Annotated in this window: 44 protein-coding genes, 1 tRNA gene and 1 pseudogene (2 of these 46 only partly in view); 16 read left to right on the forward strand and 30 right to left on the reverse strand. The window is 57.8% G+C overall.

Going from position 1 to position 57,671, the window contains the following annotated elements; all coding sequences use genetic code 11:
* A protein-coding gene (purU, locus tag RYB66_RS09355) for a formyltetrahydrofolate deformylase (RefSeq protein ID WP_003363851.1) crosses the window boundary here: on the forward strand, positions 1-810 show its 3' portion. The gene continues 42 nt to the left of window position 1, outside the view; only the last 810 of its 852 coding nucleotides appear in the window; its start codon lies off the left edge, out of view; it ends in the stop codon at positions 808-810.
* A gap of 78 nt (positions 811-888) precedes the next feature.
* A complete protein-coding gene (locus RYB66_RS09360; RefSeq protein ID WP_005779067.1) occupies positions 889-1,089 on the forward strand; it encodes a hypothetical protein in 201 nt (66 codons plus the stop codon).
* A gap of 49 nt (positions 1,090-1,138) precedes the next feature.
* Here the strand turns inward: RYB66_RS09360 and RYB66_RS09365 are convergent, their stop codons facing one another.
* Together RYB66_RS09365 and RYB66_RS09370 are read right to left on the reverse strand one after the other, a co-directional pair.
* Entirely contained in the window at positions 1,139-2,611 is a 1,473-nt protein-coding gene (locus tag RYB66_RS09365) for an inorganic phosphate transporter (protein ID WP_002554968.1), read from the reverse strand.
* Between the two features lie 205 nt (positions 2,612-2,816).
* Complete coding sequence (locus tag RYB66_RS09370) at positions 2,817-3,014, reverse strand: hypothetical protein (RefSeq protein ID WP_002554967.1); 198 nt, start codon at positions 3,012-3,014, stop codon at positions 2,817-2,819.
* Between the two features lie 836 nt (positions 3,015-3,850).
* Between RYB66_RS09370 and pcaR the strand changes: the two genes are divergently transcribed.
* From pcaR to RYB66_RS09395, 5 genes are all read left to right on the forward strand, one after another.
* Positions 3,851-4,693, forward strand: a complete 843-nt coding sequence (gene pcaR / locus RYB66_RS09375) for a pca regulon transcriptional regulator PcaR (RefSeq protein ID WP_003363842.1) — start codon at positions 3,851-3,853, stop codon at positions 4,691-4,693.
* A 200-nt stretch (positions 4,694-4,893) separates the two neighbouring features.
* Positions 4,894-5,751 (forward strand): CoA transferase subunit A, encoded by an 858-nt coding sequence (locus tag RYB66_RS09380; RefSeq protein WP_002554965.1) that lies wholly within the window; start codon positions 4,894-4,896, stop codon positions 5,749-5,751.
* Positions 5,748-6,530 (forward strand): CoA-transferase subunit beta, encoded by a 783-nt coding sequence (locus tag RYB66_RS09385; RefSeq protein WP_172681010.1) that lies wholly within the window; start codon positions 5,748-5,750, stop codon positions 6,528-6,530. The genes RYB66_RS09380 and RYB66_RS09385 overlap by 4 nt, the downstream gene beginning before the upstream one ends.
* Entirely contained in the window at positions 6,527-7,729 is a 1,203-nt protein-coding gene (gene pcaF, locus RYB66_RS09390; protein WP_316882911.1) for a 3-oxoadipyl-CoA thiolase, read from the forward strand. Before RYB66_RS09385 ends, pcaF begins: the two co-directional genes overlap by 4 nt.
* Positions 7,730-7,941: 212 nt before the next feature.
* Positions 7,942-9,243, forward strand: a complete 1,302-nt coding sequence (locus tag RYB66_RS09395) for an MFS family transporter (RefSeq protein ID WP_005745556.1) — start codon at positions 7,942-7,944, stop codon at positions 9,241-9,243.
* A gap of 66 nt (positions 9,244-9,309) precedes the next feature.
* Here the strand turns inward: RYB66_RS09395 and RYB66_RS09400 are convergent, their stop codons facing one another.
* From RYB66_RS09400 to RYB66_RS09410, 3 genes are read right to left on the reverse strand one after another with little or no spacing between them, the layout of a single operon-like run.
* Positions 9,310-10,770, reverse strand: a complete 1,461-nt coding sequence (locus tag RYB66_RS09400; RefSeq protein WP_316894288.1) for an AdeC/AdeK/OprM family multidrug efflux complex outer membrane factor — start codon at positions 10,768-10,770, stop codon at positions 9,310-9,312.
* On the reverse strand, positions 10,767-13,901 hold the full coding sequence (locus tag RYB66_RS09405; RefSeq protein ID WP_005745558.1) for an efflux RND transporter permease subunit: 3,135 nt from the start codon (positions 13,899-13,901) through the stop codon (positions 10,767-10,769). Before RYB66_RS09405 ends, RYB66_RS09400 begins: the two co-directional genes overlap by 4 nt.
* Positions 13,902-13,904: 3 nt before the next feature.
* Entirely contained in the window at positions 13,905-15,065 is a 1,161-nt protein-coding gene (locus RYB66_RS09410; protein ID WP_002554959.1) for an efflux RND transporter periplasmic adaptor subunit, read from the reverse strand.
* Between the two features lie 255 nt (positions 15,066-15,320).
* Between RYB66_RS09410 and RYB66_RS09415 the strand changes: the two genes are divergently transcribed.
* Together RYB66_RS09415 and RYB66_RS09420 are read left to right on the forward strand one after the other, a co-directional pair.
* On the forward strand, positions 15,321-15,965 hold the full coding sequence (locus RYB66_RS09415; protein ID WP_002554958.1) for a TetR family transcriptional regulator: 645 nt from the start codon (positions 15,321-15,323) through the stop codon (positions 15,963-15,965).
* 480 nt (positions 15,966-16,445) lie between these two features.
* Positions 16,446-17,579 carry a DUF3396 domain-containing protein gene (locus RYB66_RS09420; protein WP_117140151.1) on the forward strand — a complete coding sequence of 378 codons (1,134 nt, stop codon included), beginning with the start codon at positions 16,446-16,448 and terminating at the stop codon, positions 17,577-17,579.
* Between the two features lie 14 nt (positions 17,580-17,593).
* On the opposite strand, the gene RYB66_RS09425 is transcribed toward RYB66_RS09420, so the two are convergent.
* Together RYB66_RS09425 and RYB66_RS09430 are read right to left on the reverse strand one after the other, a co-directional pair.
* Positions 17,594-19,090: an MDR family MFS transporter gene (locus RYB66_RS09425; protein ID WP_005753843.1), complete on the reverse strand. Its 1,497-nt coding sequence runs from the start codon at positions 19,088-19,090 to the stop codon at positions 17,594-17,596.
* Positions 19,091-19,217: 127 nt separating this feature from the next.
* Positions 19,218-19,388 (reverse strand): hypothetical protein, encoded by a 171-nt coding sequence (locus tag RYB66_RS09430; RefSeq protein WP_162882962.1) that lies wholly within the window; start codon positions 19,386-19,388, stop codon positions 19,218-19,220.
* Positions 19,389-19,553: 165 nt separating this feature from the next.
* On the opposite strand from RYB66_RS09430, the gene RYB66_RS09435 reads away from it, so the two are divergent.
* Positions 19,554-19,793, forward strand: a complete 240-nt coding sequence (locus tag RYB66_RS09435) for a hypothetical protein (RefSeq protein ID WP_005745561.1) — start codon at positions 19,554-19,556, stop codon at positions 19,791-19,793.
* On the opposite strand, the gene RYB66_RS09440 is transcribed toward RYB66_RS09435, so the two are convergent.
* The 9 genes from RYB66_RS09440 to bglX form a co-directional block, all read right to left on the reverse strand.
* Positions 19,794-20,417 carry a flavin reductase family protein gene (locus RYB66_RS09440; protein ID WP_117140152.1) on the reverse strand — a complete coding sequence of 208 codons (624 nt, stop codon included), beginning with the start codon at positions 20,415-20,417 and terminating at the stop codon, positions 19,794-19,796.
* A gap of 139 nt (positions 20,418-20,556) precedes the next feature.
* Complete coding sequence (locus tag RYB66_RS09445; RefSeq protein WP_005733483.1) at positions 20,557-20,913, reverse strand: hypothetical protein; 357 nt, start codon at positions 20,911-20,913, stop codon at positions 20,557-20,559.
* A 425-nt stretch (positions 20,914-21,338) separates the two neighbouring features.
* Entirely contained in the window at positions 21,339-22,664 is a 1,326-nt protein-coding gene (locus RYB66_RS09450; protein WP_002554952.1) for an MFS transporter, read from the reverse strand.
* 183 nt (positions 22,665-22,847) lie between these two features.
* The gene (locus tag RYB66_RS09455; protein ID WP_162882961.1) at positions 22,848-24,482 is read right to left on the reverse strand and encodes a J domain-containing protein; all 1,635 of its coding nucleotides are present in this window, start codon (positions 24,480-24,482) and stop codon (positions 22,848-22,850) included.
* A gap of 5 nt (positions 24,483-24,487) precedes the next feature.
* Complete coding sequence (locus RYB66_RS09460; RefSeq protein ID WP_005779084.1) at positions 24,488-26,182, reverse strand: molecular chaperone HscC; 1,695 nt, start codon at positions 26,180-26,182, stop codon at positions 24,488-24,490.
* Between the two features lie 131 nt (positions 26,183-26,313).
* Positions 26,314-28,689 carry a PAS domain-containing protein gene (locus RYB66_RS09465; protein ID WP_316882933.1) on the reverse strand — a complete coding sequence of 792 codons (2,376 nt, stop codon included), beginning with the start codon at positions 28,687-28,689 and terminating at the stop codon, positions 26,314-26,316.
* Between the two features lie 224 nt (positions 28,690-28,913).
* On the reverse strand, positions 28,914-30,248 hold the full coding sequence (locus RYB66_RS09470; protein WP_057402913.1) for a sigma-54-dependent transcriptional regulator: 1,335 nt from the start codon (positions 30,246-30,248) through the stop codon (positions 28,914-28,916).
* Positions 30,249-30,254: 6 nt separating this feature from the next.
* On the reverse strand, positions 30,255-32,012 hold the full coding sequence (locus RYB66_RS09475; RefSeq protein ID WP_005745572.1) for an ATP-binding protein: 1,758 nt from the start codon (positions 32,010-32,012) through the stop codon (positions 30,255-30,257).
* Between the two features lie 69 nt (positions 32,013-32,081).
* Positions 32,082-34,379 carry a beta-glucosidase BglX gene (bglX, locus tag RYB66_RS09480; protein ID WP_005745573.1) on the reverse strand — a complete coding sequence of 766 codons (2,298 nt, stop codon included), beginning with the start codon at positions 34,377-34,379 and terminating at the stop codon, positions 32,082-32,084.
* Between the two features lie 320 nt (positions 34,380-34,699).
* Here bglX and RYB66_RS09485 point away from each other — a divergent pair, with 320 nt between their 5' ends.
* Positions 34,700-35,392 carry a TPM domain-containing protein gene (locus tag RYB66_RS09485; RefSeq protein WP_039847540.1) on the forward strand — a complete coding sequence of 231 codons (693 nt, stop codon included), beginning with the start codon at positions 34,700-34,702 and terminating at the stop codon, positions 35,390-35,392.
* 26 nt (positions 35,393-35,418) lie between these two features.
* On the forward strand, positions 35,419-36,036 hold the full coding sequence (locus RYB66_RS09490) for a TPM domain-containing protein (RefSeq protein WP_004664032.1): 618 nt from the start codon (positions 35,419-35,421) through the stop codon (positions 36,034-36,036).
* 57 nt (positions 36,037-36,093) lie between these two features.
* Here RYB66_RS09490 and RYB66_RS09495 read toward each other — a convergent pair whose 3' ends face one another.
* Together RYB66_RS09495 and RYB66_RS09500 are read right to left on the reverse strand one after the other, a co-directional pair.
* Positions 36,094-37,110: an alpha-xenorhabdolysin family binary toxin subunit B gene (locus tag RYB66_RS09495; protein ID WP_117140157.1), complete on the reverse strand. Its 1,017-nt coding sequence runs from the start codon at positions 37,108-37,110 to the stop codon at positions 36,094-36,096.
* Positions 37,107-38,327, reverse strand: a complete 1,221-nt coding sequence (locus tag RYB66_RS09500; protein WP_117140158.1) for an alpha-xenorhabdolysin family binary toxin subunit A — start codon at positions 38,325-38,327, stop codon at positions 37,107-37,109. Before RYB66_RS09500 ends, RYB66_RS09495 begins: the two co-directional genes overlap by 4 nt.
* A 295-nt stretch (positions 38,328-38,622) precedes the next feature.
* On the opposite strand from RYB66_RS09500, the gene RYB66_RS09505 reads away from it, so the two are divergent.
* From RYB66_RS09505 to RYB66_RS09520, 4 genes are all read left to right on the forward strand, one after another.
* Positions 38,623-39,843 carry a class I SAM-dependent methyltransferase gene (locus RYB66_RS09505; protein WP_005745577.1) on the forward strand — a complete coding sequence of 407 codons (1,221 nt, stop codon included), beginning with the start codon at positions 38,623-38,625 and terminating at the stop codon, positions 39,841-39,843.
* Between the two features lie 150 nt (positions 39,844-39,993).
* Entirely contained in the window at positions 39,994-41,142 is a 1,149-nt protein-coding gene (gene yiaY / locus RYB66_RS09510) for an L-threonine dehydrogenase (RefSeq protein WP_004658895.1), read from the forward strand.
* A 24-nt stretch (positions 41,143-41,166) separates the two neighbouring features.
* A complete protein-coding gene (locus RYB66_RS09515) occupies positions 41,167-41,613 on the forward strand; it encodes a GNAT family N-acetyltransferase (protein ID WP_316894290.1) in 447 nt (148 codons plus the stop codon).
* Positions 41,614-41,736: 123 nt separating this feature from the next.
* Complete coding sequence (locus RYB66_RS09520; RefSeq protein ID WP_316894292.1) at positions 41,737-42,993, forward strand: polysaccharide lyase family 1 protein; 1,257 nt, start codon at positions 41,737-41,739, stop codon at positions 42,991-42,993.
* A gap of 141 nt (positions 42,994-43,134) precedes the next feature.
* Here RYB66_RS09520 and RYB66_RS09525 read toward each other — a convergent pair whose 3' ends face one another.
* The 12 genes and pseudogenes from RYB66_RS09525 to RYB66_RS09580 all read right to left on the reverse strand — a co-directional run.
* Positions 43,135-43,716: a hypothetical protein gene (locus RYB66_RS09525; protein ID WP_117140160.1), complete on the reverse strand. Its 582-nt coding sequence runs from the start codon at positions 43,714-43,716 to the stop codon at positions 43,135-43,137.
* Between the two features lie 111 nt (positions 43,717-43,827).
* Positions 43,828-44,269 (reverse strand): annotated as a pseudogene (locus RYB66_RS09530) (YqaA family protein).
* Between the two features lie 9 nt (positions 44,270-44,278).
* Positions 44,279-45,157 (reverse strand): nickel/cobalt efflux protein RcnA, encoded by an 879-nt coding sequence (locus RYB66_RS09535; protein ID WP_316894294.1) that lies wholly within the window; start codon positions 45,155-45,157, stop codon positions 44,279-44,281.
* A gap of 8 nt (positions 45,158-45,165) precedes the next feature.
* Positions 45,166-45,459: a metal-sensing transcriptional repressor gene (locus RYB66_RS09540; protein WP_005735142.1), complete on the reverse strand. Its 294-nt coding sequence runs from the start codon at positions 45,457-45,459 to the stop codon at positions 45,166-45,168.
* Between the two features lie 511 nt (positions 45,460-45,970).
* A tRNA-Gly gene (locus RYB66_RS09545) sits at positions 45,971-46,044 on the reverse strand.
* A 147-nt stretch (positions 46,045-46,191) separates the two neighbouring features.
* Complete coding sequence (locus RYB66_RS09550; RefSeq protein WP_316894296.1) at positions 46,192-47,073, reverse strand: alpha/beta hydrolase; 882 nt, start codon at positions 47,071-47,073, stop codon at positions 46,192-46,194.
* Positions 47,074-47,370: 297 nt separating this feature from the next.
* Entirely contained in the window at positions 47,371-48,063 is a 693-nt protein-coding gene (locus RYB66_RS09555) for a pseudouridine synthase (protein ID WP_316894299.1), read from the reverse strand.
* A 35-nt stretch (positions 48,064-48,098) separates the two neighbouring features.
* Entirely contained in the window at positions 48,099-48,323 is a 225-nt protein-coding gene (locus tag RYB66_RS09560; RefSeq protein WP_316894300.1) for a cysteine-rich CWC family protein, read from the reverse strand.
* 56 nt (positions 48,324-48,379) lie between these two features.
* Complete coding sequence (locus RYB66_RS09565) at positions 48,380-51,685, reverse strand: dermonecrotic toxin domain-containing protein (RefSeq protein ID WP_316894302.1); 3,306 nt, start codon at positions 51,683-51,685, stop codon at positions 48,380-48,382.
* Between the two features lie 142 nt (positions 51,686-51,827).
* Positions 51,828-53,642, reverse strand: coding sequence for an allophanate hydrolase (atzF, locus tag RYB66_RS09570; protein WP_117140164.1), 1,815 nt, complete (start codon positions 53,640-53,642; stop codon positions 51,828-51,830).
* Positions 53,643-53,677: 35 nt separating this feature from the next.
* Positions 53,678-57,370, reverse strand: coding sequence for an urea carboxylase (uca, locus tag RYB66_RS09575; RefSeq protein WP_316894304.1), 3,693 nt, complete (start codon positions 57,368-57,370; stop codon positions 53,678-53,680).
* Between the two features lie 109 nt (positions 57,371-57,479).
* Positions 57,480-57,671, reverse strand: partial view of an urea amidolyase associated protein UAAP2 gene (locus RYB66_RS09580; RefSeq protein WP_005735135.1) — the 3' portion only. 426 nt of this gene lie beyond the right edge of the window; 192 of the gene's 618 nt are visible here — the last part of the coding sequence; its start codon lies off the right edge, out of view — the gene reads right to left on this strand; it ends in the stop codon at positions 57,480-57,482.

The following is a 57,671-nucleotide window of genomic DNA, read 5'->3' on the forward strand; positions in this document are numbered from 1 at the left end:
GGCATCGTTGCCAAAGTCAGTAACTTTCTGGCGTCCCATAACGGCTGGATCACCGAAGCGAGTCATCATTCGGACAATCTCAGCGGCTGGTTTTTCATGCGTCACGAGATACGTGCCGACACCCTGCCTTTTGACCTGGACGGGTTCCGTGAAGCGTTCACGCCGATCGCGGAAGAGTTTTCGATGGACTGGCGCATCACCGACTCGGCGCAGAAGAAGCGCGTCGTGCTCATGGCAAGCCGCGAATCGCACTGTCTGGCCGACCTGCTGCACCGTTGGCACAGCGACGAACTCGACTGTGACATAGCCTGTGTGATTTCAAACCATCAGGACCTGCGCAGCATGGTCGAGTGGCATGACATTCCTTATTACCATGTCCCGGTGGACCCGAAAGACAAGGAGCCTGCATTTGCCGAAGTTTCGCGTCTTGTCGGGCATCATCAGGCGGACGTTGTGGTCCTTGCGCGTTACATGCAAATTCTGCCGCCACAGCTGTGCCGTGAATATGCCCATCAGGTGATCAACATTCACCACAGCTTCCTGCCATCCTTCGTCGGCGCCAAGCCTTATCATCAGGCGTCGTTGCGTGGCGTCAAGCTGATTGGCGCGACCTGTCACTATGTGACCGAAGAGCTCGATGCCGGCCCGATCATCGAGCAGGATGTGGTGCGCGTCAGCCATCGCGACAGCATCGAAAACATGGTGCGCTTCGGTCGCGACGTGGAAAAGATGGTATTGGCCCGCGGCCTGCGCGCTCATCTGGAAGACCGTGTTCTGGTACACGACAACAAGACAGTCGTCTTCGACTGATCTATCTTTTCGGGAGTGCGCCTGTCGCGCTCCCGACCTGGCTCGTCGGCAATGGTGCAACGCTCAGGGTGACAGCCAATGACCGATCCTTTCGAAAAAGCCACATCCACCGCTCCCGCCACGCTTGGCGAGGGCTGTCTCAGCCGCTATGACCCCGCTGCCCTGACTCCGGAAAACGGTGCCGATTTCGACGGTGCAGCAGCGCTATGGCGTGAGTTGCAGCAATCGGAAATGCCCGCTGAAAGGCTTGTCGAGAAAGGTGCGGAGGGAGAGGGGTGAATCAAGCCCTTCAGGCAGTGCAAGGCTGCACCACCTGAAGGGCTCTGAGTCAGGACAGTGCCTTGGAGGCCAGCCAGAACAGCGCTGCGGACAAGGCGACCGTTGCAGGCAGGGTCAGCACCCAGGCCAGCAGGATGGTGCGAACCGTTCCGCCTTGCAGGCCGCTCTTGTTGGCGACCATGGTCCCGGCAACGCCTGATGACAGGATGTGGGTGGTGGAAACCGGCAGACTGAACACGTTAGCCAGGCCGATTGCGCAGGCGGTGGTGATTTGCGCCGACATGCCCTGTGCGTAAGTCATGCCTTGCTTGCCGATCTTCTCGCCGATCGTCAGTACTACGCGTTTCCAGCCAACCATGGTACCGATGCCCAGTGCCAGTGCGACCGCCAGAATTACCCAGAACGGTGCGTATTCTGTGGTGGTGGTCAGGTCTTTGCGAAGTTTCTCCAGATCGGACTTTTCACGCGCTGACAGGTCTGGAAGTTTGCCGACCTTGCGGGCCGTGTCGTCCAGGCACAAGAGATAGCGGCGCACTTCGATACGGCTTTCAGGGGCCAGCGAGTGGTAGTCGGAAACGCCTTTGAGGCGGTCGAGCAACGCGTCGATGGTGGGTTCGGTCTGCTTCGGATTACAGGCAGAGCTGGACGGCAAGTCGCCTTTTTCAGCCTTGCCCATGGCCAGATATTCGCCCAGCGTGCTGCTGTTGCGTTGATAAAACTGGCTCAGATGCTGGGTCGCATCGCGGGTACGTTCGATCTGGTAGGTCGTGCTGGTCAGGTCCAGTACAAACTGGCTGGGCACGATGCCGATCAACACCAGCATGATCAGGCCGATGCCTTTCTGGCCGTCGTTCGAACCATGTACGAAGCTGACCGCCATTGCGGAAATGACCAGCACCAGGCGGTTCCAGAATGGCGGGTGCTTTTTGTCGTCCAGCTTGCGACGCTGGTCCGGGGTTTTATGCATCTTCGACTGCGGGCGCCACCATTTCAGCGCAACCAGCACCAGGCCTGCAACGATGAAGCCGGCCAGCGGCGAGAACACCAGCGAAGCGCCAATGTCGATCGCTTTCTGCCAGTTGACGCCGTCGGCCAACGGAATGCCGTTGATCAGTGCATTGGCCAGACCGACACCGAGTATCGAACCGATCAAGGTGTGCGAGCTGGAGGCCGGGATGCCGAAGTACCAGGTACCGAGGTTCCAGGTAATGGCCGCCGCCAGCAGCGAGAACACCATGGCCAGGCCATGTCCGGTGTTGACGTTGATGAGCAGTTCGACCGGCAGCAGATGGACGATTGCGTAGGCAACACCCACACCGCCCAGCAGCACGCCGAGGAAGTTGAATACACCAGAGAAGAACACGGCCAGATGAGGCGGCATGGCTTTGGTGTAAATGACTGTCGCCACCGCGTTGGCGGTGTCATGAAAGCCGTTGATGAACTCGAAGGTGAGGACAAAAGCCAGGGCGAGCAAAAGGCTCACAAGCACCCAGGCATCAAGCCCGCTGAATAAATCGATCATGTAGGTTTTCTGACCGGGTCTGAAGGGGGCGCGATTATGACAGAAAAAATACCGAACGACTTGTCGTCACTGCGAGGTGTCGCCTCAAACCAAAAAAAAGACGCATGAGCGCCGCCCCGTTGAATACTCAATGAGGCTGTGAGGCGTTTAGTTCCGGGGGCTGGAAGGCAGAGATGAGCGGTCGGGGATCATGAGACCCGCGATGTCACGGCTCTTCTTTCAGGCCTTCTTCCATTTTTTGCAATTCTTGCTTGAACGCCTGGTCCAGCAGGCTGGCTCTTTTGCGCCAAGGCTTGCGTTCCGGTTCCGGTTGCGCGGCGTAGGTGGTGATTTCACCGCCGTAGACATCCTTGTAACGTTGTTCCTGGCGCTCAAGTTCCGCGCGCAGTTCATCTTTAGTCACTGTAATACCTGATCGAGTCGATTGAGTTCTGGTGATGACGCAAAACAATGCAAGTATGTTCACGCCATTCGGACTGTATACCAGATACAGCCAGCGACCTGCTCGGGCCATTACCCGAAAAGGTTGCGGAACATCCTGTTATTGCCTGCGGCTACGTACACCAGAGAAACAGCTGTCGTAGCGACATGTGTGTGATTTCAAGCGCAAGGCTTGCGCTGGCAGGCTTCCCTTTGATCGCGCGGCGATGGTGCACCGTGACAGCGCTTCGACGGGATAATCGAGGCAGAAATCGGGTGAACGGATCAATCGTTTGCGAGGGTGTTGCCGACCCACTGATGGATACTATCTCCAAGAAGTTCTGTTACGTCAACAACAGAGGTTGAATAAGTTCACAGGTCTGGTTTTTTTGTACGATTGTTCCGAAGTTTTAGTGAGCCATTTATATGACGGAACTTTTATAAAACAAATTTTACACACCAGGTGACAAAACCCTGACGATGGAATTCAGAGAGTTTTATATGCACGATATCTGGAGTTGTGATGCGGGGGTTCAGCAGGCGGGGCGTGTTCATGCGCAGCAGGCGCTGCCGCAATGAAAACGGCCTTGCTTGGTGAGCAAGGCCGCTGCCTTGGACTTCTCAGTGGGTACCTGACCAGTAATTTCCAAGAAGTCACTTCGTGGCAGAGGTAAAGGTATAAGTATATTTACGGCGGGTCAATTGCGATTATCGGCCACCTGTTCGATAATCGCACAAGCAGAGGCTGTCTTCACTGCTTCCAATAGACCTGAAACCTGCGCTCCACAGGGGCTGAAGGGAGTTACAGAGGGTGTGTCAATGAACGATGAACTGCGTAAATCTTTTGCCTCATTGGCACCGCCCATCGTGGCGTCACCCGCAAAGCGCATTCAGGCGCTGACCGGAGACCCGGATTTCATGACTTCGCTGGCGCGCGGGCTTGCCGTTATTCATGCATTTCAGGAGCGCAAGCGGCACCTGACCATTGCACAGATCAGCCACCGGACGGAAATTCCCCGGGCGGCAGTGCGCCGCTGTCTGCATACGTTGATCAAACTGGGTTACGCGACCACCGATGGTCGTACGTACTCGCTGCTGCCCAAAGTGCTGACCCTGGGCCACGCCTATCTGTCATCGACGCCTCTGGCGACCTCTTCGCAGCCGTATCTGGACCGTATGAGCGATCAGTTGCACGAGGCATGCAACATGGCCACGCTGGAAGGTGACGACATCCTTTATATAGCGCGCTCGGCGACCACGCAGCGATTGATCTCGGTCGACCTCTCGGTGGGCGGCCGCCTTCCGGCATATTGCACGTCCATGGGCCGAATTCTGCTGGCCGCGCTGGATGATGTGTCGTTGCATGAATACCTTGATCATGTCGATCTGCAGCCCAAGACCAGTCGTACCATTCGCACGCCGGAAGCGCTGCTCGAGTGTCTGCAACTGGTTCGTCAACAAGGCTGGTGTATTGTTGATCAGGAACTGGAGCAGGGGCTGCGCTCGATTGCCGTGCCGGTCTATGATGCGTCGGGCCAGGTGCTGGCTGCGCTGAATGTCAGTACCAGCGCCGGGCGTGTGGCACGCAGCGAGCTGGAACAGCGCTTTCTGCCGATCATGCTCGATGCCAGCCGCGACCTGAGTACGCAGCTGTTTACCTGACCTTGTTTGCCTGGGTATGGTTAAACGGGCTTGGTTATCCGAGCTCGTGAGCGATCGTTAGTTAGCTGAATTTGTTCGGTTACCGAACGGTTAGTCGATTATCGGATTGTTTGCCCGTCTGCTCAGGCATAACCTCATTTTCATTCCGGCGCAGGTCTTCGCGCTGTTCATTGAACGTGATGTTGGGTTCGGAGCACCTCATGGCAGACATTCTTTCTCTACGCGATGCGGTGAAGCAACTGGTCAACGATGGCGACATCGTTGCGTTGGAAGGCTTCACGCATTTGATCCCCACGGCCGCTGGTCATGAAATTATCCGTCAGGGTAAAAAAGACCTGACCCTTGTGCGCATGACGCCCGACCTGATCTACGACCAGTTGATCGGTGCCGGTTGTGCGAAGCGTCTGATTTTTTCGTGGGGCGGCAACCCCGGCGTCGGTTCTCTACACCGTCTGCGTGATGCGGTTGAAAAGCAATGGCCGCGCGCGATGGAAATCGAAGAGCACAGCCATGCCGACCTCGCCAACGCCTACGTGGCTGGTGCGTCGGGCCTGCCGTTCGCAGTGCTGCGCGCCTACGCCGGGTCCGACCTGCCCAAGGTCAACCCGCTGATCAAGACGGTAACCTGCCCGTTTACCGGTGAGGTGCTGGCGGCTGTGCCATCGGTACGCCCGGATGTGACTGTTATCCATGCGCAGAAAGCCGACCGCAAAGGCAACGTATTGCTGTGGGGGATTCTCGGCGCGCAGAAAGAGGCCGCGCTGGCTGCGAAGCGATGCATTGTGACGGTGGAAGAAATTGTCGATGACCTGCAAGCGCCGATGAATTCCTGTGTACTGCCGACTTGGGCATTGAGCGCCGTGTGTCTGGTGCCCGGTGGTGCTCACCCCTCCTATGCGCACGGCTATTACGAGCGTGACAACCCGTTCTACCAGGCCTGGGACCCGATTGCCCGGGACCGTGAAACCTTCACCGCGTGGATTGACGAATATATCCACGGCACCGCAGATTTCAGTGAATTCCAGAGCAAGCTGGCTCGCGCTTCGGAGGCCAAATAATGACTTACTCCACCAGTGAAATGATGACCGTTGCAGCAGCCCGTCGTCTGCGTAATGGCTCGGTGTGCTTCGTTGGCATCGGTCTGCCCTCCAAGGCTGCGAACCTGGCGCGTCTGACATCAGCACCCGACGTGGTGCTGATCTACGAGTCCGGCCCGATTGGTGCCAAACCTACCGTGTTGCCGCTGTCGATTGGCGATGGCGAGTTGGCGGAAACCGCCGACACGGTGGTATCCACCAGCGAAATCTTTCGTTACTGGCTGCAGGGCGGGCGCGTCGACGTCGGCTTTCTCGGCGCAGCGCAGGTGGACCGTTTCGGCAACATCAACACCACCGTTGTCGGTGATTATCATCATCCCAAAGTGCGCTTGCCGGGTGCCGGTGGCGCGCCGGAAATCGCCGGTTCGGCCAAGTCAGTGCTGATCATTCTCAAGCAGTCGGCGCGTTCGTTCGTCAACAAGCTGGACTTCATTACCTCGGTCGGCCACGGCGAGGGCGGCGATTCGCGCAAGCGCCTGGGGCTGCCCGGTGCCGGCCCGGTGGGGATCATTACCGACCTGTGCATCATGGAGCCGGAAGCAGGCACCAACGAGTTCGTTGTGACCACGCTGCACCCTGGCGTGACCCGCGAGCAGGTGATTGCTGCCACGGGCTGGGAGATCCGCTTTGCCGACACAGTGGTCGTTTCCGAAGAGCCTACCGAGGTCGAGCTGACGGCGCTGCGTGATCTGGAAGCCCGGACTGCCGCCGCTCATGGTCAGGTTGCAGGAGAAGCGTGATGCGTGAAGTATTTATTTGCGATGCGATTCGCACACCCATCGGTCGCTTTGGCGGGGGGCTGTCTTCGGTGCGTGCCGACGACCTGGCCGCTGTGCCGATCAAGGCACTGATGGAGCGCAACCCATCGGTCAACTGGCAGGAGATCGACGAAGTGTTCTTCGGCTGTGCCAACCAGGCCGGTGAGGACAACCGCAACGTTGCGCGCATGGCTGCGCTGTTGGCGGGGCTGCCGGAGAGCGTGCCGGGGGTGACTCTCAATCGCCTGTGTGCTTCCGGGATGGACGCCATCGGCACCGCGTTCCGTGCCATCGCTTCCGGCGAGATCGAGCTGGCGATTGCCGGTGGCGTCGAATCGATGTCCCGTGCACCGTTCGTGATGGGCAAGGCTGATGCAGCGTTCTCGCGCAACATGAAGCTGGAAGACACCACCATCGGCTGGCGCTTCATCAATCCGGCGATGAAAGCACAGTACGGCGTGGACTCAATGCCCGAGACAGGCGACAACGTTGCAACCGACTTCAGGATTTCTCGAGCCGATCAGGACGCTTTCGCCCTGCGCAGCCAGCAGCGCACTGCCGTTGCCCAGGCTGCGGGCTTTTTCGAGGAAGAGATTGTGCCGGTACGGGTTGCGCACAAAAAAGGCGAAACCATCGTCGACAAGGATGAGCATCCGCGCAGTGATACCAGCCTGGAAACCCTGAGCAAACTCAAGCCGGTCAACGGCGCGGACAAAACTGTCACCGCAGGTAATGCCTCCGGGGTCAACGACGGGGCTGCTGCATTGATTCTGGCTTCGGCCGACGCTGTCAAAAAGCACGGCCTGACGCCACGCGCCCGTGTGTTGGGCATGGCCAGCGCGGCGGTTGCGCCTCGGGTGATGGGCATCGGCCCGGTGCCTGCGGTACGCAAGCTGGTCGAGCGGCTGGGTCTGGCGGTGACTGATTTCGACGTCATCGAGCTCAACGAAGCCTTCGCCAGCCAGGGTCTGGCAGTTCTGCGCGAACTGGGCCTGGCGGACGACGCACCGCAGGTCAACCCCAACGGCGGGGCCATTGCGCTCGGTCATCCGCTGGGTATGAGCGGCGCGCGCCTGGTGCTGACGGCGTTGCACCACCTGGAAAAAACCGGGGGGCGCAAAGGCCTGGCAACCATGTGCGTCGGCGTAGGGCAGGGCCTTGCGCTGGCCATCGAGCGGTAAGCGCTCCCGTTTCAACCTGTTGTCCAGCAACCCGGATCGTTTGTCTGCCTCCACGAAAAGGCGGGCCGATGATCCGGGTTGTTGTTCGTCCGGGCACTGGATATTCAACCCTGCCGATTTTTCCTGGTGGCTGAATTGCTCTGACTTATTGTGCTCGATTAAAGACGGTGTTACAGATTGTTTCTTATGGACAGTTCTGCTTGGGGAAAATAATGACTACAACATCAAAAGCACCGCATTACACCGGCGAGGAGCGAAGCAAAAGAATTTTCGCCATTGTCGGTGCTTCATCCGGCAACCTGGTCGAATGGTTCGACTTTTATATCTACGCCTTCTGCGCGATTTATTTCGCACCGGCTTTCTTTCCTTCCGATGATCCGACCGTTCAGTTGCTCAACACCGCAGGTGTGTTTGCCGCTGGCTTTCTGATGCGTCCGATTGGCGGCTGGCTGTTTGGTCGTGTCGCAGACAAACATGGCCGCAAGAACTCCATGCTGATTTCGGTCACCATGATGTGCGCGGGATCGCTGATCATTGCCTGCCTGCCGACCTACGCGTCGATCGGTGCCTGGGCGCCGGCCTTGCTGCTCATGGCGCGCTTGCTTCAAGGCCTGTCGGTGGGCGGTGAATATGGCACCACGGCCACTTACATGAGTGAAGTGGCCTTACGCGGGCAGCGCGGTTTTTATGCCTCGTTCCAGTACGTCACCCTGATCGGCGGCCAGTTGCTTGCCGTGTTGACAGTGGTCATCCTTCAGCAATTCCTGACCACCGAAGAACTGCGTGACTACGGCTGGCGTATCCCGTTCGTGATCGGTGCGGCCGCCGCTGTCATTGCCTTGCTGCTGCGTCGCACACTCAATGAAACCACCACCGCCGAAAGCCGTCAGGACAAGGACGCCGGCAGTATTGCCGCACTGTTCAAGCATCATGCCGCAGCCTTCATCACAGTGCTGGGTTACACCGCCGGTGGCTCGCTGATTTTCTACACCTTCACGACCTACATGCAGAAATACCTGGTCAACACCGGAGGCATGGAAGCCAAGACCGCCAGCTACATCATGACCGGCGCGCTGTTTCTGTACATGTGCATGCAGCCGTTTTTCGGCATGCTGGCGGACCGCATCGGTCGTCGTAATTCGATGTTGTGGTTCGGCGCGCTGGGTACACTGTGCACGGTGCCGATTCTGATGACCCTGAAAACCACCACCAACCCGTTCATTGCCTTTGTGCTGATTACCCTGGCGTTGGCAATTGTCAGCTTTTACACCTCGATAAGCGGGCTGGTCAAAGCCGAGATGTTTCCGCCTCAGGTCCGCGCACTGGGTGTCGGGCTGGCTTATGCGGTTGCCAACGCAGTGTTCGGCGGTTCTGCCGAATTTGTCGCACTGAAACTCAAAAGTGCCGGGATGGAAAACAGCTTCTACTGGTACGTGACGGTAATGATGGCTGTGGCCTTTCTGTTCAGTCTGCGCCTGCCCAAAGAGCCCAAGTACCTGCATCAGGACCATTGATCGCAGGCTTGTTTCGGCCACAAAAAAACCACCTGATCAGGTGGTTTTTTTGTGTGCCGCTTTAAATCAGAACAGCTGAACCGAAGGCTTCTCTTTGGAGATGGTTTCGGTCTGCCCGGTTCTTTCGTACCAGCCGCCGCCGAGGGCCTTGTACAGGTTGACCTCGCTGGTCAGCTGCGACAGACGATCGGTGATCAGCGTTTGTTGCGCGCTGAACAACGAGCGCTGGGCGTCGAGGAAGGTCAGGTTGCTGTCGATACCGATCCGGTAGCGACGCTCGGCCAGACGGTAGTAGTCCTGGTTGGCCGCGACGAAGTCACGTTGCGCCTGGAGCTGCTCGTCGTAGGTCTTGCGTGAAGCCAGGCCGTCAGACACTTCCTGGAAGGCGGTTTGAATCGCTTTCTCGTAGTTGGCGACGCTGATTTCTTTCTGGATTTTCGAGTAGTCCAGGCTGGCGCGCAGGTTGCCGGCGTTGAAGATCGGGATGTTGATGCTTGGCTGGAACAGCCATGCGCCCGATCCGCCCTTGAACAGGCCGGACAGCTCGCTGCTGCTGGTTCCGGCACTGGCCGTCAGGCTGATGCTGGGGAAGAACGTTGCGCGTGCTGCGCCAATGTTGGCGTTGGCTGCCTTGAGCGTATGCTCGGCCTCCAGAATGTCCGGACGACGCTGCAGCAGGTCGGACGGCAGGCCAGCCGGCATTTCGGTCAGCATGTCGGAATCCAGCAAGTGGCTGGCCGGCAGGTTGTCAGGCAGGCTGGTGCCGAGCAGCAGCACCAGACTGTTCTGATCCTGTGCAACCAGACGCTCGTACTGAGCCAGTTTGGCACGCGCGCTTTCGACGGCGGTGCGTGACTGGCTCAGGTCCAGGGCCGAGGAAACACCGACTTCATTGCTGCGCGAGGTCAGGCGATAGCTTTCTTCGTAGGTCTTGAGGGTGTCCTGCGTCAGCTTGAGCAGTTCCTTGTCGGCCTGCCAGGTCATGTAGGCATTGGCGACGCTGGCCACCAGGCTGATCTGGGTGCTGCGACGCGCTTCTTCGCTGGAGAAGTAGGTCTCCAGCGCCTGCTCGCTGAGGCTGCGGACCCGGCCAAAGAGGTCCAGCTCGTACGAGCTGACACCCAGCGTTGCCGAATAGCTGCTGGTGATGCCTGCCTGACCGGTTTGCGACTGGTCGGCTGGCACGCGTTGACGAGTACCGCTACCTGTCGCCGAAACAGCAGGGAACAGGTCCGAGCGCTGAATACGGTACTGGGCACGGTAAGCGTCAATGTTCAGGGCCGCGACCCGCAGGTCGCGGTTGTTGAGCAGTGCAGTCTGAATCAGCTGTTGCAGCGCCGGATCATTGAAGAAGTGCCGCCAGCCTTGCTCCGCGGCAGCCATTTTGGCGCCTTCGACCGGCGAGTACGCCGGCCCTTGCGGATATTGAGCGGCGACCGGTGCTTCCGGCTGCTTGTACTCGGGGATCAAAGAGCAGCCGCCGAGAATGAACGCGGTAACTGCAAGAGAGATCAATGACTTGCTCATTGGCCAGCCTCATCGTGTGAAATATGTTTCTTCTTGCTCTTGAAGAGCCCTGAAACCGAGACAAAGAACAGGGGCACCCAGAAGATCGCCAGGATAACGGCGGTGATCATACCGCCAATTACACCAGTACCGATCGAATGTTGACTACCTGAACCTGCGCCCGTGGAGATTGCCAGCGGCACAACGCCGAGGATAAACGCCATGGACGTCATGATAATTGGGCGCAGACGCATGCGGCACGCCTCGATTGCCGAGTCGACCAGGCTCTTGCCCTGTTCGTGCAGCTCTTTGGCGAACTCGACGATCAGAATGGCGTTCTTCGCCGCCAGACCCACCGTCACCAGCAAGCCCACCTGGAAGAACACGTCGTTGGACAGGCCACGCAGGCTGGTTGCCATCAGTGCACCGATAACCCCCAGCGGCACCACGAGGATGACCGCGATCGGGATCGACCAGCTTTCATACAGCGCCGCCAGACACAGGAACACCACCAGCAACGACAGCGCGTAGAGGGCAGGGGCCTGCGAGCCGGACAAACGTTCCTCGTAGGACAGACCGGTCCACGAAATGCCGATACCTTGCGGCAGTTTCTTGGCCAGGGCTTCTACCTCGGCCATCGCCTCGCCGCTGCTGTAACCCGGGGCAGGAGTACCGAGCACTTCCTCTGCTGCCACGCCGTTGTAGCGCGACAGTTTCGGTGAGCCGTAGGTCCATTTGCCGCTGGCGAAGGCCGAGAATGGCACCATTTCACCCGAGCTGTTGCGTACGTACCACTTCTTGAGGTCTTCAGGCGTCATACGGGCACCCGCATCGCCCTGGATGTACACCTTCTTCACACGGCCACGGTCGATGAAGTCATTGACGTAGCTGCCGCCCAACGCGATGGACAGTGTGTTGTTGATGTCCGACAGGGTAATGCCCAGCGCACTGGCGCGTTCGTCGTCGATGATCAACTGGTATTGCGGTTCGTCATTCAGCCCGTTCGGACGCACGCCTGCGAGAATCTTGCTCTGCGCTGCCATGCCGAGGAACTGGTTACGCGCTTCCATCAGTTTGTCGTGACCCACGCCGCCCTGATCCTGCAGGTAAACGTCGAAACCTGTGGCGTTACCCAGCTCGAGAACAGACGGTGGAACGACCGCGAACACCATTGCGTCGCGCAGGCTGAAGAAATAGCCCTGAGCGCGCTTGGCCAGTTCGAAGACGCTGTTGTTGGAATCACGTTCTTCCCACGGCTTGAGCATGACGAACGCAATCGCCGAGCTTTGACCGCGGCCCGCAAAGTTGAAGCCGTTTACCGAGAACACCGACTTCACTGCACCGCTTTCCTTGGTCAGCAGGTATTCACGCATGTTGTCGATGACTTCCTGCGTACGCTCGGTAGAGGAGCCTGCCGGGGTCTGGATCTGGGCAAAGATGACGCCCTGATCTTCTTCCGGAAGGAACGCGGCCGGGATACGCATGAACATCCAGACCATGCCTGCGCAGATCAGGATATAGCCCAGATACGCCGGCCATTTGTGCTTGAGCATGTTGCCGACGCCACGTTCGTAGCTCAGAACGCTGCGGTCAAAGGTGCGGTTGAACCAGCCGAAGAAACCACGTTTTGGCTGGCCGTGCTTCTCGTGATCGATAGGCTTGAGCATGGTGGCGCACAGCGCCGGGGTGAAGATCAGGGCGACAACCACCGACAGGGCCATGGCCGAGACGATGGTGATCGAGAACTGTTTGTAGATCACCCCGGTAGAGCCGCCGAAGAACGCCATGGGCAGCAGAACCGCCGACAGCACCAGCGCAATACCGACCAGCGCACCCTGGATCTGGGTCATGGATTTGATCGTGGCGTCGCGCGGGGAGAGCTTTTCCTCCTCCATGACCCGCTCGACGTTTTCCACCACCACGATCGCATCGTCCACCAGCAAGCCGATGGCCAGCACCATACCGAACATGGTCAGGGTGTTGATGGTGAAGCCGAATGCCGCGAGGATGCCGAACGTACCCAGCAATACTACCGGTACGGTCATGGTCGTGATGACCGTGGCACGGAAGTTTTGCAGGAACAGGTACATCACCAGGAACACCAGCACGATCGCTTCGATCAGGGTGTGCACCACACCATTGATCGATTCGCTGACCACTGGCGTGGTGTCATACGGGTACACGACTTTCATGCCTGGCGGGAAGAACGGCTCCAGCGACGAAACGGTCGCGCGAATAGCCTTGGCGGTATCCAGTGCGTTGGCACCGGTCGCGAGTTTGATTGCCAGACCCGATGCCGGTTTACCGTCGAACTGCGAGTCGGTGCTGTAGTTCTCTGCGCCCAGGCCGACAGTCGCGACGTCCTTGAGGCGAACCTGCGAACCGTCGGTGTTGACCTTGAGGAAGATGTTGCCGAACTGCTCGGCGGTCTGCAGACGCGTCTTGCCGATGATCGTGGCGTTCAACTGCTGGCCGCTGATGGACGGCAGGCCACCCAGCTGGCCGGACGATACCTGGACGTTCTGCGCGGTGATCGCGTTTTTCACGTCCACCGGAGTCAGCTGGAAGTTGTTCAGCTTTGCCGGGTCCAGCCAGATACGCATGGCGTACTGCGAACCGAACACCTGGAAGTCACCCACACCGGAGGTCCGGGAAATCGGGTCCTGCATGTTCGACACGATGTAGTTGGCCAGGTCTTCCTTGCCCATGCTGCCGTCTTCGGACACCAGGCCGATAACCATCAGGAAGTTCTTCACTGCCTTGGTCACGCGGATACCCTGTTGCTGCACTTCCTGTGGCAACAGCGGGGTCGCGAGGTTGAGCTTGTTCTGCACCTGAACCTGCGCCGTATCAGGGTTGGTACCCTGATTGAAGGTCGCGGTAATGGTCATGCTGCCGTCGGAGTTACTTTCCGAGCTCACATAACGCAGGTTGTCGATACCGTTGAGCTGTTGCTCGATCACCTGCACCACAGTGTCCTGCACCGTCTGGGCAGAAGCGCCCGGATAGGTGACCTGGATACCGATGGCTGGTGGTGCGATGCTCGGGTACTGGTTGATCGGCAGGCTGGAAATCGACAGCGCACCGACCAGCATGATCACGAGGGCAATAACCCAGGCAAAAATGGGTCGATCAATAAAGAATTTCGACATGGGTTACTCCCCTTTGCTGCCTGCGGCTTTATCAGTGGCCGGGGCAGGTGCCGGGTTTGCTCCTTTGACGTTGGTCGCTTCGGCGACTTTCACTTCGGCGCCTGGTTTGACGTACTGCAAGCCTTCGGTAATGACCCGATCACCTTCTTTCAGGCCGTCTTCGATCAGCCAGTCGCTGCCCACGGTGCGGTTGGCCACCAGCGTACGCATTTCAACCTTGTTGTCCTGGTTGACGATCATGGCGGTCGGCGTGCCTTTCAGGTCGCGGGTCACGCCTTGTTGCGGTGCCAGAATGGCTTTCGCACTGACGCCAGCCTGCAATTGCGCGTGGACGAACATGCCAGGCAACAAGCGATGTTCCGGGTTCGGGAACACGGCGCGCAAGGTGACCGAGCCTGTAGTCTGATCAACCGATACTTCGGAGAATTCCAGCTTGCCTTCCTGGCCATAGACACTGTTGTCTTCCAGCGTCAGCTTGACCTTGGCCGCGTTGTCGCCGGCTTTCTGCAGCTTGCCGCTTTCCAGGTCATTGCGCAGCTTGAGCATGTCGGCAGACGACTGAACCACATCCACGTAGATCGGGTCGAGCTGCTGGATGGTTGCCATTGCTTCGGTCTGGGCGCTGCTGACCAGCGCGCCTTCGGTCACTGCGGAGCGGCCGATACGACCGGAAATAGGTGCCAGCACCTTGGTGTAGCGCAGGTTGATCTGGGCGGTCTGCAAGGCGGCCTGAGCTTCCTGCGTCGATGCCTGGGCGGTGTCGTATTCCTGACGGCTTACCGCTTGCTCGCTGACCAGTTGCTTGTAGCGATCAGACATCGACTTGGCAGACTGCAGAGTCGCCTTGGCGCTGTTGGCATTGGCCTCATAGACAGCCGGGTCGATCTGATAGAGCTGCTGACCGGCTTTGACGTCGCCACCTTCGGTAAACAGACGTTTGAGAATGATGCCGTTGACCTGAGGGCGTACCTCGGCGACGCGGAATGCGGTGGTCCGGCCTGGCAGCTCGGTGGTCAGGGTATAGGGCTGTGCTTTGAGGGTAACGACGCCGACCTGAGGGGTTTGCGCAGGCGGGGCCGCCTGTTCCTTCTTGCTACAGCCACTGAGCAGGGTTGCCAGGGCGACGGCAGTGACCAGAACGGTAACAGCTGGCTTGAATTGCATGAAGATCCTCGGGGCAGGAGCCTGTTGTCTCAACAGTACGTTGAAGTGTTAAAAAATATTTCGGCTAGATAAGTAGCATGCTAAGGAATATACTTACATTCGCGGCTGTTTGTAAACACCCGCTGTGCGCATTCGGCCACTATTCACAGTGCCGACAGCCAATTCGGGACAAGGCGAGACAAATGCCGCCCGGTCATATCTCCAGGTCTGCCGCCAGACGCATGCCTGAGGTAAATTTTTTGAGGTTTTATTGCCATGGTTCGTCGCACCAAAGAGGAAGCTCAGATCACTCGCAGCCAGATTCTGGAGGCTGCCGAGCAGGCTTTTTATGAGCGAGGCGTCGCCCGCACCACGCTGGCTGACATCGCAACCCTTGCTGGTGTGACGCGAGGAGCCATTTACTGGCACTTCAACAACAAGGCCGATCTGGTCCAGGCAATGCTCGACAGCCTTCAGGAACCACTCGATGAAATGGCGCAGGCCAGTCAGAGCGAAGAGGAAGAAGACCCACTGGGCTGTATGAGAAATCTTTTGATTCATTTGTTTCATGAGCTCGCACTGGACCCGAAAACCCGTCGCATCAATGAAATCCTGTTTCACAAGTGCGAGTTTACTGACGAGATGTGTGATTTTCGTCGTCAGCGCCAGGACAACGCCATACAGTGCCACGACCGGATCACCCTGGGGCTGAACAATGCCGTGCGCCAGGGGCAACTTCCCAAAGATCTCGATACGGCCCGGGCCGCAGTCGCCCTGTTTTCTTACGTAAACGGCATCATTTATCAATGGCTGCTGGTTCCAGACAGCTTTTCATTGCCGGCAGAGGCCGAGCAACTGGTTGATGTGTGTCTGGACATGCTGCGTTTCAGCCCTACGCTAAGAATCAGCAAGGCTTCCTGACGGAGATGACAGGTCGTAGCGCCTGCCGGTTCGGTCGGGCCGTTGTCTTTCCCACAAAGCCTAACTCCAATTCGTGCTTTTCATACAGTGTGTTTACTGACTGTGTACCCGTCCTCATCAATTGCCCCCGCCGGTTGCCGCCGATCAGACCTTGATCCGACAAAATATTGTAGGAGGCAGGTAGGACATTTCCTGATACATGTAGCTGATTTCCCAAAGTAATTTCCGAGTATTGCCCCGCGGGAAAACTCCCTTCACTCTTCGCTTCCGGAAAGATCAGAAGAGAGGAAGGTTGCATGTTTTTGCCGAATCTTGCGCCTATGTGCCTTGAAGTCATCGCCAGATCCGCTGAAGTGTACGAGCGTGGACAGGGCCGTGGCTTGCATGAGCGCAGGTCTGTGTCGGGCGTGATCGAAACATGCAAAGGGCATGCAGGCGTTAGCGTAAATCCGCGTCTCTCGATCAAAGGGAGGGCGGAGCATGTCGGACACTACAACTGATGCTGTGAGGCTACTGGCCGGAGTCGCGCAGCAATCCGAACGGGTTGCCATGGATTCTGAATTGGGGACGCCCGTCATTCGACTTGGGTTGATCACCACGCTGTATTTCCGCAATGGCCACACGCTGGAGATGAAGCGTCGGGTCGAAGCCTGCTTTTCGCGCTTCTATGGCGCGTTCAAGCCGAAACTCAAGTGGCAGCTGTTCAAGCGTATGCGTCGCTTGAGCGCATCGGGTTTTGCATCGACCCGGCGTCAGGTTGTCGAAAGCCTCCCGGACGAGCAGTTCATCTGGTCTATCGCCAGTGCGACCCAGGCCGAGGTCGCCATGTACAGCCTGTTTGTCATGAACACCCCGCAGGGGCAGGCCGATAATGATCGCTCTTGTCTGAAAATGGTATTGCCCTGGTCCTGCCTGACCGAGCCCGACGGTTTGAAGAACTACGAGGCCTGGATCCGCTATCTAAGCAGCGAAGTGCAGGCCGAGCATGGCTTTGGCGGGCTCGCCTGTGTACTGCCTTGCGATGGTCATCAGTATTTACCCTGGGAGTATCGACTGGCTCAGGACTACATAGGGTTGATGGTCGATCCCGGTCCGCACATTGAAAGCCTGCGTTTGCTGGACCGTATAAAGGGCGTCAGTTGGTACACGGTGCTGGGCGAAGGGTTTGTCAGACAGCTGGGAGGGAGCGACAGATTGCGGGGCGAGATGAGCGCGCACAGCGACATCGTGTTTCATAGCTATCGCAACGGGTTGATCATTCGGGCGGGTGCGGTGCCTGAATTGGGTGGTCGAGGCCTGCCACCGCCGCAACCCTATGTGACGGTCAACCGGATGATCAAACCGGTTCGCCTGCAGGACACCGGCAACCTTCATCCCTACCTTGCTCCCGGTATCGGCTTTACCGAGGAAACCACTGCGCAGTGGTACGCGCGATTTGATGAAAAACCGCTGCCGCCAGTTGATGCGGGGCAGGCATGCCCTCGATCAGGCTGCTGGTTCAGCAGCGCACAGTTTGGCTCGCGTCGACATTTCGACGAAGGTGAACTCATGCCGGCGTTCAACCATATAAAAAGCAAGAAAACCCAGTGGTTTTGGGCCGGCATGCCTTCCTGATTCAGCGCGTCGAGCTAATCCCGGCCTCGCAATAGCGTATTGGGCATTGCTACGGCTGCGGCAAGGCCGAGCAGCGAAATGGCCGCACTGGTGATCAGCAGGTTTCTGAAGGTCAGCGCCAGTTCGGCTCGCAGTGTTTCCAGTGCCGGTCCGGTTGCTGCATTAAGGCTGTCGAGCAGGACATTACCGGAGCTGCCTTCGCCACCCAGCGCTCCCGAGCCGGGCAGGCCGACACCGGTATGCTGCAACATAGCCAGTAGCAGCGCCGACATCAATGCCACGCCTACTGCACCCCCCAGCGAGCGGAACAGATTGGTTGTGCTGGTGGCCACGCCCATATCCCTTGGTTGAACCGAGTTCTGGGTGCCGACCAATGAGGTGGGGAACTGCATGCCGGTGGCGATGCCGGTAAGGACCATGAACAGGCTCATCGCTATCAGCGATTGGGGAGGCGTAAAGGCCATGCCCAGAATCGCGATGGGCATCAGCAACGCCCCGGTCAGAATAAGCGGTTTGTAGCGCCCGGTTTGCGCGGTGCGTCGCCCGGCGAAATAGGCACCCATCGGCATGCCGATCGCCAGCGGAAGCAGGTGCAGGGCGGCACTGTCTGCACCGCCACCGGTGACGGTCTGGTAACGCAACGGCATCAGGACAATCAGGGAAATAGCCTGAAAACTGGTAAAGAACACCGTGCACCAGCAAAGCACGGCACTTTTATTGGTGAACAGGTGCATGGGCAACAGGGGTTCGGCGGTGCGGCGTTCGTACCAGACGAAAATGCCCAGCGTCAGCAGGGCGGTGCCCAGTAACAACTGAACCTCGAAATCGCCCAGACCATGCCCCTGACCAATTTCGGTAATTCCCAACAGCAGCGCGGTCAGGCCGATGATCATCAGCACCGTACCCAGGTAGTCGATAATCGGTTTGCGCTGCGGCACTGGCAGGCCGACCAGGGTTCGATATGCGACGATCAGCGCGGCTGCCCCCAAGGGCAGATTAATCAGGAACACCCAGCGCCAGGACAGGTATTCGGTCATCAAGCCGCCCAAGACCGGGCCCGCGACGCTGGCCACGGCGTACATGCTGCTGAAGTAGCCTTGGTAGCGGCCCCGCTCACGAGGCGGAACAATGTCGGCGATGATTGCCTGGCTTACCGAAACCATACCGCCTGCACCGATGCCTTGAAGGACGCGCGCCAGCACCAGTTGTTCCATGCTCTGCGCCATGCCACAGAACAGCGAGGCGAGGGTGAAAAGCCCCAAGCCGAACAGCATCAGTTTACGCCGTCCGTAAAGATCGCCCAGCTTGCCGTAGATCGGCACTGCAACGGTCAGTGAAACCATATACGCGGAAATGACCCACGCCAGCAGATCGATGTCCCTGAACTGGGCGGAAATGGCAGGCATCGAAACAGCAACGATGGTCTGATCCAGAGCGCTGAGCAATACCGCCATCATCAACGCGAACAGAATGCTGCGAATGGCCGGAGGCGTTTGAGTAAGACTGGTCAAGGCAAAACCTGATGGCAGTGTTGACCCGCCGCAAGTGAGGCGGGAGAGTCTGACCAGTCTAATCCGATAGCTTGCTAATCGATAGCTGCCTTTGCTGAACGATGACGCAATTCACGCTACACAAGCGTCATCGCAAGGCGCTGAAGGTTGCGTCGGTCGGCACGCAATGGCCAAACGTGCAACTGGCGACCTGTGGGGCCTGACGAGCCAGCTCGTTACGATAGGCCCCTGCGGTGTATACCGCCAGGACCGCTATAGCACCGACGACAACCATGCATTTTCTTGTTCTGACTTTCATGACGCACTCCTTACCTCGGCTACAGAGCAGTTTGAAAGAACTGATTAAAGTGTAGGACAAGGTTGGAGTTTGCGTCGGTAGTCATCATCTGCGGTTGCTGCGTGACGAATGCCCTGGAAGACGCGTTAGAATTCGCGCTTTGATTTATGAGCAGGGTCCATACGCATGGCACGCAAGGAATACAACGGGTTTGAAGTGGTGTCGGCAGTCATGCCTGCCGAGCAGGGGTACAACGCGGCAATTGCCATCAAGGCGCTGGGTGCAGGCGGAGCGCCGCGCTTTCATGCGCTGCTGCCGGACCAGAAATTCAAGACCGCCGATGATGCCGACCTGGCCGCTGTGCAGGAGCTGCAGCGGCTGATCGACATTGATGCCGAGGGCGAGCCTGTATGGGGCGATTCCTGATCAGGCGCCTGGGCGAAACATCTTGAACAGCGCTTCCGGCCCAAGCTGGAAGTAATCTGCAGGACCGCCGCCACGCAGGATCGGCTCGGCGGCCGCGGTGTCATAAACACCGTCCTTGAGCAGGGATTTCTCGATGTGTACGGCTACCACTTCGCCCAGAATCAGCCAGCTGGGCACCAGTTCCTGGTCGGCGCGTTGCAATTGAATGATCTGCGTGACTTTGCATTCAAACGACACCGGCGTCTCAAGCACGCGTGGGACCGAGACGATATGAGAGGCCAGCGGCGTGAGGTTGGCCAGTTCGAACTCGCTGACATCCTGCGCTACCGGGGCACAGCTCTGGTTCATGGCTTCGGCCAGCGAGCGGGTCGCAAGATTCCAGACAAACTCACCGGTCTGCTCGATGTTATTCAGACTGTCCTTGCGACCAACGCTGCAGAACCCAATGATGGGGGGCACGTAGTTGAAGGCATTGAAGAAACTGTAGGGTGCCAGATTCAATTTGCCGTTGGCATCCTGCGATGAAATCCAGCCGATCGGGCGTGGGCCTACAATCGCGTTGAACGGGTCATGCGGCAGGCCGTGGCCCTTGGACGGCTCGTAGGAGTGAATAGCGTCTGACATGCTTGATTCCTGATGGGCTCTATAGGGTGCGGACATAGTGCTGCGCATTTGCAGAGGATGCCAGAGTAGCGTGTATTTCAGCCTGGGCCAGACATGAAGAAGCCCGACATCGGCCGGGCTTGGGGTGTTGCGTGGGCTATCAGCCCAGACGATTGGCACCGACGTGGTCTGCGCCATCAGCGGCCAGGCGGTTGGCACCGACGTGGTCTGCACCATCGGCGGCCTGACGGTTTGCACCGACACGGTCCGCGCCATCAGAGGCCAGACGGTTGGCACCGACGTGGTCTGCACCATCGGCAGCCTGACGATTTGGACCGACACGGTCTGCGCCATCAGCAGCTACGCGAATTGAACCGACGTTAGTGTGTTTGGTGCCGCCTTCAGCAACGATGGTCGAGCGGGACATATCGCTTTGAACAGTTGTGACTGGAAGTGCAAAGGCGCTTGAAGCCAGAACAGAGAAAGCCAGGCCGAAGATCAATTTAGTGGTTTTCATGATGATGTCTCCAATGAGTGTCGGGTGAGTTGTCATCCCGGTATGGAGGCAATGCTACGCGCCAGCGGATTATTAAGAAGTTAATCGGATTGCTAGCGACCATCGCTGAAAATGATAGTTGGCTGTGATGCTCTGATTTCGGGCCTTGTGGGCGATATTGCGTTATTGAAGTGCATATTTTGAAAAATCTTGTAATAAAGCCTCTTGACAATCTGGAAGTATAATTTTTTCAATGTCTTATCGCTGGTTGATCTCGAAAGTGTGCACTGTATTGAAACACTTTGTAGCAAGTGCTCATGTCGCTCCAGGGGGCATTCATGGCGGTTGTATCGATGTAACCGATATTGATGCTCCTCACACGGGTGTGGAAACGGCACGCCAACTCAGGCGTTGGCATGCCATTCAAGCGGGTTAATGAAGGGTGATCAATCTGTCTCGATCCGCGAATGTTTGCGCGTGTCTTTCATGAAGACATACACCAGCAGCGAACAGGCGATGCAAGCGGTTACGTACCAGTAGTAGCCGGTTTCCATACCGATGCTCTTGAACCACAGTGCGATGTATTCCGCAGTACCACCGAAAATCGACACCGTCAGTGCGTATGGCAGGCCGACACCCAGCGCACGGATCTCGGTCGGAAACAGCTCGGCCTTGACCACTGCGTTGATCGAGGTGTAACCGCTGACGATGATCAGCGCCGCCATGATCAGGAAGAAAGCGCCCCACCAGGTTTGAATGGTATGCAGCGTGGTCAGGATCGGTACGGTACACAGCGTTCCCAGTACGCCAAACGCAATCAGGATCGGACGCCGCCCGACCTTGTCGGACAGGGCGCCAATCACCGGCTGCAACAGCATGAACAGAAACAGCGTCGCGGCTGATATCGAGGTCGAGTCGGTGATGCTCATGCCGACGGTGTTGACCAGATACTTCTGCATGTACGTGGTGTAGGTATAGAAAGCCAGGGTCCCGCCCATCGTCAGGCCGACTACGGTCATCAGTTCCTTGGGATGACGCATCAATGTGCGCATCAGGCTTTCCTTGGCCTTTTCCTTTTTCTTGCGGGTGAACGACTCGGTTTCTTCCATGCCACGACGCAGAAACAGCGCGACGACTGCACACAGGGCACCGATGACAAACGGGATGCGCCAGCCCCAGGCATACAGTTGCTCGGTGGTCAGCGTCTGCTGCAGCACGATCAACACGCCCAGCGCGATGAGTTGGCCGGAAATCAGCGTGACGTACTGGAAGCTGGAAAAGAAGCCGCGACGTTCCTTGGTGGCCATTTCGCTGAGATAGGTGGCCGAGGTGCCGTATTCACCCCCGACAGACAGGCCCTGCAGTAGTCGGGCGAACACCAGCAGGATCGGGGCACCGACGCCGATGCTCTCATAGCCCGGGGTCAGGGCAATGATCAGCGAGCCGAAACACATCAGCAGCACCGATGCCATCAGCGCAGCCTTGCGCCCCTTGTAGTCAGCGTAAAGCCCCATCAGCCAGCCACCGATAGGCCGCATCAGAAAGCCGACGGCAAAAATCGCGGCCGTGTTGAGCAACTGTGCGGTGGTGTCGCCCTTGGGGAAGAACGCTTTGGCGAAGTACAGCGAGAAAGCGGCGTAGACGTACCAGTCGTACCACTCGACCATGTTGCCGACCGAGCCGCTGAAAATGGATTTTAAACGGCTGGAAGTGGTTTTTTGGCCGGCAGCAGTAGCAGCCGACCCACGGGAGGCGGGATTGGAAGTTTCCATGGTGTTCCTTGTTTTTCATTATTTTTGGAAGGAGGCATTAGCTGCCCTGCCTGTGACGTAGCAGGAGCTGTGCCACACCATGAGAGCTTGTTCTAGAGCGGTTGCGATATTTTGATGAGCAAGAATCCGCTTATCTGTACAAAATAGATAAGCGGATTCTTGCCGATGGGTGCTCAAGCGAGGTTAGTGACCGCGTGCCGGCCCGAACACAATCACGCCCACGACGAAAGCGAGCATCAGACCCAGAACGATCATGATTGCCTTGAAGGTATTTCTGACGCAGAAGGCTTTTACGCTATCCCAGCCTCCGGTCCTGACGGAAATGGCATCCTGAAAACCTGAAATCCGGTAGGGCGACAGCACGATCCATAGCAGCAGGACAGCGCCATACAGCGCTGCCAGTACGGGCCCTTTCTGTACACAGATATAGCCTAGCGTGACGATCGGAATACCGTGGCGCAGCGCCAGCGCCTGATAACCGGGCCAGCTCAGGTAATCGGGCAGCAAGCGCGCACTCCAGCGCGTATCCACCGGCTTGATACGCTCAGCGAAAGGGCGCCAGAACGACATGAATATATGGATGACAAGCAAGAGGAAAATCGGCGCGGTAAGCGCAAGGCCAGCTATTTCGTACCAGGTGGCGTTGCTGCCGGAAGGGTCCAGTGATGCCGTCGTGAAGATCGTCAATACGCCGAAAAAATAGGCCCTGAGATTGAAATTGGATGACACCTGCTCAGGCAATTTACGCCAGGATTGTACGTCGGCGTCCGGGAATTCTTGTATGGCATCCGGGAATCGGTGAGTGAGGTCGGACGCCAGTTTTTCGCAGGCTTGCCACAGCTCTTGATTACCGTGCCTTGCCAGTCGCAGCCTTTCATCCAGGGGGGGTGGTTGCAGAAGAAGACGCGCAGCCGTGGCCTCGGGACTGTCTTGTGAGGCTTCGAGCAGTTTCTGCTGACGTGCGACGAATGCCTTCTTTTCACAACGCTGGACCAGATTCATCCACAGGGAAAGCGGCCCTGCATACACGTCATGTTTCTGATCCCAGGCAAAAAGGCTGCTCACGCGTTCGAACAGGGCAGGGGACCAGTCATGGTTGTTGAGCAGCAGTGTCATGGTCCACTGTTCAAGTTGCTCCTGGCGATCAAATGATGTCAGCCATGGCTGCTGCCGGAGTGCCTTGAGCGTATCGAGAAAGGCACGTTCCTCGTTGTTTTCGAGCATGGCATGAAATGACTCAAGCGAGCTGTCCAGCAGTGCCTGAGTCAGCCGATGCGCCTGATGAGTCCTGAGCTGTACTTTTTGCCAGGGTGTCAGCCAATGCAACTGTTCGACGGCGGCCTTGATCAGCGCCTGATTGTCCTCCGGGTCCAGCAGGCAACGCCGGGCCAGATGTTGCTGGAAGAGCTCATCGCAGCCTTGATCCTGGGCTATCTGACGTTGTGAGTGCAGGTTTTCCGGTGTGGTCTGACTGGCTTGCTCATACCAGCTCAACTCTACTGCCGGGCGTGCAGGAGGCTCGGCCATGTCGAATGCCGGGTGTACCTGTCGATGGTCCGGTCGGACTACCAGCACAGGCTCATCAAGGGGCAGCGATTCGAGGGGCTGGCCAGCAGTTGACCAGACTTCACTGCCCTCATCATCGTCTTCGGCACGATTTCTTGCCCAGTCCAGCGCCTGCTCGTAAGCATCGCGCAGCGCCTGAAAGGCAGCCGGGTCGTCGTCGGGACGCGTGGTTTTCAACAGCCTGGCGTATTGGCGCTTGATGCTGCGCTCGTCGGCATCATGGCCCAGATCCAGTACGCTCCAGCAATCCATTGCCGTCACCATTCACCTCGTTCGAAACGGTCTGCTTCCTGTTCAAGCTGTTTGCGCAGTTCATTGATCTGCCGGTCATCCTGGGTTTCCAGCACGCGCTGGAATTGTGCAGCCCAGACTCCGATGGTTTCACGTGCCTCGCCCAGATACTCCTGATAGAGCCGTTCCAGACGTGCTGTCAGGTGAGTGTTGACCTGTTGTTCGCGAGGATGAACCTTGAGTGCTTCCAGCACCTTGAGTCGTTCACGGATTTCGGCGGGTGTCATGACTCCGGGGTTGTTCTCGATAACCAGCTTGTGATTTTCGCCGGTCATCTGGATCCGCACGTCGGCCTCCAGCAGGCCGTTGTTGTCGTATGTGAAACGCACGTCCAGTTCGACCTCGCCAGCCTTGGCTTTCGGCACGGGAATATTCAGCTCGCCCAGCGCGATGTTGTCTTTGACCAGGCGGCTTTCACCTTGAAAGATCCGCAGCAGAACGTGCTCCTGATTATCGGCAACCGTGTTTACGGTACGCACCCGGCTGACCGGTACCACGCTGTTGCGCTCGATGATCGGAAGGTAATGCCCGGACTGATAGCCGTTGAACACGTATTGTGTGGTTTCGATACCCAGGGTGTAGGGGCACACGTCGGTCAAAACGACTTCTTCCAGCGCCGCATCGCGCTGCTTGAGTGCTGCCTGAATTGCAGCACCCTGCGCGACAACCTCATCCGGGTTGAGTGTGATGGCCGGAAAACGGCCGAACATCCCCGCGGCCAGTTTGCGGATCAGCGGCATACGTGTAGTGCCGCCCACCAGCAGGATTTCGTCCAGATCTGCGACGCGAATTTTCGCATCGCGCAAGGCTCGCTCGATAGGCGCGCGCAGGCGGGCCAGCAGAGGCGCAAACAGATCATTCATCTGCTCTTGCGTGATTGTCTTGCGCCATTCGCGGTCGGCATGGCGCAGCACGAAATCGACACTGTTTTCCTGGCCCAGCGCCTTGCGCACGCGCTCGGCTTCACGTCGTAGCGAAGGCGTTACGAGTTGCTTGCCGGGGAAGTCCTGCTCATCTCGGTGCAGGGTCAGAAAGTGCTCGACCAGCAGGCGGTCAAAATCTTCACCCCCCAGAAAGTTGTCGCCCGCGCTGGCACGCACTTCCATCACGCCGTCGAAGAGTTCGAGGATCGAGATGTCGAACGTGCCGCCACCCAGGTCGAAGACCAGAAACGAGGTTTCGCCTTCCTTCTGATGAAGTCCATAGGCCAGGGCTGCTGCTGTCGGCTCGTTGATGAGCTTCTCGACCTTGAGGCCGGCCAGCTCACCGGCAATGCGCGTCGCTTTACGCTGAGCGTCACTGAAGTACGCCGGAACGCTGATCACCGCCTCGGTGACAGGCTCGCCAAACGCGCGCTCGACGTCGGCTTTAAGACTCTTGAGTACCAGCGAGGACAACTCTTCCGGACGATAGGTGGCAGATCCCAGGCGAATCTCCTGAGCGCTGCCCATATAACGTTTGAATAGCGCCGTGGTTTTTTCCGGGTGAGTTTGCAGACGTTCGCGCGCCGCCTTGCCGACCAGAATCTGCCCTTCGTCGTCCAGTCCGACAACGCTTGGAGTCAGCGTCTCTCCCAACGCATTGGTAACCAGCTCGCTGCTGCCGTCGCGCCAGACAGCCACCAGGCTGTTGGTGGTGCCCAGATCAATACCGACGATCATCTCAAAAATGCTCCCTGCTCAAGGATTGTTGCAATGTTTTGCGTGATTCTGAATCAAGGCAACCGGTGTTGTCTTCGTTTTATGCGTCGGGAATACCTGGTTGCGTCCTGCCTCAGGATGCCTTTGCGGGATTATTGTTCCCCGGTGCGGCTCACCGCCCTGTGCAGGATCGCCGCCAGATCTTCTCTGGCATAGGGCTTTTGCAACAGGTCGAAGCGGTGTGCCTCGTCCTTGGCGATCGTCGCAAATTCAGTGCTGTAACCGGTGGTGAGGACGACCGGCATCCAGGGGTAACGCGCCTCGATTTCGGCATACAGTTCCAGCCCGCTCATGCCGGGCATCGCGATATCCGAGAACACCACATGAAAGTTTTCCGGGTTACCGGACAATTCATGCAGCGCCTCGGCGGCACTTTTGACCCATAGCACCTGAAAGCCAAGCTGCTCAAGCATCGGTCGGGTAAAAGTGCCGATGTCCTGATTGTCCTCGACCATCAAAACGCACAGACCGGGCAACGCGATGGGCGCGCAATGCTTGTCTTGCGCGACGACTTCGTGATTTTTTGCACTCGGCAGGCACAGCGTGAAGCAGCTGCCTCTGCCCAGTTCGCTTTCAACCAGCACTTCGCCGCCCGATTGTTTGGCGAAGCCGAATACCTGCGACAACCCCAGCCCTGTACCCTGTCCCACGCTTTTGGTGGTGTAGAACGGTTCAAAGATCAGGCCCAGTTTTTCTTTGGCGATACCCGCGCCGGTATCGGTCAGCGACACCGTCACATAATCGCCATCGCTGAGTGAGGCGGGCTGATCGGCAGTGGGGCAGGCAGCGCATTCAACTTTTATGCTGAGTCGGCCTGCGCCCGACATTGCATCGCGGGCGTTAACCACCATGTTGACCAGCGCAGTGTCGAACTGGCTGCCATCGGCGAAGATAAAGCACGGCTCGGCAGGCAGGTCGATGTTCACCTGAATGCGTGCGCCGGTGAGCGTATCCATCATCTCGCCAATACGCGCTACGCTCTTGCAGACATCGAACACTTCCGGCTGCAAGGCCTGACGGCGGGCAAAGGCCAGCAACTGACCGGTCAAGCGAGCCGCCCGGTCTACCGTACTGGAAATCGCCTCGACGTACTTCACACGGCGATGCTCTTCAAGGTTAGGTGCCTTCAACAGGTCGCTGCAGGAGCGGATCACCGTCAACAGGTTATTGAAGTCGTGCGCCACACCGCCAGTGAGTTGGCCGATAGCCTCCAGTTTCTGCGCTTGATGCAAGGCGTCCTGGGACAGCCGCAACGCTTCATTGGCTTCTTCTTCGGCCTGAATGTCACGGCCGACGGCATGGATGAATTGTTTGTCCGGTACGGCAGTCCACGAGATGGTCCGGTACGAACCATCCAGATGGCGATAGCGATTCTTGAAGTGAGGAATGGTCTGGCCGTTTTCCAGTCCGCTCATGGCGGCCAGCGTACTGTCCACGTCTTCGGGGTGCACCAGCCCCAGGAACTGGCTGTCGAGCAGTTGTTCTGCCGACCAGCCGAGAGCTTGAGTCCAGGCCGGATTGACTGCCGAGATAATGCCGTCGAACTGCGCCACCAGCATCAGGTCAGTCGACAGGCGCCAGATGCGATCACGGTCACGGGTGCGCTCAATCACGCGCTGCTCGAGCGTTTCGTTGAGAGACATCAGCGCTTGTTCAGCGTCTCGGAGCTGGGTCATGTCACGGGACACACACAGGATTTTCTCCGGCTTGCCGTCCTTGCCGAAAATCGGGCTGACTTGCACATGCCACCACTTGGCTGTGCCCGTCAGAGTTTTCGCCGATCCCATGAAACTGGCGTTCTGACCCGCGCGGGCCGCTTCGACAGCCGCGATGGCGTCCAGATTGCCTTGGTCCTGCCAGAAATCGGGCCAGGGGCAGCCGCGAATCGCATTGAAATCGCTGACTTCCATGATCTGCTGGCCGCCTTCGCTCATGAAGGTCAGGCGCGAATCGAGGTCCAGCACCTTGATGCAATCATTGATGCTCGACAGAACACGGTCGGTAAACGCTTCGTTTTCATTTTGCCGGACCTGGGCAATGACTTGGGAGGTGGTTTCATTGACCCGGCAGAACACGCCCTCGATCAGGCCGTTATCGCCGTAGAGCGGCGAATAGGAAAGCGACCACCAGGTTTGCTCGGGCCTGCCGTTGCGCACGATGGTGCGCTGAATATCGTCAGACCGGCGGCTGTTTCCACCAAGCGCCTGCTCAGCCAGCGGGCGCACGGCCTCCCAGGCATCACCCCACACCGAGGCAATGGGTTGTCCTTGTGCCTGCTCTGCTGCAACGGGCAAAACCTGGGAATAGGCGTCATTGAAGAACAGGACAAAGTCCGCCCCCCAAAGCAGGTACATGCTGTCAGGGCAACTGAGCATCAGGTTCATTGATGACAGTAACGCTGCAGGCCATGCTTGCTTTGGTCCCAGTGCAGACGTCGACCAGTCTGTCTCTCGGATAAGCCGGCCCATATCGCCGCCTCCCAGTGGGAGGTCGAGGGGAGTATTCACGGTAGAAAATGCCCCAACTTTCGGACTGCCAATGTGAGCTTGAATAGCCAGGCGGGAATGATGTCATTATGCCTTAAAACTATCCAGCCATCACGGCCTTACATAGCCGGGACAGTATGCAGACCCGGCAGCGTGGGAAATGTTCGGTTATCGCCAGAAGAAGCCATACCGGATGTCCGTAGCCACTAGCTCAGGAACATTTCCCGTACCAGAGCATGGCGCTGCATTTTCTCGTTCAGCGTCCGTCGCGGCAGTTGCAGCTCGTTGAGCACAGCCTTGATATCACCTTTGTGACGGGCCAGCGAAGCGCGCAGGCATTGTGCTTCGAAGGCTTCCTGGCGTGCTGCCAGAGAGTGTCCCTGCAATTGAGTATCGGGCTGCGGCGAGGTGAGTTCCAGGCCCAGCGCCTGCCGCTCAGCCGCATTGGCCAGCTCGCGTACGTTGCCAGGCCAGTCATGGCTGAGCAACTGACTCAGGCGTGCGGCGCTCAGGGCAGGCGATTCGCGGCCCATACGCTCGGCGGCGGCTCGGGCGAAGTGGCTGAACAGTTGCGCGATGTCTTCAAGGCGTTCGCGCAACGGCGGCAGGCGCAGCTCGGCAACGTTCAGGCGATAGGCCAGATCTTCACGGAAGCGCCCGGCGCGGGCCTCTTCAAGCAGGTCCGGTTTGGTCGCAGCAACGATCCGCAAGTTGACGTCGATACTCTGATTCGAGCCCAACCGTTCAAGGCGCTTGTCTTGCAGAACGCGTAGCAGCTTGACCTGTTGCGCCATGGGCATGCTCTCTATTTCGTCAAGAAACACGGTGCCGCCGTCGGCATACTCCAGTCTGCCGATACGTTTGCCCTGTGCACCGGTAAACGCGCCGCTTTCGTGCCCGAACAACTCGGCTTCGAACAGATGTTCCGGGATGGCCGCGCAATTAAGCGCGACAAAAGGTTTGCCTGCGCGCGGCCCGAAGTCGTGCAGGCAGCGAGCGACCAGTTCCTTACCGCTGCCGGTTTCCCCCCGAATGATTACATTGACCGGCAGCTGCGCGAGCTCAAGCACCTGACGGCGTAAGGTCTGCAGGCTGGGCGACACGCCGAGCAGCGTGGCGTCCAGTCGGGTTCTGGCATCGGCCTGTTCATGCAGACGGCGGTTTTCCAGCACCAGTTGGCGTTTCTCCAGCGCGCGCCGCAGGTTGCTGATCAGCGTTTCAGGGCTGAAGGGCTTTTCCAGAAAATCATAGGCACCTTCGCGCATCGCCTCTACAGCCATTGGCACATCACCATGGCCGGTCAGCAGGATGACCGGCAGGTCCGGGTCCATGCCTTGCAGGCGGCTTAGCAGTTCCAGACCACTCATGCCCGGCATGCGTACGTCGGTCAGCACCACACCGGGGAAATGTTCCGGCAGTTGTGCCAGGCATTCCTCGGCACGGGCGAAGACTTGCACCTCAAACCCCGACAGCGTCAGCCATTGCTCGACGGCTTGCCGAATGGGAGCCTCGTCGTCTACCACGATGACCGCGTTCAACATGTCGGGTCAGGTCTCCAGAAAGTCATTGGGCAGGCTGAACCAGAACACAGCACCTTCGGCATGATTTTGCGCCGTCAGTTGCCCGCCCAGTTCGTGAATGATGGCGTAGGACACGGCCAGACCAAGGCCCAGACCATCGCCCACAGGTTTGGTGGTAAAAAACGGATCGAAAATACTGGCCAGGTTTTCTTCGGCGATCCCCGTTCCGTTGTCTTTGACGCTGAGCCGCCATTGTTTGTCGATGGCGTCGATACGCACTTCAAGGCGTCTGGACGGGCACTCGCGCATGGCATCGAGCGCATTGCGCAGCAGATTTATCAGCACCTGCTCCAGACGTATGGCATCGCCACGCACCCAGGCGGGACGTGACAGATGCAGCACGCAGTCGATGTGTTCCTCGCGCAGGCGCGGGTCGAGCAACAGCAAGGCCTGATCGACCACCGTGGCCAGGTCCAGTCTTTCGCGCAAACCGCTGGGGCTCTTGCGGGCAAAGGTCTTCAGGTGGCTGGTCAAGGCGGCCATACGTGTCAGCTGTTGATCGACTGGAACCAGCGCTTTGCAGGCTTCATCGATTCGGCCCTGATCCAGCAGCAGTCGCACGGTCGCCAGTTGCATGCGCTGGGCAGTCAGGGGCTGGTTGATTTCGTGGGCCAGCGCTGCCGACATCTGCCCCAGTGCCGCCAGTTTGGCCGACTGCACCAGACCGTCCTGCGCGGTTTGCAGATCACGGGTGCGCTCTTGCACCAGACGCTCCAGTTCGTCCCGGTTGCGCTCCCGTAATCGCGCCAGTCGCCAGCGCTGATAGAGAAACAGCCCCAGAAATACCAGTGCCAGCCAGATACCCGCTGCGGCGAGGCCCGCATTGCGAATGTCCTCGCTGGACGTAGGTGGCTTGCGCAACAGGTGCAAGGTCCAGTTTTCATCGGGCAGCGGCAGCGACTGCCAGAGATAATCCGTGGTGCCATCCGGGCCTTCTACACGGCTCAAATGACTGTTTTCGCCGAAGCTGTCCATGACCCGACTGCGCAGCGGGGAAAGTACCTTCTTGTCGTATTGGCGAGTGCGCAGCAGGTCGGCACGGTCCTCTACAGAAATAGGCAGCAGTTCCCGATAGCGCCAGCCCGATTGATTGGCAATGAAAACGATGCCTTTTTCGTCGCTGACCAATAGCAGGTCGTCACCTTGGCCCCACTCCTGCTCAAGGTCTGGAAACTCCAGCTTCACGACCATCGCACCGATGAAGGCACCCGTATCGTTCACCACCGCACTGGACAAGAAGTACCCAGGGATTCCGGTGGTCACACCGACCGCGTAAAAGCGCCCGGTACCCTGAGCCCGTGTTTGCAGAAAGTAGGGGCGAAAGCCGTAGTTGTGGCCGACATAGCTGTTGGGTGCGCGCCAATTGCTCGCGCTGATTGCCAGACCGTGCAGGTCGAGCAATTCAAGCGTCGATGAATGCGCCGTATTGTTGATTTTTTCCAGCTTGAGATTGAGCGCGTTCTGCACGTCAGCGGCTACCGGACCGCTCAACGCCGCACGTATCTCCGGGTCCAGTGCCAGAACAGAGGGCAGGGCGCGATAACGTTCGATCAGGGTATGCAGGGTATTGGCATACAGTGCCAGTTGCCCTTCGGCACGCACCGCATCTTCTGATAGCGCGTGACGCTGGGCCTGATGCATCGCAAGCCCGGCGCACAGCACCGCACCGGCCATAATCAGCAGCATGTACAGGGTAATGCGCCAGTAACGATGCTTTAGCGTCATGTTGCGGCCTGATCGGACTCCGCTGGCGCGTTTGCAGATCAATGCCTGCGAACGCGCCATGGACGAGCGTTACAACAGATTGAAGGTCGCTTCTTTCACGGTCTGCGAGTCCAGGCCGATCATGACCTTGAATTCACCAGGTTCCGCAGCGTACTTGAGCTCGCTATTGTAGAACTTGAGGTCGTTTTCACTGAGCGTGAAGTTAACGACTTTTTCCTCGCCAGGCTCAAGCATCACTTTTTCGAAGTTCTTCAGTTCTTTCACCGGGCGACTGATCGACGCAGCCACATCATGCAGATACAACTGCACCACGGTCGCGCCTGCAACCTTGCCGGTGTTTTTCACGGTTACGCTGGCAGTGAGCTTGCCTTTGCGCGTCATGCTGGCGTCAGACAGCTTGATGTCCGAGACGTCGAACTGCGTATAGCTCAGACCGTAACCGAACGGAAACAGCGGGCCATTGGGCTCCTCGAAATAGTGCGAGGTATAGTTGCCCGGCTTGTCTTCATGATACGGACGGCCGGTATTCAAGTGTGCATAGTAGACCGGCAGTTGACCGATCGAGCGCGGGAACGACATGGCCAGCTTGCCCGACGGGTTGTAGTCGCCGAACAGTACATCCGCCACCGCGTTGCCACCTTCGGTGCCCGGGAACCAGGTTTCGAGCATGGCATCGGCCTGTTCCTGCTCGTCGACCAGTACCAGGGGACGGCCATTCATCAACACCAGCACCAGTGGTTTACCCGTGGCCTTGAGTGCCTTGATCAGGTCACGCTGCTTGCCCGGAATGTTCAGGCTGCTGCGGCTGGCCGACTCATGGGACATACCGCGCGACTCGCCTACCACGGCAACAATCACATCAGCCTGCTCGGCGACCTTGACCGCTTCGTCGATCATTTCCTGTGCGGGACGCGGGTCGACCTCGACTTCCTTCTCGATGAAGTTCAGATAGTTGAGGATGTGCTCGTTGTCACTGACGTTGGCACCACGGGCGTAAACCAGTTTGGCCTTGTCGCCGACCGCGTTGGCCAGCCCTTCATAGACAGTGACCGACTGATTGGCACGGCCCGCTGCCGACCAGCTGCCGAGCATGTCGAGGTGGCTTTGAGCCAATCCACCAATAACCGCGATGGTACCTTGTTTCTTCAACGGCAGCGTGTCGTTCTGGTTCTTCAGCAGCACCAGTGTCTTGCGCGCAACATCGCGAGCCTCGGCACGGTGCAGGCGGTCATCGGAATAGGTGTCTGCCGGGTCATCGGCAGCGACGCCGATTCGGCCGTAAGGAGCGGCGAACAGGCCCATGTCGTACTTGGCCCCCAGTACTTCACGCACGGCGCTGTCGATTTCCTTCATGGAAACCTCGCCGTCCTTGACCAGTCCGGGCAACTGCTCGCCATAGGCCATGTCGTTCATGCTCAGATCGACACCAGCCTTGATCGCCAGCTTGGCGGCCTCGCGAAAGTCCTTGGCCACGCCGTGGTCGATCAGCTCCTTGATCGCGCCATGGTCGCTGATGGTCACGCCCTTGAAGCCCCAGTCCTTGCGCAGCAGATCCTGCATCAGCCATTTGTTGGCGGTCGACGGGACACCATTGATCGAGTTGAGCGCAACCATCACGCCGCCAGCCCCTGCATCGATGCCAGCCTTGTAGGGCGGCAGGTAGTCCTGATACATGCGCGTCATGCTCATGTCCACGGTGTTGTAGTCGCGTCCGCCTTCGACCGCGCCATACAGAGCGAAGTGCTTGACGGCGGCCATGATGCTGTCATTGGCTGCGATGTTCTTGCCCTGGAAAGACCGGACCATCACATCGGAAATGCGTGACACCAGGTAGGTGTCCTCGCCAAAGCCTTCGGAGCTGCGGCCCCAGCGTGGATCGCGGGAAATATCGACCATGGGCGCGAATGTCATGTCGATACTGTCAGCACTTGCCTCTTTAGCCGAGACCCGGCCCATCAGTGCGACGGCGTCCATGTCCCAGCTGGCGGCCATGCCCAGGCTGATCGGGAAAATCGTACGATGACCGTGAACCACGTCGTAGGCAAAAAACATCGGAATTTTCAGACGGCTTTTGGCGACAGCAGCTTCCTGCAGCGGACGATTTTCCGAACGGGTAATAGAGTTGAACGTGCCGCCGATTCTTCCGGCAGCAATTTCCTTGAGAATTTGCGGCTGTGGCATTTCGGCGCTGATGCTGATCAAACGCAACTGGCCGATCTTTTCGTCCAGGGTCATTTGTTTCATGAGTTTGCCGATGAAGGCATTCTTGGCTTGAAGCGTTGTATTGTCCGTGACGGCGGCGCTTTGGGCCATCACCGACTGACTGGCCATCCCGACCAGCAAACCTAATAAACACAGCTTATTCATGAATGATTTCTCAAGGCTTTTGTCAGCAACTCGCGTTTAATATCCGACAGCCAGTTTTTGGGTTATGGACCTTTGGCGTTATGGTTCGTACAGGGCGCAAGGATAGTTGCCATCCGCTTCACTGTACGAAGTCCCCCCAAGGTGTGTACGAAAATGGTGGTTTGATTGATTTTTGTACAAACCCTGTTCGATCAATTATTGACCGCATCAGGCGTTGGCGATGGATTATGCCGGGGAACTTGTGTTTTGGCTAAGGCGTGTCGTTTCAATAGTTTCAAAAAAGCACCGGAGGTCTGATTTTGAAGTCTGTTTCACAATGGATGTTGTACGTGGTGATGCTGTTGGGAGGTGGGTTGCGTGCCGAGGCGGAGCCAACCGCGCTGGTTTTTCCGCCAATGACCGGCAGTGTGGTCGATGCTGCACAAATGCTCGACAGTCAGACCACAGTTCGTCTGGCCAGACTTCTGCGTGCCCACGAGCAAGCCACCGGCGAGCGCGTTGTAGTGGTGACCCTGGCCGATCTGCAAGGTACGAGCATCGAAGAGTTCGGAGCCCGACTCGGTGACGCCTGGAGCCTTGGGCCGCACGGCGAAGACGACAGCGTTCTGCTGGTGGTTTACCGTGACAAGCGCAAAGTATTCATGGAAGTCGGTGCTGCCCTGAAGGATCGTTTCAATGAAGCCCAGGCCTCCTTGATCATCGATATGTTGATGACGCCCGAGTTTGACGACAATCGTTTTGCGGTCGGCATCGAGCGCGGCACACGGGCAGTTATCGCGGCTTTGGGCGGTCAGATACCGGATTATCCCGAACCGACGAGACAGATGTCCGAATATGAAGAGCAGACCAGTGACGATCAGGTCTGGCTGATCGCGATTGTTCTGACCCTCATCGTGCTGGGCATCGTGATCATCAGTATCAAACGCGGGGCCGCTGCCCGGCCTGCACGTGACAGGGCCGCTGACCGCAATGGCGGTCGCTTTGGCGGTGGCGGGGCTTCGGGCAACTGGTAGCGGATCGATTGGTCAATGAGGGAAGCATGGCGTTATTGAACAGAGATGAACAGCGGCAGGTCGCCGAAGCGATTGATCGCGTCGAGCAGCGCACCGATGCCGAACTGGTTACGGTACTGGCTGCTCGTGCCGACGACTACGCGTACATGCCGCTGATCTGGGCCGGGTTGATCGGCCTGCTGCTGCCGGGCACGGTCAATTACTGCGTTCAGTGGTTGAGCGCGGACGAACTGATGCTGGCGCAAATGAGTACGTTCATTGTTGTGGCGCTGGTCTGCCGCGTGTCGAACGTGTCGGCCTTGCTGGTGCCGCTTTCGGTTCGGCGCTGGAGAGCCGGAAATCTGGCACGTCGGCAGTTTCTTGAACAAAACCTGCACAAGACCCATGACGGAACCGGCATTCTGGTTTTTGTCAGTGAGGCCGAACGGTATGTCGAAATTCTGGTTGATCATGGCATTGCCAGTCGTCTGCATGACGATACCTGGAAGGCGATGGTCGACGTATTTACCCAGCAGGTCAGAGACGGGCAGACCTTGCAGGGGTTTCTTGGCTGTATCCATGCCTGTGGCGAGTTGCTTGCCGATCACGTTCCAGTGACGCACGGCAGGAATGAGCTGCCGAATCGGCTGGTGGTGTTGGGGTAACGGCAAAAGGCAGATGTCGATTTTATCGACATCTGCCTTGCTTGAAAATCGTCCGGGTCAGACGATACGTTTTACGTCATAAAACGATTTTATGTAGGTCTTCAGTTGTTCGACATGCTGGCTGATCAACGCCGATGCATCACTTGGCGATGTTATCTGATCAAGAAAATGATAGAGCGATTGATAAACCTTTTTCGCTTCTTGTACCCAAAGTGCTTTGCTCTGAGCGACGCCAGCGAGCCCTGTCAACTCGTCGAGTTTTTCCTTGATTACCTTTGTTTCCTGGGTAGACATGCGGGAGTCGTCGAGCAGGGCGTTATAGCGCGACCTCAGCCTGTCGCGTTCTCGAGTAAGATCAAGGTAAGTCAGGGCGCTGCTGATCTTGTCGAGTAGTTTTTCGAGTCTGGCAATCCCTGCGGAGACCAGCGCAAGCTCTGGCGATGGTGTGATGATGAGCTGTAGCTCCTCCTGGGTAGGCAGTAGTTCCTTGAACAGGTCGGCAATGTTGTACTTTTCAAGCGTACTGATCGTTGCGTCAAGCAGGCGTCGGTCTTCAGCGATTAAAGCCATTGCGCTTTCTAACGTGGCTGATCGTTGGGTGATGCTGTCGATCTGTTGCTGGAGTGTTTCCAGCAAACGATTGCTTTCCAGCGTCAGGTTTATCTGCGCCACATTGTCGCTGTGCTCGGCAATGGCCGCCGCGCTGCGGCGTACCGCTGCTGTGATATTCGATACCTGGCGAATGCGCTGCCCGTTCAGCAGGTTGATCGCTTGTTGTTTCTGTTTGTCGCTGAGCGTTGCGTCGGCCTCAATCAGTTGTTGTTTCTGATCGATCGGTTTCAGGTTTACAGTATTCAACTGCACGGTGATATTGGCCAGTTCCTGGCGATAGACCTTGTCTGCGCTAATCAATGCGTCTTGAAGCGGCAGCATTTTTTCTTTCATGGCCGGCAGAAAGTTCAGCTTCAAAGTGCTCACCTGCGCAAGAATATTCTGGCGGGCGGCTGTCATGACTTTATTGTCAGGAGGGGTGAGGACCAACGGCTCACTCAGGGTTTCAGTGCTCATGATCATTGTCCTCTCTTGCCGGATTGCTGTTCGCGTTGAAACTGATCCAGTGCACTATCAAATATCTTAAGTAACTGATTTGCCATGCCTCTTATTTCCCGCCAAGGTGTGACTACGCCTTGAAACTGCATAGCGAAAATCATCAGCGCCTGATCAGTCGTGATCGCTGAAAGTTCACTGGCAGAACGGTCGATATACGCCGCCAGCATGGTCCAGAGGTCTTTCAAATGGGTGGCGCTCTGGTGAGCGTCCATCATACGAATATTCATGTCTTCAAACAGTATTTGCAGGCTGCGAACGGCGGCTGCCAAAGGAGATTTTTCTTCGAGTTTTTGAACTTTCTCGTTCTTGGAAGCCACCATTCGATTTTTTTCTTTTCGGATTTCCTCTGCTTGGGCACCAAAAATGCCCCCCGTGATAGCGACCCCGATGGGCCCGCCGAAAAGACCCCAGGCAATATTATATAGAGCGGTTTTATACTCGTTGTTTTTCTGCTCGATTTCCGTCGTCAGTTGTTCGATATCTTTTTCCAGATCCTGGATCTGCTGGTCCAGATCAGAACAATTTGCCAGTTTCACCTTGTCATTGATGCCGGGAATGAGCTGGACGCTCAGGACGGTGCTGAACGTATCGATGTGGTCCGCCAGGGTTTGCGCAGCGTGCTGATGGTTTTTTATTTGTGACGCCGTTTTCTTCAGAAACTCTGCCAGCGTGATACACACCCTCTGATCGGTTTCACCCAGTGGTACCGGCGCAGTGTTACGGACCTCTTCGATGTTTAAATCGGCAACGGTCATGTCCAGTTGTCTGGCAAAATCCATTTTTTCGATGTAGTTGATGATCTGTTCGCCCTGTCTCGAGAATTGGGTGGCAAACAATTCAATGGCGAACCCGCTGCGTTTGATGCCATCCTCGATACTGAGCCAGCTCTTGCCATGATTATTGATTGCCTGGTAAGTCACTAGCATATCTTCAGGCTCAAGCCCGGGAATGTAACTTCTTGTAAAACCCAATTGCTGTTCGACACGAGTAAGCGAGGTGGGAATGTTCAGGGCGTGACGCTCGTAACGCTTAAGACTGAGGATGTCTTCCCTGGTCAGAATAAGTGCCGCGCTCCGGCCTCCGCTTTTTTCATCATCGAGTATGACGCTCAAGTACTCTACGGGTTTTAAAGTAACCCGTGCGATATCTTCGTTTTCCAAGAGTGCTGCTTGACTCAACATACTGCACGTTCCTTGTACAAGTTATTCTGTTAGAGCAAAAAGCTCCAGGAGTGAGATCTGATTGTCTGTCATCAGTGAGGGCGACTATAAAGGTGTTTTTGCGCGGTACAAGTAATGGCTCGTGAATTTCGTCGTGATTGTTTTACAGGTTATGTGTGTTTCGCTTTGGTGTGTAGGTTCGTGCAAACAGTGTGTGTAGTCTTTGAAAAATAGAGGTGCCCTTGACGCGTCGACGCGCCTAAAATGCCGGTCTGATTTTTCGAGTCCCGGCCGGGACGTTTGAGGCACATTTTCAATGTCAGTCATTACCCCCACGTCATCCAACACTGCGACCGATCACCGCGCGCAGTTTCTCGGCCTGCTGGACACCAGCCTGTCGCAAAACTCGCTGATCAAGCTGGTGCTGGCCAAATACGTGGGCAGCGAGGCCGAATTACAGCGGGTCATCATTAAACCGCTGACCGTCAAGGAACAGCCATGCCTTACCTTTGTGTATCGCTACAAGACCCGCGATATCACCAAGAATTTTCCGCTTGCAGAAGCGGTGGGCGCTATTGCCAGCCTGATACCTGAATCGTTCAAGAACGCGCACCTGCTGTCGCTGACCGACGAGGTGCAGCTGGAGTTCAGCAAGAAGGGCAAGAGCACGCTGTTCAAAAGCAAGGCTCAGCAGGAGCGTGAAGCTCCTTCGGCCGGGCATGATCGTGAGAAAAAGCGCTATCTGGAGCTGAGCCGCCCGTTCCTGGCCGACTTGGGTGTCACCAATCGGCAGCATGAACTGATCCCTGCGATGTCGCGCAAGTGGAAGCAGATCAACAAGTTCATCGAAGTGTTTTCCCATGCCTTGAGTTCATCGCCACTCAAGCTAGATCAGCCGATCAAGGTGGCAGACTTTGGCTCAGGCAAGGGCTACCTGACCTTCGCGATCCATGACTACCTGTGCAATACCTTGCAGGCGCAAGGGCAGGTGACCGGTGTCGAGCTGCGTGAGGACATGGTCACCTTGTGCAACAACGCTGCGGCGGGTCTTGAACACCCCGGCCTGACGTTCCAGCACGGCGATGTGCGTACTGTCGCGCCCAGCGCGCTGGATGTGATGATCGCGCTGCATGCCTGTGACATCGCAACCGACTACGCCATTCACATGGGCATTCGCTCCGGCGCCTCGATCATCATGTGCTCGCCGTGCTGCCACAAACAGATTCGCCTGCAAATCCAGAGCCCGGCCTTGCTGAAACCGATGTTGCAATACGGCCTGCATATGGGCCAGCAGGCAGAAATGGTCACGGACAGCCTGCGTGCCTTGTTGCTGGAAGCGTGCGGTTACGAAACCAAGGTCTTTGAGTTCATCTCTCTGGAGCACACCAACAAGAACAAGATGATCCTGGCGGTCAAGCGCGCCGAACCGGTCAACCCGGACCTGTTGATCGCGCGTATCCAGGAGCTGAAGACGTTTTACGGCATCAGCGAGCAGTGCCTTGAAACGCTGCTGAGGGCGGACGGCTTCATCGGCTGAAATAGCCACCCTGCACACGTAGACCGAAGAGTCTTCGACCAACGGTCTGCTATCAGGCTGCTTCATTGCGCCAGGTCAATGGTTGTACCTCGCACACGGCGGATGCTTGGGCTATCACCCAAGCATCCGAGCTACCCACGAGGGTCCGTCATGATCAGCACCTTTTTCATCCCCGCAGTGAACATCATCGGCACTGGCTGCATTGATGAAGCCATGCTCGCCATTCGCAAATACGGATTTCTCAAGGCGCTGATCGTGACCGACGCAGGGCTGGCCAAGGCCGGTGTGGCCAGTCAGGTCGCGGGGCTGTTGGTGGAGCAGGGCATCGACTCGGTAGTGTATGACGGTGCCAAACCCAACCCGACCATCGCCAACGTCGAGAACGGTCTGGCCTTGCTGCGGGAACGCCAGTGCGATTTCGTGATTTCTCTGGGCGGCGGTTCACCTCACGACTGCGCCAAGGGCATTGCCCTGTGCGCCAGTAACGGTGGGCATATCAGCGACTATGAAGGCGTCGACCGTTCGGCAAAACCGCAGTTGCCGCTGATCGCGATCAACACCACCGCCGGAACCGCCAGCGAAATGACCCGCTTCTGCATCATTACCGATGAAGCGCGCCACGTAAAAATGGCCATCATTGACCGTAACGTGACGCCACTGTTATCCGTAAACGACCCGAACATGATGATTGCCATGCCCAAGTCACTGACCGCTGCCACCGGTATGGATGCCTTGACTCACGCGATAGAGGCCTATGTCTCGACGGCTGCCAATCCGATCACGGATGCCTGCGCGTTGCAGGCCATGGCACTGATTGCCAACAATCTGCGCGACGCCTTCACCAATGGAGCGAACATTACTGCACGCGAGAACATGGCCTACGCACAGTTTCTGGCCGGCATGGCGTTCAACAACGCATCATTGGGCTATGTACACGCCATGGCGCATCAACTGGGCGGCTTCTATGATTTGCCGCACGGTGTGTGCAACGCCGTATTGCTGCCTCATGTTCAGCGTTTCAACGCCAGCGTCAGCGCTGCGCGCCTGACTGATGTTGCGCATGCGATGGGCTGCAATATTCGTGGTCTTTCTCCGCAAGAAGGTGCTCAGGCGGCAATCGAGGCCATTCGCGCACTGTCGGCTGCCGTGGAAATCCCGGCGGGGCTGGCGGTGCTTGGCGTCAAGGAAGAGGATTTCCCGATCCTGGCCACCAATGCCCTGAAAGATGCGTGCGGTCTGACCAATCCGCGTCGTGCCGATCTTGAGCAGATTCAGGAGATATTTCGTCAGGCAATGTGATTAACCGCAACAGACAGGCTAAAAATGGCAACGCTCTTACCCTACACACTTTCGGCCCGGAATATCTGTCTGGATATTTTCGACAGCAACGTACCGCGTTACTTTGATCCTGCGGAGCGCAAGCAATTTGCAAGCTTCCTGATGGCACCGTTGGGTCAGTACTTCGTTGTCGAGCGTGATGGCGATGTTCTGGCTTGCGGAGGATACCTCGTGCTGTCAGACCCGTCAGTGGCCGAGCTTACATGGGGCATGGTCCACGGTGAGCAACACGGTAGCGGCCTGGGCAGGTTTCTGACCCAGGCGAGACTTGATGTCATAAGGTCATTACCGGGCGTTACCCGTTCCCACATCGATACCAGCCAGCACGTTCAGGGCTTCTACTTGAATCTGGGGTTTGTCGTGACCTCTGTCGAAGTGGACGGGCATGGTCCTGGAATCGACAGTATCAGAATGGAGATGGCGTTTTCGTGAGGGATGCTCGCGGCTGAACAGAGCCTGACCAAGTCTACAGAATACGAGTAAGGCAGGCCGCTCTGCGTTTAGCATTCAGACTGTTTTCGCGACCCTTCGCGAATAGGACTGGAAGTTCAACAAATGAGGCTTTTGGGTGCTCTTTTGCAATGCGTTTCTGCTTTGTTCCTGATGCTGTCGGGGGCGCAATACCTGGAGGCAGCGGACTTGCCGGAAGGTTTTGCCAAAGGGGTTACGGGTGGCGGAGCCGCCGCGGCATTACACCCTTCAACGCTTGACCAGCTTCGGTCTGCACTGTGCGCGTCTTACGACTCGCGCGGTGCCTGTACCGATGAAACCCCGCGGGTCATTGTGCTGGAGCACCTGTTCGACTTTCGTGGGAGTCTCGTTGCCAAAGGCAGCGCCGAAACCACCGAACCGGGCTGCATGGTCAAGCAGTGTCCGCATGGCGGCGAGCAGCTTGCTCTCAATGGTCCCAACAACTTCTGCCAATCCAGGCCACCGGTCATGGTGACCTACGACAATGCAGGGCTGAAGCCACTGAAAGTCGGATCGAACAAGACCCTGATAGGCGTGGGCAAAAAGGCCGGTATCCAAGGTGCAGGACTGTTCATCGGTGACGGCGCGCATAACGTGATTGTCCGTAACCTGACGCTTTCAGACATCAACCCGAGTGTCGTATGGGGCGGAGATGCGCTCACTCTGAACAAAGCCGATGGTGTGTGGATTGACCACAACACCTTCGCCCGTATCGGCAGACAAATGATCGTGACAGGCTGGGGCACTGCTTCACACGTCACCATTTCCAGCAATGAGTTCGATGGTCGCACGCCTTACTCGTCGACCTGCGATGGCCATCATTACTGGGTCTGGCTGTTCCTCGGCAGTCAGGACACGCTGACGCTGTCAAAAAACTACATACACGACGCCTCGGGAAGAGCGCCGCACTCCGGGGGCATGAATAATGCGCAAGTCCGCGCTCAACTGGTCAATAACGTCTTTCAGCGCATGACTTACCAAGGCGCAATCATGTCGCGGACTTCATCCTCACAGTTGCTGGTGGAAGGGAATGATTTTGAAAACGTAGCCCATCCACTGTTCAACGATACGGATCAGCCGGGTACAGCGTTTGCTTTGTTTGGGCCGGGTTCAACTGGCGCAAACGATGTGTGTATGAGTGTTATTGGAAGAGCGTGTGTGGCGAATCAGCAACAGATGAGTGGCGATGATTATCGTCCTCAGGACACATCTGTGCTGGAGGCTTTCAGGGATTATCGGCAGTTTCTGGTGGTGCCGGTTTCGGCGCAAGAGGCCAGAGGGCAGGTGATGCGTGACGCGGGAGTGGGGAAGGTGGATGTTGGTTCATGGGAATCACGATAGCTTCGTGACGTATCGTGATTCCTTGGTTGCCCGCGCAATGGCCTGGCACTGTTAGCCGATGAAGTACGTGAGGTCCTTATCATCAGTTTGGGTGCGTTTCAGCCTCTGGGTGCAGTAAGGCTGGGCATACGCAACGCGATATCAGCGCGAGGGGATGGCTTTGATATCGTCGACAATGAAGCGAGGCAGTACACGAATATAAAATTTTTCTACGTCGGAATTACCTTTGTTGGTAATAGCTCCGGCCATCGTCCTCATGTTTTCCCAATTGCCCATCACTCCGGCAGGCTGAAGCGAATCCCGGTACTGGCCAAAGTGGAGTAGCTCCTTCTCCGCTTTTTTTACCGAGACCTGATAGCTGAAGTCCACGCTGCCCATCACCGTATTGTCATCGACGATAAACGATATGAATCCGCCTTTTGAGTCACCGATACGTCGTTTGTACAAGCCCGTAATGTCCAGCAGGTAATCGGCACTCTCTTTTGTCGTTGCATAACGATGGGCCTGCTTCAACTGATTGATCAATTCCAGTTCAAGACCCTCTTCTAACTGGGCCCTTGAAAGAAAGCGATCGTTCTCACCTTCCAGGGCTATCTTGAAAGATTCAACCCAGTAAGTGGCGGTGGCGGAAATGTAGACCGGGGTGGGCGATACGTAGTAATTGGGCTTGGATGCACAGCCTGTAACGCAGGCAATGATCAGCATCAGAATGGCAGCACGCATTTTTCGTCCTTGAGAGTTTAATAAGGCGCACGATGAAAGCACAAGATGGGGTTAGGGTGAAGCATGGGTTGGATCAGCGACGGAGTGCGGCGCCACCACTGCCGGTCTCCTCTATACCGCCCACCCCAGCGTGATCGCTGTCAGCGTCAAATAGCGTAAAGCTTTTGCAAAAGTGACAACCAGCAGAAAGCTCCAAAGCGGCTCACGCAGGACACCGGCGATCATGGTGATCGGGTCACCGATGATAGGCACCCAACTTAGCAACAATGCCCAGCGTCCCATGGCGTCTGTAAATGATTTGAGCTTTGTCGAGGTGTCGCTCGCTGATGGGGAACCAGCGCTTGTGCCGAAAGCGTTCAACCGAGCGCCCCAGATACCAGTTCACGACCGACCCCAGAACATTGCCCGTCGTTGCAGTCAGCAACAGAAGTGTCGTCACGTAATGTTCCGAAAGGAGCATGCCAGCCAATACCGCTTCAGATTGCAGCGGCAGAAGCGTTGCGGCACCAAATGCCACGGCAAAGAGGCCCAGATAGCTGGTCAGCTCGAACACGATGTCATCTCACGAATACAATCCGTTCCAGCCGTGGACACCCACGTACACGCCGGCGCAAATGATCAATACGCTGGAAAGATACGGGGCTCGTCGGGCAGCTGCATTGAGCCAGGGAAAACAGTTTGATGCTTTGCGAGCGCCGATAGCGGCAGCGGCTCCGACAGTCATCAAAGTGATTGCCAAACCAATGCTGAAACAAAGCACCATCGCGGCCCCTAGCGTGACTTGCTTCACTTGCAGGCACAGCAGTAAAACAGTGATTGCGGCTGGGCAAGGGATGAGCCCACCGGTCAAACCGAACATCAGGATCTGACCGTTGCTGACCTCACGATAGGTGAACCGCTTGCGAATGTCTTCGGCATGGGCCTTCTCATGAGCATCCTGATAACCCTCGGCAGCCAGCGTGAATCTGTGCGGATTGCTGTGATCATGGCTAAGGCCGTGGTGGTGTTCCTGGTCCTGGTCATGGCTGTGATGGTGTATTTCGTGGTCGTGGTGATCGCTGTGGCCACCGTTTTCTTCTTTGAATTTAAACAGCTGCTCGCCGCGCCATGTGCGCCACAACATCCACAGCGCGATGGCGATGATCAGCGCTGAGGACGCAAGCTGAAAGTAGGGCTCGGTCGTTTCGGCATCCAGGCCCTGACCCAGATACATGCCGCCGATAGCGACCAACCAGACAACAGCAGTATGGGATAGCGTTGCCGCCAGCGCGAGCATGACAGCCTGCTTCACCGATCCCCGAATGGCCACGATGAATGCCGCCATCATGGTTTTGGAGTGCCCCGGCTCCAGGCCGTGCAATGCCCCTAAAAGGATGGCGCTGGGGAAGTACAGCCAAGCGTGGGCACCGCCTCGCTGCAATAAATCGGCAAAGTCGGGCATGTGAGACCTTACAGGTATTTGGTGATTTGCTTGAAGGCTTCAAGTGGCGCTCGCTCGCCTTTGGCAAGAGCACCCATGGTGTTTTCAAGGCAGTGATCGATATGATCCTGGATCAGCGTGCGTTTCGCCTGACATATCGCTTTCTCGACTGCATGAAGCTGTTGAGCAATGTCCACGCATTCGCGGCCGTCTTCGATCATGGTGATGATGCTTCGCAAGTGGCCGTCTGCACGCTTGAGACGTTTGATGATCGCCTCGTGTGACTGGTGCGTATGGTCGTGTGGGTGGTCGTGCTCACTCATCGCCTGAGCCTGTTGGGTGAATGGTCCAGGCTGGTACCTTATCCCCCCAGGGGGGATAAGGTCAAAGGTGTTGCGCCTGACGGTGCTATTTGGTTGATTGAGGATGGGACTGGCGGGGTGTTGGTTACTCTCAGGCCCCTCTGAACTTGATGGCTTGGGGGTAGTGGCCTGTTAACGTTCGCAGGTCATCTTCAAAAAACTGTCAAGTAGTTGATTTCAGTTTCCAGGGTTCTGAAGCTTGAGCTGGCACGAGCACGTGCTTCCTGCCAAGTCGTTAGCATGTACCAAAGCTTGGTAAGTCGTCATTTCAGACGCTGCGTACTATCGCTTTTTCGGCGGTCAGGTGGCTGGAATGCGTTGATGTATGGATATCAGTCTGACTGAAGATAGACGCGATACCGAACATGAGCAGCTATGCGAAGGAGCGTAGATCCCGCTCGGACAGCGGTAGAGGTTGTCACGTTGCGTGCAATTCGGGGATTTGAGGAGAATTAACGTGTTAGGAGGGAAATGGAGCGGGTAGAGGGAATCGAACCCTCAACTAAAGCTTGGGAAGCTTTCGTTTTACCACTAAACTATACCCGCTCTGGGAGCTGCTCTGAGCGGCTGACTTTGTACCAGAACCCTGCCTTGATTTGAAGCGCTAATTTCACCGCGCAGCGATTTCCCTCCTGATCACACCCCCCGCCAGCTGCACATGCGTGTGGGCTGACGGAGAGGCGCTCACGGGTTTCAGAAGGCGAAAGCATGGTGGCCCTGAACCCGGTTGTAGACGCTGGATGACGCGTGTGCCGGTTGCAGGAAGTTCATGAGCGCCTGTTTCGAGTCGCGGCAGGCGGCCTTGTGTTCCATGTCCAGGAAGTGGCCTGTGGCTTCGATGGTGTTGAAGCTGCAGTTCTGCAGGTATCGGGAGAACTGCGCGGCGTCGTTCGCGGAGGTGTACTCGTCCCAGGCGCCATTGATGAACAGCACCGGCACCTTGATGCGCTGCCCTGCTGTCAGGTAGTTGTCCGGGTCAAGCTCCAGTACCTGACTGAAGTGATAGTGCATCTGGTCATATTCATGACCGTCCAGGCTGCTGACGTGGCGATAGTTGACGCGCTTGAACAGCGCCGGCAGGTGCTTGCCGATAGTGTTGTTGATCAAATGCCCCATGTCGTAACGGCTATGTGCGCCGAGGTAGTCGAGGCCTTTGTCCAGGTACTCGCGCATGGCACCGTTGATGACCGGGGAGAACGAGCGGATCACCGCGCTTTCGACGCGTCTAGGTTGATGCGCCAGTGCAACCAGCGTAGCTGCGCCGCCCCAGGAGAAGGACAGAACGTGCTCGGCATTGAAATGGTCGATCAGTTCCAGCAACAGCTGACCTTCCTCTTCCCGGGTCAGCGGTGCGCCGTGCACGTTATGTGGCTTGGACCTGCCCGAGTAAGGCTGGTCATACAGCACCACGTTGAAGGTGGGGTAAAGGTTGCGGACGGTCTGAGCAAATGACGCGGTGGTGGCCAGTGAGCCGTTGACCAGAATGATGGTCTTTGCGGCGGCATCGGTGTGATAGAACTCGGTATAAACCCGAAACTGTCCTTGTATGTCCAGCACTGCTTTTTCTGGCGACATAGGTGTAACTCCTGGCGTAAACAGGTAGACGTGCACATGACGTTGCACGAGTTTCGTGACAGGCAGGCGATAGCCGATTAAAGGCCCATGTCGATCCGATAAGCTGTTCGACAGGTATTGTTATTGGCGGGCAATGTGTCGCGAACCAGCGGCTCGATACGACAAAGTGTTTCTTGGAATAATGGATTGACTCATCAGTCGCATAAGGACTGACAATCCCAGTCAAGCAGTCGATCCGTTAACCCGCAAGTGTCATTCGTACCTTGTTTGCGTAATCCGCCAAACGGTTGTGACTTTTCAGAACAGGCTGACTTCCGCAGCGTGCAACGCCCGGTAGCCGCCGGGTGCCAGGGCAGGGTCCAGCGCCAGCGCGCCAATATTCTCCCGGTGCAGGCGCAGCACTTTGTTATTGAAGTGACCGAACATCCGTTTCACCTGGTGATAACGACCTTCGACAATAGTCAGGCGTGCGCTATGTGGCCCCAGCAGGATTAATTGCGCCGGTTGCGTGGTGATGTTCTCAAATGAAAAATACATACCGGCAGCGAATGTGGCTGCGTAGCGTTCGTCGATCAGTTGTTCGGTCTCGACGTAATACACTTTGGGCATTTTGGTCTGCGGCTGCGTGAGGCGTCGTGACCATTGACCATCGTTGGTAATCAGCATCAGGCCAGTGGTGTTGAAGTCCAGCCGCCCGGCGATATGCAGCTCGTGTCTGTCAGGCTCGTCCAGCAAGTCGAGGACTGTCGGGTGCTGTGTATCAACTGTCGCGCTGACGCAGCCTTCAGGTTTGTGCAGCATGAAATAGCGGGCAGCTTTGCCGGCTTGCAGTATTTCCCCGTCGAGCGCTACGCGACTGAACTCGCGCACTTCGTGGTGCGGGTCGCTGGTTGTTTGCCCGTCTACCTGCACCCGCCCGCTGGCCAGCGCCAGGCGCACGCTTTTGCGATTGAGGCTTGGCAGGTTACTGAGGAAGCGATCAAGACGCATGGCGACAGCGGCTGATAGGGGATGGGGAGCGCATCCTACTTGTTGATCCGGTCGGCAGACTGGCCGGATGCGGCTTCCTCGATCCCGGCGCAACGCGGACACAGACACGCCTTGTCGCGGATGTCCGCAGGCAGTGCTTCAAGCAAAGCCGGGTCGATGCTTTCCGAAAAGCACCAGCAGGCCTGATCTGCCGTAAGCGGGTCAGCCAGGCTGCACTGGTTGTTGAAGCCGCACAGAGGGCAAAGGCGGGTGTCGTTCATGGCGATTGTCTTGCTCGATGATCGGGGCAGTTGGTTCAGGCGCTCCTGCCAATTGGCTATGTTGCAGGGGGATGATAAACCGGTGTGCGCCGCAACAGTGCAGATATTGCTGCGCATCGGCAGTGCACCAGCAGCACCCTGTCGTAATGGATGCCCTGTGTCGACAGGCTGTTGAACAGGTCGCTCAACGACGGTGGCGTCTTGCCGAAGCGGTTGCGTACCGTCAGTACATCCATTGGCGTTGGCGGTAACCAGCCCTTGAGGGGCGATGCGTTCGAGTTGCCTACCACCCGTGCAATATCGTCATAGGTTTCGTAACTGGTTGTCTGGAACTTGGACAGGCTGTAGTTCTTCAGCCTGCCGGGCAGTGAAGTGCCCGCGATTATCTTGTCCGTCATCAGCAATGGCTCATGCGCGGCTACTGGATATATCAGGATATTTTCCTTTGTATTGGAAATGGCAAACGGCCGGGCATTCTTGTTGACGATACGGTGCAATTTGGGGTCGACCAATTCATAACCATGCGGCGCATAGGTGCGGATCTCCGTGCCGTTGGGGATCTTCACCGTCGCAGTCCACGGGGTGTAGTACCCGTGGGTGCTGACCACCAGTGTCCGCGCCTGACCTCTGTCCGACGTCCAGAGCAGGAAGCGGCGGCCCAGCTTCCAGGCATGCACCGGCAACAAACCGGGCGACACTCTGCTGGTGATGGTCCAGCGTTTTAGCAGGGCGTCGGTATGAAAGAATTTTTCCAGTCGTGTATGGCGTGGTTTTAATGGCCGCGCGCTTAAATGGCTGGAGCCTCGTGAGCCACCGGACAACACTAAAGACGCCCCTGCTGTATGACCGGCAGGTTTGACGATTTTGGTCAGTGTGCGCAGTAGTCTCGGTGTCTGCGGCCCAAGCTGTAACAAACCCAGCGATAATGTTGCCTGCAGCGCCTGATTCTTTTCTGCGTAACGACTGCCCGGCAAATTCGCGGAGGCAATGCTCAGTGCAGTAAGGCCGACATCCGCTGCAAGCGACGTTAAAAACGCCGGTGTCAGCAACAGAGACATGGGCACCAGCAAACGCTGTAAGTGGTGTAGGCGGTCTGTCCAGTACGCCAGCGAAACCTGTGCGGAGGTCACGATCTGCTCTTCTGCATCAGCCAGCGAATTCTGTTTCAGGAGTTGATGCAGATAACCGAACGGCGAGCCCTCCAGTTTTTTTTCACACAATGAGTGGTGCAGGGCTTTTCGAGCGTCTGGGTTGTACAGCGCATCCGTCCACGGGCGCAGGATGGAGACGGGCGGACCGGGTGCCTGAACGCCGCCCCATAGCTTGAACAGGTAGTCCAGACGTTGGTGATGGCGCACGGGAACGTAGCGCATCACGGCTTCACGCCAGTCCGGTTGGGCGGTCTTCAGGTTCAGATAGCGTTCAAGTGCATCGCCGTCCGTAAACTCGATAAAGGCTTCGGGATACCCAGGCTGATAGAGCACCTTCGGTTTACCGGGTTGCTCAAGTATCAACAGCCCGGTGTATTGATGTTCCATGCCGTCGATCAGCGAGCCCTGAACGAAGAAGCCAAGTACCAGCCAGTGATTGGGCGCAGAAGGGGCGAGCGCTTCAACGACTTGATCGAAACCGCTGCGTTTGAGGCTGCCGCGCTTCAGGCTGATCAGCGCCTGATGGATGAAGGCTGATTTGAGTGCCTGTTCGATGGCTTCTTTTTGCTGCCCCCAGAATTCTTGGATACGTTTGGTCATCCAGTTCAGAAAATCGAATGCCTTGATATAGTCTTCAAGTGCCTGCGGCGTGATCGCCAAACTCTGGCCTTGAGCGCGTACGCCCTGGCCGGTGGTGTCGAGAAAGACCTCTGTAATACCGTCGTGATCAATGTAGCCCTGAGGAGCATCCACCCGGTAGTTGATCACCAGCGCTTCGCTCAGGCTGATCGGTTTTTCATCGGGCGTGTGAACATGCGTGGGTGGATTGCGGGCTCCGCCCAGCGGGCTGATAGAGTTACCGGATTGATAGGCGATGAACACGTGGTCAGGGTTGAGCGTCAGACCGTGATGTTCCAGCAGATAAGTCTCCATGACCTGCGCAGCCATTCTGGAGGCCGAGGGGATGTGTTCCAGAAGAGCAGGGTTGGTCTGCCAGAGGTCTACCGCCCCGGCCAGCTTGAGGCTGCGCGATACCGTCTTGAGCAGGTCGATGTTCTGGCTGTTGAGCTGTGTCTCGGCAAATGATGCCTGGGTCAGTTCGGTAAAAACGTCTTCTGCGAGCAGCGGCGCGCTGGCAACTATGCCTGCGTCCTGATCAAGCGCATGCAACGCGTAGCCATAGAGCCTCGAGGCATTCAGGGCCGCCAGCAGCCTGTTGGTCATCTGGTCCGGATCATCGCTGATGTATTCGATGACGTTGCCCTTGGCACTCAGTATGTGAATGAAACAGTGGGAGGTGGTTTTCGACCTGACCTGAAAAATTCCCGGCACCGTTTCGCCGTTGAGTGACAAGATTCGAACCTCGGACTTCTCACCGCGGCCGCTCTGTTCCAGTGTCGCTACGTCGGCAGGGAAATCGCTGAGCCCCAGAGCGTCCAGCGTCAGGAAATAGCCGTCGCGGCTGATGTGCCCGTGGAAGAACCGATGAGCCAGCCCATCCAGAAAACCCAACCGCGACAAGGTGCGGCAGGTGACTGTGTGTCGTGTCCTGAAAGCCTCCAGAGCCATGCTGTAGTCGCGATCCAGCGGTGTCTCGCTGAGCCACTTGAGCACCTGCCTTGCGCTCAGTGACGGGGCTTCCTCGGACAAGGGCGTGTCGATGATTTCACTGCGATACAGGGCCACGAACCGTTCTGGATCGAAGACCGCCAGTGCTACGTTGGTCAGCGACATGTCAAGGCTGTAACGCTCATGCCCCTCGTCGTTCAGGGCGGGCAGGGTCTGCGTGCTGAACGTGATCCGCAGCGTGTCCGGGTCCAGCGTCTTGCCGGTCTTTTGTTCGAGCAGCATGACGAGTTGTTGGTGGACATAGTGTTTTCGAGTCGGCGGGAAGTCCATATCCAGCTGGCACGCTTCAAGGAGCAAGGCCGAGTTGGCGATCAGCTGGAAACCCGGGCTTTTGCGCAGTGCTTCGAGCGTGCGTTCGATGCGTGCGGTCTTATCTTGCTTAGCGTGCTTCTCGGCCAGCGGCGGCAGTGGCTGTTCACGGGGTGGAAGCTGGAGCGCAGGCAGGGTAAAGGGCGCCCAGGCATTGAGCGTATCGTGTCGGCTGTTGCTGTACTCGGGCAGCAGAACGCTTGGCTGTTCCAGCAGAAATGATGAGGCGTGAAGGAGGGTGTCCTGGTGAAGCGGACTCCAGATGTGGTTCATGACGGCTGGTCGAAGTGAGTGGATGCGCACTATGTCGGCAAGGCCGTCCGAACATGACATAACTATGTAGTAGTGGCAGAGCCTTTGGAGTAACAGAGCTGTTTCAGAAAGGGCGGCACGTCAGAGCCTGCCGCCTTTTCGCTTACATCTGTTGCAAGTGGGCACGCCAGCCGCCGAGATGGCTGATGTCGCGAGCACCTGTCAGGCCGTAGGCTTCACAGATAAACCCGTTCTCCCAGCGGCCATCGGCCAGTTGCACCTTCCCCAGGCCCAGCGGTGCCGGAATGCCGGTCAGAAACGAACCCAGCTCGACACTGGGCAACTCCCAGACTTCCACCTCAATGGCCACACCGTCTTCGGCCACCCGTACCATGCCTGGACGAAAGGGCGGGCCACCGGCCAGCGCGAACAATTTATAGTCGGCTGAGCTGTGTGTGCACTCCAGCAAACGGGCACCGCGTCGCTTGAGCTGCCAGTTCAACGCCAGTCCGTCCAGGTGCGCGCCGCAGACCACCAGCCGGGCCATATCGTTACCTGCTACGGCCTTCGGCGCGGGCAATCGAGGTGCTTCACCGCCGATCAAAGACAGGTCGGTGTGCCGCTGGAAAGCATCGGCCAGACTGAGCAGGTACTGATCGGTGAATGCCCGTCCGAACAACGTAATGCCCCACGGCAGACCGTTGCTCATGAAGGCACTGGGTACGGCGATGGCGGTGTAGTCGAGCAGGTTGACGAAGTTCGTGTAATAGCCCAGCTCCGAATTGCGCAGCACTGGCTCGGCAGCCAGTTCTGCTGAAGTTACCGGGCGGCCGATGCTCGGCGTTACCACACAATCCAGCCCTTCAAGCGCCCGATCGCAAATCACCTTGAGCGCCTGTAGACGGTATTGCGCCCGAAACGTATCGACCCCGCTGACCTGGGGTGCCTTGGCCAGCACGTCGCGGATCACCGGCAATACCGCATCAGGGTGTTCTTCCATTAACTGCCCGGCGACGCTGTAGCGTTCGGCCACCCACGGCCCCTCGTACAACAACCGCGCCGCTTCGAGAAACGGTGACAGGTCCACCCTGACAGCTTCCCCGCCCAGCGCAGTGAGATGGGCGATGGCCGCGCTGAACAGCCTCGGTCCTTCGTTACAGCCAAAGAATTCCAGGTCTTCAGCGCGTGGTACGCCGAAGCGAAACGGTCGAGGTGCGCCGAATGCCGAAAGGTCATTCCACTGCGGGTTGTGTCGGCTGTATTCATCGTGCGGATCAAGCGTGGCAACCAGCCCCAGCAACTGGCTGGCTTCCCTTGCTGTGGCAGTAAAGATCGACACGCAATCCTGCGTACGGCAAGCGGGTACGACACCAGCGGTGGAAATCAGCCCCTTGCTGGCTTTCAGCCCCACCAGATTGTTCAACGCTGCGGGCACACGGCCCGAACCCGCCGTGTCAGTGCCCAGCGAGAAGCTACTGACCTCCAGCGCGACCGCCAGTGACGAACCAGAGCTTGAGCCGCCGGACGGGTACTCTTTCAAGACACTGTTGGGGCAGGCGCCATAGGGCGAGCGGCTGCCATTCAGGCCGGTGGCGAACTGGTCCAGATTGGTCTTGCCCATGGGCACCGCCCCCAGCGCGATCAATTGCTCGACGATGGTTGCCGAGCGCTCTGGCGTGTAGGCGTACGCCGGGCAGGCAGCGGTGGTCGCAATGGCGGCCAGATCAATGTTGTCCTTGATCGCGAAGGGCACGCCATACAGTGGCAGGCTTTGAATATCGCGATTTTCCAGCGCGGCCAGATAGGGCTCCAGTTCAGCCGGGCTGAGCAGGTGAATGAACAGGTGATAATCCGCGTTGAGCGTTGCGGCTTTTTCCCGTAGCGCCAGAATCAGCTGGCGTGGGGAAATCTGGCCGGACAGGTAAGCAGTGCGTACGGTATCCAGGCGCAGGTCGTTGGGCAGTGCTGAGTCGTTCATGACGCAATTCCATTGAAAGTGAAAAGTTGATCGGTTCAGTCTGCTGCCAGCACCACCACCCGCTGCCCTGCGCGTACTGCCGAGCCGGGTTGCACCCTGACTTCCTGCACCACACCTGCGACTGGCGCGAGCAGGGGGATTTCCATTTTCATGGACTCCAGAATCACCAGCACATCACCCGCTTCGACACGCTCGCCGGGTTGCACCTGGACCTGCCAGAGATTGCCAGCGATGTGGCTGTCGACGCCTTGTTGGCCCGTTTGCAGTGGCAACTCTTCGGTGTTTGGCGCGACGCCTTCATCGCTCTGAAAGTCGGCCTGGCCGTTGGCGATCCAGCGTTCGCGTTCGGCGTTGAACGCGGACTGTTGCTGAGCACGGAATGCCGTGATGCCTTCGGCTTCGCGGGTCAGGAAGGCCTGGTAGTCAGCCATGTTCAAGGTGCTGTGTTCGATGTTCAGATCGAAGCGGCCCAGCGGGAAATCGCGACGGATGCGTAGCAATTCGTCGGCGCTGACCGGGTAGAAGCGGATCTGGTCGAAAAAGCGCAGCAGCCATGGCTTGCCCTCGAAGGCGGCAACGTCACGGTAGCGATTCCACATCTGCAGTGTGCGGCCGACGAATTGATAGCCGCCGGGGCCTTCCATGCCGTACACGCACATGTAGGCACCGCCGATGCCGACCGAATTCTCGGCGGTCCAGGTGCGCGCCGGATTGTACTTGGTGGTCACTAATCGATGACGCGGGTCCAAAGGCGTGGCGACCGGTGCGCCGAGGTACACATCGCCCAGCCCCATGACCAGATAACTGGCGTCGAACACCGTACGCTGCACCTCGTCAAGATTGGGCAGGTCGTTGATGCGCCGGATAAATTCCAGATTGCTCGGGCACCACGGTGCGTCCTTGCGCACGGTGGTCATGTACTTCTCGATGGCCAGCTGACAGGCCGGATCATCCCAGGACAACGGCAGATGAACGATGCGCGACGCCACTTGCAGGTCTTTCGCTGCGCACACTGCGTCCCACTCTCCAGCGACGATGTCGAGCAGTTGTCGGAGGGGCAGTTGTTCGGGGCGGTAATGGACTTGCAGCGAGCGAATACCTGGCGTCAGGTCAATCACGCCCTCCAGTTGCTTGGCCTCCAGCGCCAGCATCAAGGCATGGCCGCGCAGACGCAGCACCAGATCCAGCTCTGGCGCACCGATTTCCAGCAGCAGGTGGGTATCGCCGGACAGGCGTGCGACCAGGCGTTTATCGCCCTGACCTATGTCGAGAATGACCGGGGAGGGCAAATCCTCTATGCGCACAGCTTCGCTCCCACAGGAGTCCGCGGTGCTTTGAGGGCGCGCGGTGCCCTGTAGGAGCGGACTTGTCCGCGAATAGGGCGGTACAGTCGATGTATTTTCTGCGTCTGGAATATAGCCTTCGCGAACAAGTTCGCTCCCGCATCGTTCTGCATGACACGCCTCGACACTCACCGGATGAAACCGGACCTTGTCGCCAGCCTTCAACTGCCCCAGCTGCCACAAGTCCGCTTCGATAATGGTCACCGGGCATACGAACCCACCCAGGCTCGGTCCATCCGGGCCCAGGATTACCGGCATATCGCCGGTGAAATCCACCGCGCCGATTGCATAGGGGTTGTCGTGAATATTGGACGGGTGCAGACCTGCCTCGCCACCGTCAGCGCGCACCCATTCGGGTTTCGGGCCGATCAGGCGCACGCCGGTACGGCTGGAGTTGAAATGCACTTCCCAGTCGGTTGCAAAAAACGTCTCTATGTACGCTTCGGTAAAGTATTCCGGCGCAGCATGGGGGCCGTAAATGACCCTTATACGGCGAATGTCAGGCAGCGCTTCAAGGGCGTCATCGGCAATCCGCTGGCCCGCGCTACGATCCACCAATGGCGCAATGTGCAACACATCACCGGCCCGCAACGCCCGCCCGCCATGCCCGCCGAACTGGCCGAGGGTAAAGGTGCTTTTGCTGCCCAGATAATCCGGCACGTCCAGCCCGCCACGTACGCACAGGTAGCTGCGTACGCCGGCACCTGCAATGGTGCCCAGCGCAAGGGTCGAGCCTGCGCACACCAGCAGCGCGGTGTTCATGGCGCGGGGTTCGCCATCGAGCGTGATCGGGATCTGCGCACCGGTCACGGCAATCACGGCATCGGTATTAAAGCGCAGCAACGGCCCGCTCATGGTGATTTCCAGCGCAGCGCATCCTTCGGCATTGCCCAGCAGGCCATTGCCCTGGCGCAACGCGCGGCTGTCCATCGGCCCGGATGGCGGTACACCGACCGCCCAGTAACCCAGCCGCCCCGGATAATCCTGAACGCTGGTCTGCGTGCCGCCGCTCAACACTTCGAAGGTGTCAGCGTGATACACCAGACCTTCCAGGCAGCGGGTCCACGGCTGGCCGCTGGCGAACGGCGTGTCGGCAATGATCTGGCGCAGGTAGTCGCGATTGGTCTCGACCCCGTACAGGCGCGTTTCGTTCAGCGCATCGATCAGCCCGGTGCTGGCCCGCTCGCGGGTCGGCGCCCAACTGATCAGCTTGGCAATCATCGGGTCAAAGTACGGCGGTATCTCGCAGCCCGCTTCAACCCAGGTGTCGATGCGCAGTGCATGGCCATCGGCAGGCGGAAAATTCACCGCCGTCAGCAGGCCGGGGCAGGGCTGGAAGTCACGGCCCGGATCTTCCGCGTACAGCCGTGCCTGAATGGCATGGCCGGACGGTTTCAGGCCGGCCTGCAATTGCTCCAGTGGCGGCAGGTCTCCGGCAGCAAGTTGTACCATCCAGCTGACCAGATCTACCCCCCACACCTGCTCGGTGACGCCGTGTTCGACCTGCAGACGAGTATTTACTTCCAGAAAATAGAAGCGCTGATCCTCACTGTCGAAGACGAATTCGACGGTGCCTGCGCTGCGGTAATTGACCGCTCTGGCGAGTTTGATGGCTGCCGCGCAAAGTTCATCGGCCATGCCGTCGGGCAGGTTGGGGGCCGGGGTTTCTTCCAGCACTTTCTGGTTGCGGCGTTGCACCGAGCAGTCACGTACGCCGAGCGCCAGCACCTCGCCCTGACCGTCACCAAACACCTGCACTTCCAGATGGCGGGCACGCTGAATGTATTTCTCGATGAACACACCCGCGTCGCTGAAATTGTTCTGGCCAAGGCGCTTCACCGCCTCGAACGAGTCGGCCAGCTCTTCAGCGCTGCGGCACACTCGCATGCCGATGCCGCCACCGCCTGCAGTGCTCTTGAGCATGACCGGATAGCCGATATCACGCGCCGCTGCGATGGCTGATTCCACGCTGTCGAGCAGTTCGGTGCCTTCCAGCATGGGCACGCCGTGCTGTCTGGCCAGTGCGCGAGCGGTGTGCTTGAGGCCGAATACGCGCAGTTGCTCGGGCGTTGGCCCGACGAAGGCGATACCGGCGTCTTCACAGGCCTGGGCAAACGCGGCGTTTTCGGAGAGAAAGCCGTAGCCAGGATGAATGGCTCTGGCACCGCTGGCTTTGGCGATGGCGAGGATCTTGTCCACCGCCAGATAAGTTCCCGCTGCGCCGCCTTCGCCCAGGCTGTGGGCTTCGTCGGCCTGCATCAGGTGCAGGCTTGCGGCGTCGGCTTCGGAATACACCGCCACACCTTTCACCTGCAAGGTGCGCAGGGTCCGCAGGATACGGCAGGCAATGGCGCCACGGTTGGCGATCAGCAGTTTGTCGAACATGGCATAACCCCGGAAACCCAGACGCGCTTGGTTTCGTGATGGGAAGCGGGCCGTCCCGCTATTGATCTATCTACGCAACGGTCGTCCGTTGCTGAGGGCTGGTGCCGGGTCAGTCGCGAATCAGCAACTGCGCAGGCGTCGGGTTGTAGCCGTTGCAGGGGTTGTTGAGCTGCGGACAGTTGGAAATCAGCACGATCACGTCCATCTCGGCGCGCAGTTCAACGTACTTGCCGGGCGCGGAAATACCGTCTTCGAAGGTCAGGCCGCCTTCGGCTGTCACCGGCACGTTCATGAAGAAATT

The organism is Pseudomonas syringae group sp. 243L2 (assembly GCF_032587875.1).
Taxonomy (GTDB): Bacteria; Pseudomonadota; Gammaproteobacteria; order Pseudomonadales; family Pseudomonadaceae; genus Aquipseudomonas; species Aquipseudomonas amygdali.

Excerpts from the sequence above, each read along its gene's own strand:
- RYB66_RS09360 (WP_005779067.1), top strand. The coding sequence starts at position 889 with ATGACCGATCCTTTCGAAAAAGCCACATCCACCGCTCCCGCCACGCTT.
- RYB66_RS09365 (WP_002554968.1), bottom strand. The coding sequence starts at position 2,611 with ATGATCGATTTATTCAGCGGGCTTGATGCCTGGGTGCTTGTGAGCCTT.
- pcaR (WP_003363842.1), top strand. The coding sequence starts at position 3,851 with ATGAACGATGAACTGCGTAAATCTTTTGCCTCATTGGCACCGCCCATC.
- RYB66_RS09380 (WP_002554965.1), top strand. The coding sequence starts at position 4,894 with ATGGCAGACATTCTTTCTCTACGCGATGCGGTGAAGCAACTGGTCAAC.
- RYB66_RS09395 (WP_005745556.1), top strand. The coding sequence starts at position 7,942 with ATGACTACAACATCAAAAGCACCGCATTACACCGGCGAGGAGCGAAGC.
- RYB66_RS09400 (WP_316894288.1), bottom strand. The coding sequence starts at position 10,770 with ATGAGCAAGTCATTGATCTCTCTTGCAGTTACCGCGTTCATTCTCGGC.
- RYB66_RS09405 (WP_005745558.1), bottom strand. The coding sequence starts at position 13,901 with ATGTCGAAATTCTTTATTGATCGACCCATTTTTGCCTGGGTTATTGCC.
- RYB66_RS09410 (WP_002554959.1), bottom strand. The coding sequence starts at position 15,065 with ATGCAATTCAAGCCAGCTGTTACCGTTCTGGTCACTGCCGTCGCCCTG.
- RYB66_RS09415 (WP_002554958.1), top strand. The coding sequence starts at position 15,321 with ATGGTTCGTCGCACCAAAGAGGAAGCTCAGATCACTCGCAGCCAGATT.
- RYB66_RS09420 (WP_117140151.1), top strand. The coding sequence starts at position 16,446 with ATGTCGGACACTACAACTGATGCTGTGAGGCTACTGGCCGGAGTCGCG.
- RYB66_RS09430 (WP_162882962.1), bottom strand. The coding sequence starts at position 19,388 with ATGAAAGTCAGAACAAGAAAATGCATGGTTGTCGTCGGTGCTATAGCG.
- RYB66_RS09435 (WP_005745561.1), top strand. The coding sequence starts at position 19,554 with ATGGCACGCAAGGAATACAACGGGTTTGAAGTGGTGTCGGCAGTCATG.
- RYB66_RS09440 (WP_117140152.1), bottom strand. The coding sequence starts at position 20,417 with ATGTCAGACGCTATTCACTCCTACGAGCCGTCCAAGGGCCACGGCCTG.
- RYB66_RS09445 (WP_005733483.1), bottom strand. The coding sequence starts at position 20,913 with ATGAAAACCACTAAATTGATCTTCGGCCTGGCTTTCTCTGTTCTGGCT.
- RYB66_RS09450 (WP_002554952.1), bottom strand. The coding sequence starts at position 22,664 with ATGGAAACTTCCAATCCCGCCTCCCGTGGGTCGGCTGCTACTGCTGCC.
- RYB66_RS09455 (WP_162882961.1), bottom strand. The coding sequence starts at position 24,482 with ATGGATTGCTGGAGCGTACTGGATCTGGGCCATGATGCCGACGAGCGC.
- RYB66_RS09460 (WP_005779084.1), bottom strand. The coding sequence starts at position 26,182 with ATGATCGTCGGTATTGATCTGGGCACCACCAACAGCCTGGTGGCTGTC.
- RYB66_RS09465 (WP_316882933.1), bottom strand. The coding sequence starts at position 28,689 with ATGGGCCGGCTTATCCGAGAGACAGACTGGTCGACGTCTGCACTGGGA.
- RYB66_RS09470 (WP_057402913.1), bottom strand. The coding sequence starts at position 30,248 with ATGTTGAACGCGGTCATCGTGGTAGACGACGAGGCTCCCATTCGGCAA.
- RYB66_RS09475 (WP_005745572.1), bottom strand. The coding sequence starts at position 32,012 with ATGACGCTAAAGCATCGTTACTGGCGCATTACCCTGTACATGCTGCTG.
- bglX (WP_005745573.1), bottom strand. The coding sequence starts at position 34,379 with ATGAATAAGCTGTGTTTATTAGGTTTGCTGGTCGGGATGGCCAGTCAG.
- RYB66_RS09485 (WP_039847540.1), top strand. The coding sequence starts at position 34,700 with ATGTTGTACGTGGTGATGCTGTTGGGAGGTGGGTTGCGTGCCGAGGCG.
- RYB66_RS09490 (WP_004664032.1), top strand. The coding sequence starts at position 35,419 with ATGGCGTTATTGAACAGAGATGAACAGCGGCAGGTCGCCGAAGCGATT.
- RYB66_RS09495 (WP_117140157.1), bottom strand. The coding sequence starts at position 37,110 with ATGATCATGAGCACTGAAACCCTGAGTGAGCCGTTGGTCCTCACCCCT.
- RYB66_RS09500 (WP_117140158.1), bottom strand. The coding sequence starts at position 38,327 with ATGTTGAGTCAAGCAGCACTCTTGGAAAACGAAGATATCGCACGGGTT.
- RYB66_RS09505 (WP_005745577.1), top strand. The coding sequence starts at position 38,623 with ATGTCAGTCATTACCCCCACGTCATCCAACACTGCGACCGATCACCGC.
- yiaY (WP_004658895.1), top strand. The coding sequence starts at position 39,994 with ATGATCAGCACCTTTTTCATCCCCGCAGTGAACATCATCGGCACTGGC.
- RYB66_RS09515 (WP_316894290.1), top strand. The coding sequence starts at position 41,167 with ATGGCAACGCTCTTACCCTACACACTTTCGGCCCGGAATATCTGTCTG.
- RYB66_RS09520 (WP_316894292.1), top strand. The coding sequence starts at position 41,737 with ATGAGGCTTTTGGGTGCTCTTTTGCAATGCGTTTCTGCTTTGTTCCTG.
- RYB66_RS09525 (WP_117140160.1), bottom strand. The coding sequence starts at position 43,716 with ATGCGTGCTGCCATTCTGATGCTGATCATTGCCTGCGTTACAGGCTGT.
- RYB66_RS09535 (WP_316894294.1), bottom strand. The coding sequence starts at position 45,157 with ATGCCCGACTTTGCCGATTTATTGCAGCGAGGCGGTGCCCACGCTTGG.
- RYB66_RS09540 (WP_005735142.1), bottom strand. The coding sequence starts at position 45,459 with ATGAGTGAGCACGACCACCCACACGACCATACGCACCAGTCACACGAG.
- RYB66_RS09550 (WP_316894296.1), bottom strand. The coding sequence starts at position 47,073 with ATGTCGCCAGAAAAAGCAGTGCTGGACATACAAGGACAGTTTCGGGTT.
- RYB66_RS09555 (WP_316894299.1), bottom strand. The coding sequence starts at position 48,063 with ATGCGTCTTGATCGCTTCCTCAGTAACCTGCCAAGCCTCAATCGCAAA.
- RYB66_RS09560 (WP_316894300.1), bottom strand. The coding sequence starts at position 48,323 with ATGAACGACACCCGCCTTTGCCCTCTGTGCGGCTTCAACAACCAGTGC.
- RYB66_RS09565 (WP_316894302.1), bottom strand. The coding sequence starts at position 51,685 with ATGAACCACATCTGGAGTCCGCTTCACCAGGACACCCTCCTTCACGCC.
- atzF (WP_117140164.1), bottom strand. The coding sequence starts at position 53,642 with ATGAACGACTCAGCACTGCCCAACGACCTGCGCCTGGATACCGTACGC.
- uca (WP_316894304.1), bottom strand. The coding sequence starts at position 57,370 with ATGTTCGACAAACTGCTGATCGCCAACCGTGGCGCCATTGCCTGCCGT.